The sequence below is a fragment of the Bacillus cereus group sp. BfR-BA-01382 genome, assembly GCF_022663475.1.
GTDB classification, from domain to species: Bacteria; Bacillota; Bacilli; order Bacillales; family Bacillaceae_G; genus Bacillus_A; species Bacillus_A thuringiensis_S.
Window position 1 is genome coordinate 1 of record NZ_JAKUFQ010000033.1, and the last position, 52,990, is coordinate 52,990.

Sequence of the window (52,990 nt, forward strand, 5' to 3'; positions counted from 1 at the left end):
TTCTTTATCTTCAGTTTTCTTCTCTTCTATCTTTGCTGTTTCTTTATCTTCAGTTTTCTTCTCTTCTATCTTTGCTGTTTCTTTATCTTCAGTTTTCTTCTCTTCTATCTTTGTTGCTTTCTTTTCTTGAGCAATTGCTTTCTTTGATGTATTAGAAGCGGTAAATAACTGGTATGTCACTATACCAACTGTCACTAATATTAAAGTAAATGCAATATTAAAAATTGCCTTTTGACGACGATTCTGTTGTTTTTCTTGAAATCTACTTACTTGTCCCATTCTTCAAACCTCCGCGTTTACTTTCTCCTCTACTCTTTATGTATTATCTCTATAATTTTCTTAATATTTCATTAAATAATAGAAATAAACTACACTTTCCTACAGGATCTCATGTCATAATAAAATTTATTTTTTTCAAGCATCTGACATATGTCATTCAAAATAGTTTAATACATTAAAAATTGATAAGCTTCCGCACTTAAGAAACCTTCAATTTTATTCAAAGGTGATTCCGATTATGTCCACATTAGATCTCCTGTAGAAAGCTTTTTAACAATTAAACCTCTTCTTCCCTTATTTATAATTTTTAAATTAAATTTCCCTCTATAGTATAATAAAGATGTTTCGTTTTCTAATGGGGTATGTCGTAAAATCAAAAGGGATTTTATCTCTTTTACCTTCTTTTCAGAGTAAATTTCACCACTAGGAAATTCTATTATTCCTAATGTAATCTTTAATTCGCTCTCATCGAAAGGCCACTCCTTATTAAGTTCCCTTATCTTTTGTATAAAGCTTCTTTTGGTTTGTCCTATATATAGCAATTTTACATTCTTAGCACATACTCTAGAGATTGCAAATATCCCCTTCTTAGAAGCTTCTTCCCTATTATAAAAATCATTTATACTATACATTCCATACCATTTAATATTTACTGTTTCTATGAATCTCACCTCATTTTTAGACAATATTATAATTTCTGAATGTTCAAATTATAATAGACGCATAGTCCTGATTACTTGAATTATAAATTGTGCTTTTCAATAATACATTTTATTATTACTAATTTCAATAATACAAAAAAAATACAATATTATAGTTTAATTACAAAACTTTATAAAAAAACAAAGTGATGTCGTACCAAATATTATATTTTTTCAATATCAGACTATCGTGAACAAAAGTTAGAGAGTTATGGAATAAAATATAATTTGTATGTACATACATTTCTTTAAAAAGAAGTTTTGTAGTTTGCAACTGAATTAAAAAAACATAGATTTTTATGACTCTTTTTGGGGATATAGCAAAGTGGGATCTTTTATATGCACGTTACTATACCGAACTAAATTTCGGTATAGTATTTTTTTGCAGCTCCTTGATTTTTCACCAAATACGCATAAAAATCAATAGTATGAAAATAAACTACTGGCTAAAAGTTTACTTTCGATAAAATAAAAAAGAACCTGCTCCATTCATTCTTAAAAACATAAGGTAAAGTGAACCCGTTAAAATACACGAATGAACCTTAGTTTTATCCTCTTACCTAAAGGAGAAACTATTATGGGCTATGGTGGTAGTTGCGGAGAAGGCTGTGGTTTTGCTGGTGGATTTGCTTTACTTGTTGTACTCTTTATACTATTAATCATTATCGGATGCAGTTGCTTCTGCTAAAAAACTATTAGAAAGGACACTCTGATATGGGTGTCTTTTCTTTATGGAAAATATCTACTATCAACCTAATTAATTTTGCCTTATAACTTCTATCATCAACAAAGGGTGATACAAACTATTACATATGTTTGTACCACCCTTTGTTGATGCGTTTAGACTTCACAAGTGTTGAAGTTTTAGACTTCTCCCTTAGTGCACCCATATTATTAGAACATCCTGTAATCTGTAGACAAAATGTAGCTAATAAAAACAATATTAATAATTTCTTCAATAAATCCTCCTACATACATAAAACACCATATGTTACAAAACAAACATAACATCAACTCTTTATAAAAACAATATAATCCTCGGTCCTTAAGCTATCTCTTAACATAGGAGTACCGTCACATATCCATCAAGCTAAGATTTTAAAATATCCCCTGCTTAAGGAATTTGTAAGTATCAAGTAAGAAAAACGAGAGCTTTGTTTTCTATAATCAAAATAGAAAGTGAAGGAAAAAAGATTATTTCTGCGATTAATATGCATGTAACAAGAGAAGAAATCTACATTTTTTTAGAATAATAATATTAGTATGTCCAAGTTTTGGAGATTGCTTGCAAATATTTTGAAGTTTTCGCACCAGAATTCTAATTACCATACTTGTTTTTTGCCATCACATATTGGAGGTTAAAACATGATTAAAAAAAAGAAAATACAAAGATTAGCACTTACCTTTATCCTACTCTTTTCTTTAGGCATTTCATCTTTCTCGCTTACAACAACTATTCACGCAGATACAAGCGAGGAACAATCTGCTGAAAAGAAACTAGTCTCTTTAACGGAGCGTACATCATTATTTTTTGAATATCTCCAGAAAGGTAAGTATGCAGAGGCACTACAGTTGACGTCTGCTGCTTTTCAATCCAAGTTTACAGCAACCACATTACAAAACTGGTGGACACAAAGTGGCTGGAGCGGGATAAAAAGCATGGGAATCCCCGTGATAAAAGAACGAAACTTGGTCCATCAGACGGTGGAAATTCCAGCAGCTACCGAAGGAACTACCATACCGCTACTCCTTAAATTCACACCTGGCGGGAAAGTAGATGAAATTGGCGAAAGGCCACCCGAGGAATCTTATACCATCCCGCATCCTAGCTATGATCAACCTGACTCCTATCAAGAACGTGAAATCGTCATTGGAAATTCTACCTATCCGTTACCAGCGACATTAACAGTTCCGAAACATAAGCGTGGTGAAAAGCTGCCCGTAGTTGTTCTTGTTCATGGTGCTGGCATCCATGATCGCGATAGCACATATATGGGAACAAAAATCTTACGAGACATTGCGGTGGGCCTTTCATCCAACAGAATTGCAGTGTTGCGCTATGAAAAACGCACCTTAGAACACGCATTAAAGATGAGTACAGAACCTGGTACGTTAGACCGTGATACTACAGATGATGCTATATTTGCAGCAAAATCAGCAGCGCAGCAGGAAGGCATTGATCCAAATAATATTTTCATTCTTGGACATAGTCTAGGAGCTGGTACAATGCCACGTATACTGAGCAAAGCGCCTTCCTCACTTGTCCGAGGAAGTATCTTACTCGCACCACCTGCACGCCCTTTGACTGACATTGCCATTGATCAGTATGAATACCTTGGGGCGTCAAAGGAAGAAATCACTGAACTAAAAAGACAGGTTGCTTTTATTCAGGATCCTACTTTCAATCCTGACCGTCCTCCAGCTGACTACAATTTTGGGTCACCTCATTTTATGTATGATGTTTCTAGGTGGCGTCCAGTTGAAGAGGCAAAATTACGAAAAGAGCCTTTACTCATTCTGCAAGGAGCACGCGATTACCAAGTAACAGTAAAAGATGAATATACAAAATGGCAAGAAGGACTTTCAAACCGCGGAAATGTTCAGTTCAAAAAATACCCGAAATTGAATCATTTCTTCATGGAAGGTGGCGGTGAATTAAGTCTTCCTAGTGAATACGAAATCCCTGCTAATGTTCCCGAGTACGTCATCCAGGACATTATTACATGGATCAACGAGACAAAAAAATAAGAAAACATCAAAATCCTTCATGCAATCATCATTGCGTGAAGGATTTTTGAAACTAGTGATTCAGACATATCTATTATAATTATATTTTTCTACGCACTAAATAAAAAGCTAAGGACCCCATAATGACAGGTGCAGCGAAGTCAAAGAAATGTGAAAAAGTAAAAGTAAAAAGAAAAAGAAATGGTATAAGTGTATAGATAAATGCTAGTCCTATAAATAAAGGAATTCCAAATTGAAACTCTCGACATCGTTTAATTTTCCTATATAAAACTTCCCCAAGTAAACAAGCTATGAGAGCTGGTATACTACCATAAGTGACGATAGTTTTTATGAATCCATGTAAAACGTCCGGGTGAATAAAGCTAGGATTAAAAATATATGAAATTAAGAACCATCCAAAAATAAAAGCAAACAGACTTGCAGCATAACTAACTACAAATTTTATCAAAGTAAGCAACGTAATCATCCCCATAATTTCCTAATATTATCTTCATTGTATCATTTTCTCTTAAAAAGACTCCAAAAGGATATACTTGCCCTTCAGCTTTCTTTTTTAACGCTTGTTCAAGACGTATTTTTTGATGTTATTCTGTATAAAAAACTTCTGGGAGCAACCTGCTCTGTTAGGTTGATAGCGATGGGGTGCCGCCAGCTTTCCGAAAAAATCACGCTAAGCCAAAAACCATAATAAGCTGTCCGTATGAGCAGCTTATTTACATAAAAAAAGACACCCTTAAGGTGCCTTTCTCCGACTGGATAAACACTTTAATTTTACTAATGTGTATTGGACTTTCCATCCTCAATGAATGGAAAGTAGAGATGCTTCAATTATGTACCGATCTGGAGCGTCTCCTATATAGTCAAAAGGATAACAAGTTGTTAATGTTAATGTTGACTCACTTTTTTCTACAATAACTGTTCGATCTTCTGAATCTGTTATCCAATGCTTTTTAATTTCATATGTATATGTTTTATTTTCATATTCCACGATAAGTTGGTCATTTTCCTTTAATTGACCAAGCTCGGTAAAAACAGTATCTCTATGTCCACTTAAAACTGTATGACCATTTCCAGATGGTGTAGTAGTTAAGTCACTAACAAACATACCTACACCCTTTTTTAGTACTTTATCATCAGCTCCCCAATATACAGAGTATTTCTTTTGTATTTTAGGGATAATTAAATATGCTACTTTATCTCCTAACTGATGGTTTACCTTTGAAGCAGGAATTTGTACAGGTTCTTCAGATTGTAATGAAGTGTCAATCTTTGTCTCTGTCTCTATCTCTGTTTGATTGATTTTTTGCGTTTCATTTTCTTTAGAAGGTGTGGAGGTCTCATATTGTTTAGCCTCGTTAGTTGTTAACGACTCTGCTGATTGTCTAGCACTATACCATTCTAGAAAATAATAGGAAAAGATAGTAAGTCCAATAACAGTTAAACATAAGCCTATCCATTGTTTTTTATTCACTTTTATCACTCCATTTGAAAACGACAGGATTTCTCCTGCCGTTTTAAGGAACTATTTTATGCGTTTGTCTTTTTACGACGGAACATTAATACAGAACCAGCTAATGCTAATCCTAAGCTTGCTAACATCATTGTAACACCGTTTGATGCTGTATTAGGTAATTTTTCACCTTGTTTTTTCGTTTCTTTTTTCACAACTGTATTAGTATTTTTCTTTGTTTCTTTTGCAGTTGTTTGAGGCTTAGTTTGTTCTTGTTTATTATTTGTTGTTTGGTTGTTTTGTTTTGAATTCTCTTGCTTAGTGTTTTCTTGTTTAACAGGTTCTTGTTTAGTGTTTTCCTGTTTAGTGTTTTCCTGTTTAGTGTTTTCTTGTTTAGGTTGTTCTTGAGGTTTAGTAGTTTCTTTATTTTCTGTTGTAGTATTTGTGCTCTTTGGATATTTATAATCTTCACATGGAATGCCGTCTTTATCATTATCTAAACGGTGTGGATCATTTCCAACACCATATCCATTTTGATCCCAGAATGCTTGAGCATCTTGTTGACTTTTAAAATGGCCACAGTTTTTTGTATCATTAGGACTCTTAGCTGCAAATGCAGAAGAACTGTACCCCACTGTTAATAGTGTTACCGCTGTTGCTGAAGCTAATAATTTTTTCATAAATTTCTTTATCCCCCTAAATGGTATGTATTTACATTGAAATATTTTACATTTAAAAAATTAAAAATACAATAATAATTTGTAGATAAATGTAAGATTTCTAGATAATAATACCAAACTATTAATTCGTATATTGTCATATTATGTCGAAAGAAAATAAAAAAAGAGCCAAAGCTCTCTTTAATAACTAATACTAACCATAGTCACTATTCTCACAGTAATATGAATTTGATTTATCACAACAAATATATGTTGTTTGTTGGATAAATAATGGAATCAGTAAAGCATTAGCTGTAGTAGCATTTGAGACAGTAATACTTTGAAAACATCCTCAAGTAAGAAAGTTTTTGTATCTCTTGATGTTAATGTTGTTAGTGTAAAAACTCCCTTTAGATGTATACGGAGGTTTTTTAAATTTATATTTTATTAGATTCATAAACTTCTCATAAATTATAATACAAAATATAGAAATACAGTTATAATATACTATGTTCTTATATATTTTTGGGGAGGATTTATAGTGAATAAAGTATATGAATTTAAAAGTGCTGGAAAGTCTACAATTACTATTGATGGGAATTTTATCCGCATAAAAAGAAAAGGCTTTGTAAACCTTATGAATCATGGTTTAGATGGCGAAAAGACAATTGATATCAATACGTTAACTGGGGTACAAATGAAGCAGGCTGGATTTACTAGTGGATATATCCAATTTATTTTTATGGGGAGTAAAGAAAGCAAAGGTGGAGTATTTGCAGCTACAAAAGATGAAAATACAGTTATGTTTGTAAAAAAAGAGCAAAAAATGGCTGAAGAAATCAAAACATACATAGAAGGAATATTGTCAAATAAGGGGCAAACACAAGTGGCTGCAACTACAAGTGGTGCTGACGAAATATTAAAGTATAAAGAGTTGTTAGACCAAGGTATTATTACTGAAGAAGAATTCCAAGCTAAGAAAAAACAATTATTAGGTATATAGAGGGCACTCAGTTGAGTGCTTTTTTATTTTATGGATATCAACACATACACATCAAGCTAAAAATTCTTTGTGTTTTATACTAAGGAAATTTATTTTTATCATTTTGGTGAGGAACGTTTTCCTTAACCTGATAGCGATGGGGTGCCGCCAGCATTCCGAAAAAATCACGCTAAGCAAAAAATATAATAAGCTGTCGATATAGACAGCCCTTTACATAATTATCGTTATTGGAATCAAAATAAACTTACACATCCAAACTATTGATAATAGCTAATATTTGATGATCTGTCCATTTGCCATTAATCCTTATATTTTCTTTCGCTATACCTTCTTTTTTAAACCCCACTTTTTCTAATACACGAATAGGTGCTATATTATCAAGCATCGCTCCTGCTTCAATTCTATGTAGCTTTAATTCCCTAAAAGCAAAATCTACAACAAGTTGAAGAGCCTCTGTTGTATAGCCCTTTGCATTATGCTCCTTATCTAAAGTAAATCCCGTATAACAGCTTTGGAGGTCCCCCCTAACAATTTGAGTTAATGAAATGTCTCCGATAAGCTTATCATTTTCTCTTAAAAAGATTCCAAAAGGGTATACTTGCCCTTCAGCTGTCTTTTTTAGAGCTTGTTCAAGACGTATTTTTTGATGTTCTTCTGTATAAAAAACTTCTGGGAGCAACGGGCAAACTCTTTGAAAAAATTCGCGATTTCTAATATGTAAGTTAGCTAACTCGTTAGCATCAGCAGTTTTATAAAGCCGAATATAAATGTGCTTCCCTACTAGTTTCATAACATCCCTCCAACATTTTTATATGTCTAATGAGGCAAAAGTATACCATATACTTTATACGGTTGGCTATTGTCAGGAGTCATTTTGTACGAAAGAAAAGACACTCTATATGAGTGTCTTTTCCAATAGTTTTTAGCAGAAGCAAGAAGCTCCAACGATGATTAATAAAATGAATAACACAACTAATAAAGCGAAGCCTCCCGAGAAGCCACAACCGCCACAACTACCACCATAACCCATAATAGTTCCTCCTTTAGATAAGAGGGGAAAACTAAGGTTCACTCATGTATTTTAATGGATTCGTTTCATCTTATGTTTTTCCGCATTGATTGAGCAGGTCCTTTCGAAAACTATTCACATATTAACTATATTTTTAAAAATAAATAATTCGACTATATCAATAGATAGATAAATTAATATAATGTATTAATCCTAAAAGAAGGGAGGAATAGCCATGCAATTAGTTTGTTTTAAAATAGTAAGTGGTCAGTATTTCTTGTTTGTAGAAGGTATTCAAATTCCTGTACCAATTCCAGCAGTTGCTGCAGCTTTATTAATTGGTTTAGGAGTAATTCCACTTTGTTCTTAATGTAAGGAATTCGGATCATTCCTATCTTTCAATTGGAAAAGCCTCAAGTATATGAATACTTGAGGCTTTCTTTATATCAAAGAAAAAACACCTTACAGCGCTTGAAGATCTCCTGATTTAACTAATGCGGCCGTTACATCATCACCGAAAGTATTGAGACAGAATACTTGCTCGTCTACCTTATCCATTACTGTAGCTTCACCTATCTCGCCACCTTGAAGTTTAATAAAATAGTTATGTTCTTCTAAAATTTTACTAAAATCTCTATTTGCCCATCTTTCAGTAATTGCTAATAGCTCTTCTTTATTCTTGAAATTGTTTCCGTTTAGAATGTTTCTTACTTTCTCTGCATTCTTTTTAGACATAGGAATTGCTCCCTTTCCTTCACACGCTTTTACTTTTTGATGAGTCATGCTATGCATAGCTGAAATAACTTCTTCTTCAGCAGAAGTTACTGTAATGTGAAGTTGTGCATTTGAACCTTTAACTTCTGCTTCATTCGATAGTATGTCTTCTTTATCAACCTCTGCAAAAACATGGTCCTCACTCCCAAGCGGGACTTCAGCAAACTGTAACATTCCATAAGTTATACCAGTTGCAAGTACTACTACCCCTATAATAGATGCTAGCCAATACGTTAGCTTCTTGTCCATCTTCATTTCCCCTGTCTTCGTTTAAATATCTTAACTAAATAATACCATATTTAATTCCTTTTTATTGAAGAGTCTCTAATTTCTACTATTTAAAAATATTCTCATCGTCTAATGCAATACGATATAATCATTTTATAATACAAAAAAATCATATTCTCATTCCCTATTTTTTTGGAGGTGATTGTCTTGAATAAAAACATCAATCTACTTCTTCAAATAATAATTGGAATTATAATCATGATCGCACCTATTCTCATAACAGGATCTATATACGATGTCACTAAATCATTTGGTGAACTATTAGTGGCAGAACTTATTATAAGAACACTTTCTCTCATTATTGGACTTTTAGTTATTAGTACGGCTTTGCATCGTTATTCTCAATAATTATTCATGTTCAAAAAATACAAATATTTTACATACCAATTCTTATGTATAAAGACACCCAAAACAAGTGTTACGAAAAAAATATAAAAAAGACATCTTTTCTAGGGAAAGATGTCTTTTTTATATAAACCTTAATGTTCGTTCTGTAAAACCCTCGCTGCCTTTACTCCTTCTTTCTCTTCTTTTAAGAATAACGATACGATAAATGCAACAATAATAAAGATTAACCCAAGTGCAAATGCACCTTGGAACCCTGACGTTAAACCGTTTAACTTCTCTACTGGATCCAGTGGATTTGCGGAGCTTTCCATATAGCTAGTTGTTCCTGAAGACATTTTCGATATGAATATAGCTGTACCAATTGCGCCAGCTACTTGTTGCAACGTACTAAATAGTGCTGTTCCGTGCGGATATAAATCTGGTGTTAATTGATTTAAACCGTATGTTTGTGCTGTCATGACAAACATGAGTCCAACCATTAATACGCTATGCATGACAATAATTTGTACCATTGATGTATCAGGAGTAATGCCTTTAAATAAGAACATTGCAATTCCTACTAAGACAATGCCGGGAACGATAATAACTTTCGGACTAAATTTATCAAATAGTTTACCTGCGATTGGTCCCATTATGGCGCTAATAACACTTCCCGGAAGCATGATAATTCCTGATTTAAAAGCTGTAACGAGTAAAACGGTTTGCAGGAACATCGGTAATAAAGTCATCGTTGAAAATAGCGACATCATCACAATGACAATTAATCCAACTGATAATGTAAACATCGGAACTTTAAATGCTCGTAATTCTAAAATTGGATTCTCAATTTTCAATTGTCGAACGGCAAAAATACATAATGAGATAAGCCCAACAATTAAAGTGCCATACACTTTTGCATCGGACCATCCTAAATCACCCGATGCACTAAAGCTATACACAAGCCCGCCAAATCCTAATGTCGATAAAAGGATAGATGGGTAATCTACTTTTGGCCTTGTTAACTCTGAAACATTTTGAATGTACTTCATCCCAATCATAATGGAAATGATCACGATAGGAATAACAATATAGAATAACCAGCGCCAATTTAATGAATCCACAATTACTCCAGATAATGTAGGACCAATTGCCGGAGCTGCCATCATCACAAGTGCGATTAATCCCATTGTCGCACCACGTTTTTCAGGCGGACAAATAATTAAAATCGTATTCATTAATAACGGTGTAATTAATCCCGTCGCTACAGCTTGGACGATACGGCCGACTAATAAAACGGAAAATGTCGGTGCGAATCCCGCAATTAATGTACCAGCTAAAAACGTTACCATAGCGATCAAAAACATTTGTCTCGTTGTGAGCCATTGCTGAAGTAACGCTGTAATTGGGACTAAAACCCCAACTACTAACATGTAAGCTGTAGAAAGCCATTGAATCGTTGAAGCCGTTACGCCAAATTCTTTCATTAATACCGTTAACGCATTACCAAGTAATGTTTCATTTAATAACGCAACCATTGCCCCTAAAAGTAATGCAATTAAAATGGGGGTATGTTTCATATTAGAAGTATCAACTTTGCCACTTACAAGGCTCTTAGTTGTCATATTCATTTACAGATTCTCCTCCTGTTTCTTACTTAAAAAACTTTAAATATACCTGAACATATGTAATATAATATACATATGTAGATTAAAAAGGGAGAATCAATTTTCAGCCACTGTATATTTAATCTACAAAAAAGGAGAAGTGTAGATGAATGATAATGAAAAACAACTTGATTTACGTATTAGACGTACACATAAATTACTGTGGGATTCCTTATTTGAATTAATGACGCAATCAAAACAGAAATATAGTACGATCACGATTAACCAAATATGTGACCGCGCGATGGTACACCGAACAACCTTTTATAAACACTTTGAAGATAAAGATGCTTTATTAGCATTTGGATTTAAACGATACAGCAAGATGATTGCTGAAATACCAGTTTCAGATCGATTAAGTAAACCATTTCAAGTAATGGAACAATTTCTACACCATGAAGAAATCGGTAAAATATTAGAGACACAAATGTCTGATGAACAATTTATTAACCGGACACAGTATTTAAGTCACGAAACGAGAAAACAAGAAATAGAAGCGTTACATCAACTGCGCAAAAATCATACGATGCCAAATGATTTAATCATTGAATTTTATTCAGGGGCAATCACCTCATTAAGCGCATGGTGGTTTAAAAATGAAAGAAAAGTTTCTGCTGCTGAAATGGATAGGTATCTTCACCAACTTATTAACCAGGATATTTTTCAGTTTGAAAAAGAATAAGACTACACCTTTTCAATCATGGAATCAAATTGACCACAAAATAGGAATATGATATATTTTCCGTAGAATACTATATAAGTGTGACAGCGAATAAATTGGCATATAATAAAAAGAAGAGATGCGCTAACATCTCTTCCTTAACTGCTACCGTATAGGGTGGTGGTTATTATACGTTATTATTTTTTTACGAAACCCACCCTTTTGCTTCCTACGGCGCGGAGTGGTTTTTTTGTTGTCCTTACCCAGAAGTTGCTTCCGCAAAAAATACGCTGAAACTTCACGTACAGTCGCTTTCAGAAACTCTTTTACAAGATTAATCAAAAACTCCATATTATCACCCCCTTTCCTTCCAAATGGAAAGAAGGGATAACCACCCACCCTCACAATATGCAGTTACATATATTTTATCAAATGATTGTAAAGATATTATGTAAACAAAACAAATGAAGTTTTACATAGAAAAATATGAGTTTATATTATTTTCATTCTCTTCAATTAGATTTTCTTTTTAGATGCTATCTTCAAATAAGGTAGCATCTAAAAAACGTTAAAAGGAATTTTCTCCCTAGTGTCTTCTTATATTTTATGTAATCTGCGTATTTAACCTTTTCTACGTTCTTTAATTACTTACTGAATATAGTCATACAGATTTTTCGCTAACAATAAACAAGTTACTGTAATGAAAAGAGCACGAACATACCCGCTTCCTTTTTTTATAGCGAATTTGGAGCCAACAATCCCTCCAGCAATTTGAGCAATCCCCATTATGAAGCCATACACATAGTTTACTTGTCCTACATACATAAACATCAACAATGCACCAACGTTACTTCCTAAATTAAGAAACTTCGCCGTACCTGCTGCTTTTAAAAAATCATACCCAATAAATAAAAGAGCGAACATTAAAAACGAACCTGTGCCAGGCCCTAGAAATCCATCATAAAAACCAATAGCAAAAATAAAAAAGGTAAAAATAATGACGTGTCGACCAGACAATTTCTTATGAGTGGAAATACTTCCCCAATCCTTCTTGAATATCGTATAAATAGCGACCACACCAAGCATGATCAGCATTAATGGCTTCAGTACTTCTGGATTCATTAAATGAACGGTCCATGCCCCTATTATGGAACCTATAAAAGTGATTGGAAATAATTTAAAAGCCGATTTCAAATCAAGATTACCAGAACGATAAAACACAATATTACTAGTTGCACTCCCCATTGTCGATGCTAATTTATTCGTGGCTACTGCACTTGCTGGATTCAATCCTGTAAATAATAAAGCTGGTAAAGCAATGAGTCCACCACCACCTACAACTGAATCAATAAATGCAGCTACAAATCCAAAAACAATCAAAATCATTAATACAGATGGGTCTAAATAAAAATCCATACTAGTAGCCTCCTCTTTAGTCACTATTGTAATAGTAACTATGAATTTGCTAAATGTAAAGAGTTATTGTAACGTTGAAATATAAAGTGAAACTTTAATCAGTGGGGGGGTGTTCATCCCCCACTGATTATTAGTTGAACCAATCGGGCTTTTACGGGCAGTTGATTCCCACCTAACTTCTTTGCTTCCGCTGAATTTTGAGGTGGGGGTCTTACTGCCCGTTAAAGCGGGATAAATGCAAACATCGGAGGACGAAAAAAGTGGACTACATAGTGCAACAGCTTAAAAAAATTGGTTTCAATGAATATGAAGCTAAATCTTATGTATCTCTTGTTAAACAAGGGCCTGTCACAGCCTACCAAGTGAGTAAAGATTCGGGTGTCCCAAGAGCGCGAATTTATGAGATTTTAGGTAACCTTGTAGAAAAAGGAATTGTCATGAAGGAAGAAATAAATGACACCACTCGCTATTCACCTCTACCTGTTGAAATCTTTTTACAGAAGGCGCAAACAGAATGGCAGTCTACTTATGAAGGAATAAGTGATTCATTAAAAAAACTAGAAACTTCCGAGGAAAAAACGGATAATCGAGTGATTACTTTAAAAGACAATCAAACAATCATTAGCTATTGTCAGGCATTAATAAAAAAAGCAGAACGACGTATTGTCATTTCAATGTGGGATGAGATGTATGAAGCGTTAAAAGAAGATCTATCTGAAGTAGCTGATAAAGTTACAATACAAGGTATTACCCTGCATGTTGAAAATCCAATTAAAAATCTAGAAGCCCATCGCATAACACCTTATACAGAAACCTTGTCTACAGAACATTGGTTTATTTTATCGATAGATTCTAAAGAGATGATTTATGGACCATCACTTGAAGAGCGTAATATTGCTTTTTATACAGATGACCCCGTTCATATATACTTATTAGAGGATTACGTATGGCATGATGTTTTAGTGAATCGACTTGTCCGACGTAGCCAAGATGACTTGCAGCAATGGATCACTGCGGAGAGAAGATCTTTCTTTATGGGGAAATAAGGAGTATATTGAAGAGCAAATCAAAAAGTTTGCGTATTAAACCTAACAACTTCTCCTTATAAAAATAGCCAACTATTACATAATAGTCGGCTATTTTTATATAAATTTATACAGACACTGCCATTTTCCCTTTGCAAAATATTCCCATTAATGCAGCGATTAATGAGATAAACGCTTCTCCCACTCTTTCACCTTTTCAATTGTTACATCTAATTTCTTAGCCACTTCCTCTATACTCATTCCTTTAAAGAGCATTCCAGCTGCCGAAAGGGCTTTATCAATTTCTTCTTGCTTCTCCTGTTCATATAAACGGCCCACTTTTGTCATCCGTAACCACTCCTTTACTTTTTTCGCGTAGTCTTCATCAATAAATTTATCTGTAGCTACAAGAATTCCGGCAATAACTTGAATTTGTTCTTGCTCATCGGAGATACATTTTGCTACTTCTATCGTCTTCTCAATTAAAATTTGTCTTTTTTCTCTGCTATGCATAAGTGGTACAAGTATCAATTTCATGGTTTCTTCATCCGTCAAAGATTTTCCTTCTTCCATTTTTTTAATAACCTTTTGAAGGATAGCATCACCATTATATTCGCTTAGTAAAACCGCTTTGGAATTTAAACGTATACTAGATACATCTATTTCTTCTATTGGATTCATTACCTCACTTGTATAAATAACCACGATTCGAATATCCGGTAACTCTTTATTCTTATTATAATAACGATACATAATTTGATTTGCATAATCCATATACTTCAAATGGTTTTCAAGGAAACGGGTATTACTTTCATACTCTAACATTAAAATTGAACCATCTTCCATTTCAAATAAAGTATCTGAGCGCCTTTGATCTGCACGAACTCTCGAGAATTCATTTAATAACAGCTCTTTTATTTTTGGAAAGCCTTTTAATCCATATGCTTCAAGCCCTTTATCCCTATAACATTCACTTAAAAACTTCATAAGAATATCTTTATTATGATAAGAAATATCATTCCCTGCCAATAGCTAATCCCCCTTAACTATTAGTTACCATTTTCTTTATTATATAACTTATGAAATTAGCATTACAACTTTGGTTCACATGCAGATACTATTTTCAAAACAACTTGCCCTTTCACTACTTTACCCCCTCCACAAACTGCCCAAACTCCTTCAAAAACCTCAATTTAAAACTCCCCACAGGCCCATTCCGATGCTTTGCCACATGAATCTCCGTCATCTCTTTCTGCACCGTTTCCTTATCATAATAATCCTCGCGATACATAAGCATAATAACATCCGCATCTTGCTCAATTTGTCCTGTCTCTCTTAAATCAGATAAAAGAGGGCGCTTATCTTGCCGTGCTTCTACCGAACGAGATAATTGTGACAATGCTACTACACAAACATTTAATTCCCGCGCTAATAACTTAAGCTTACGAGAAATCTCACTAATCTCTTGAAATCGATTTCCCTTATGCTTCGGATCGCCCGTAATAAGCTGCAAGTAATCTACAATAACTAAAACCTTCTTATCACCATGCTTCCTCTTTAACTTACGAGTTTGCATCCAAATATCTTGCACCGCAACACCTGCGTTATCGTAAATCTCAAATGGTAATTCCCCGATTTCCGCAAACGCCTTACTCACCTTTTCCCAGTCCTCTATCGCAAAACGATGCTTCGGATTTTTCAGCCTACCTCCTGACACTTCAGCTATGCAAGACGCCATCCTTTTTAACAATTGCTTACTACCCATCTCTAACGAAAACAATCCAACCGCCACTCCAGACTTCGCCGCATGCAGTCCAACATTTAGGGCAAACGCAGTCTTCCCCATCGAAGGACGCGCACCAAGAACGACAAAATCACCTTCCTGCAATCCGCACGTCATTTTATTTAGCGATGTATAACCAGTCTCAATACCAGTAATCTCTTTCGCATCTTGATGAAGCTCTTCATATAAATCAACTAGCGCATCCTTCAAATCAAACTCACATACACAGTCCTTTTCCTCTAACTCACAAAGTGCCGTAATCGTCTCACCAATAATTTTCTCATTCTTCTCCGTAATAAGACGCTCTCCCATCTTGTGCCCGAGAACACCCGCCTGATACATTTTCCAGGCACCTCGAACAAGCCCCTCATAATAAGAGAAGTTAGCAATTGTAGGCACACCATCCATTAACCCTATAAAATATTCCATTCCCCCGATCCCCTCTAAAAACTTCGGATCTACCCTAGAAATGAACGTCACAAGATCAATCGGTTGCCCCTCTTCTTCCATTTTCCGCATTAACTGAAATATAGACTTGTGCACTGACAGAGAAAAATACTGCTCCGTCAAACGGCACTCCTTAATAAGCTCTCCATCAATTAATAGAGAACCTAACACCGTCTTTTCCGCCTCCACATTTTGAATACTCATGGCCGCCACCCGCGCTCCGCTAAAAAGCGCTGCAACTCTTCCTCAGACGGCGCATTCTTCTCCCACTCCTCACACCTCGCCAAAAACTCCTCCGTCTCCCCCGTACTAACAGACGACTCCTTCTTCCGAAAGCTCGCCGTATCCGCCTCAACCTCACACACTTTCGTAAATCCTTTCCCGTGCCACCCTCTCAAAATCCCCTTCACATAAGCAACCGTCCGCTTATTATTCTCAAACGCAATTTGAAGAGCCTTCAGCACAAGCTCCTCTGACAAATCTTCCATCCACGCACTCAGTTCCTCCACAGTATGCGGAGACAAACTACCGAAATGCTCCTCATAAAAAGAAAACACGCGACGTCCCGTTTCCTCCTCTATAACCTCTTCTTCCTCTGTCTCCTCGCAAACTGGCTCGACATCATCCACAGCCAAATCACTCGGCATGCCGAAATGCGCTAACAGCATCGGAACATTCAGCTCTTCCTCAACGCACTTCTGAAGAAACATATGTACAAACTCCTTATTCTTCACACCCTTAAGCTCACGAAGCACACACTTCTCCACATTCGTATTCGTCACCGGATTATAACGAAGCCAATTTAAAACGAATAACTCCCGAGTATCCGCATCATAAAGAATCTTCCCATAATCAATGAAGCGCTGCACAAGCTTATCAACAGTCTCTCGATTATAACCCGTCTCCATCTCAGCTAACCGCTTCGGAAAAGGAAAAATCCCACACTGCGTCGTCTTCGAACAAGTTAATAAGTACACATAAAAATACCGCTCCTCCGGCGTCAAATCCAAAACAAAATCATCCTGCCAAAAATTCACCTGCACAGTACGATATACCGCCATCCCAATTCCTCCCGTCCTAATTCAAAAATGAAAAATTCCTCTTTGTACTATATATAGGAAGGAGGGCCGGGTTTTTGGCGTGTTATTTCAAATTTTTTTTCGACTCCTACTACGGTGTTTGTTGGTGTTTTTGTTTTGTTATGCTTTTTCTTAGTGATTTATTACTTGGTAGGGGCTTGTAAGGGGCTTAGGAGGGGCTAATTATCGGTTACTTCAATTAGAAACACTCGATCTGAAAAGCCACCTCGTTCTTCTGCTTTCTTTTTTCGGATGTTGTTGATTTCTTCTAGTGTTGAGCCCTCGTGTTCGGCTAGGGCGTTGATTAGTTCTAGGAGATCGGATAGTTCTTCTAGTTTATGTTCTTTTGTGTCTGCTTCTAGATATTCGGTTAGTTCTTCTTGTGTTTTTTTGCAGAGTTCCTCTATGTATTCATCTTCGTTTAGGATTCTAGTTGTGGGTGTTTTTCCGTTGGATTTTATTATTTGTGGGATTTTGTTTCGGATTAGTTTGTTGTAGGTTAGCATGTGGGTTTCCTCCGTTAGGTTTTTCTTCTATTATAATGGAAAAGCAGTTTAACTGGCTGTTAAACTGCTTTATTGTTTCTTTTATATTGTTTTCTTCTTTGGGTATAAAGAGAGGGGAATTCAATTTCTCCTTTTATAAACACCTTATTTTATACTCTCCATATATCTTTTTAATGTAGGAATTATCTCTTTAGCTATTGTTTCTAAATCTTCATTTGTACGTTTTAAATACTTAATATCATCGAATAAAAAGTCTATTTTTTCTATATCAACATCTTGATGAACCACAGCAATGGTTAATACATCCCGTTTTGAAGCGTATCTATTTGCAAATTTATTTAGCTCTAAATCGCACCAATTAGAATTAATAAAATCATTTGTAATCCAAAAAATAACTCCTGTCGACTGTTTAATTCCTTTTTGAATTGCCTTGACAATAGATTCACCATAATCAATATTTACTTTATCAAACCATACAGGTAATCCAGCACCATTGATGTAAGGAATTAAATCTTCAACCTCACTTTTATTTTTAGAAGAGTGACTTAAAAAAATAGGCATTTGATTTCCAAGTGGTTTATCTATAATATAACCTAGCTTTTCTATTTCACTTTTCTCAGCAAATGGGAATAGAAATTCACTTTTCATCGCCTTTTCTACATCACACTCTCCAACTAAAGTTTGACTATTAAATCTTCTATTACCTATCTCTTGCTGTAATTCATGGAATGTAATATCTGGACGATAACGCAAACCTTCTCCTAGCATCAAATTTTTCATAACCTCAATATGGTCTTCCTGAGGATTATCGTAACTTAATACAATATAAAATTCTAAATTATATGGAATTGAATTGGTCAATAAATTTACCATCTGAAGAGATGTCGCATCTTGTTCACTTAACAACTCTTTCAAAGCTGGGATTAATGGTTTTCTTATACCATAATCGCATTCCCAAACATAATCTTTATCTAATTTCTTCATATTCTTCACCCAATTTTATATAAATTTAATAATTAGTTATTAGCAAATATATTATCAAGCAATTCCGACCTTAATTTATTCTTATACCCCTCTGCTACATCAAAATATCTATCATACCTGTTTATTTTATACGCATAAATTAAATTCGAACGATTATCAGTACCTATAATATAGATTTTTACACCTCTAATTGCTAAAATATCCCCTAAATTTTCAACATTATCATTTGTTGAAGTAATTGCAACTTTTTCATTAGGAAAATATATTCTCGGCTCAGCATTCTTACCATCAATTCTTGGACGAATCTCAACGTCGACTAACTTAGAAACAATTTTCAACCCTTCTTCATTAATCTCCAGTGTAAATTTTGGGTCTAACTTCTTTAATAAGTAAATTAGTGGAGTAATTATAGAGTCAGATTCACTATGATAATTCTTTAAACATTCAATCAAGGTATATTGAACCCCTTTTGTCTCAATTATTTGGTAAAGTTCCTCTTGAACATTTTCAGCAATAATAAATTTCTCTATTGCTATAAAATTCTTTTCGATAGCCTCCCTAATCAAAGACTTATATTCATCCTTATAAACCGCTCCTCTACTATCGTTATAAAGAACCTTATAATTAAAATCTTCACCTACTGCAGCCTGCTTAAGAAACAATTCTTCAATGTCCAACTTACTCAGCCCCTTTTATATAACTCTAATCATTTTACATTTCCAAAATTTATCATCATCCTTATTATAGCAATTTTTCATAGATTTATTGATTAATTCTTTGATATTAATTTGAAACTTAAATGTACTAATAATTCTCTAAGAGAATTACACTTTCAAAGTTTCTTTTATATAGAAAAAAGACACCCTTCGTGACTGCTAGGTGTCTAAAAAACATTTTATACTTTATATATGTCACCATTAATCAACAGCAGTAATTTTAGATCTTCTCTTTATAATAATATCAGCGAAGTAGTACATTATTGCTTATAAAAATCCTTCCGCGACACATATAAGAAAGACTTTAATTATAGCTACATTGATACTAAAAAAAGAAAACATCTTATCACATAGCCATCTTTTGGTGAATTTCAGACCTTTTTATGTATAGGTTTATAAATGTAAGATATTTTTCAGGTACTTCTACATAAATGAGTGCGTTGAAGACGAAAAGTTGGTATGTGGGAATATTTGAATTTGATAAAGTCAGAGGTTTTCCTCTTTGACCTTTGGTAACATGTATGTTACCATCAAAAAGAATTACTATAAAAATTCCATACAGAGGAGACTGAGAATATGGGGAAAAAACGTATTACTCAGTATCCGAATCTCGTTTTTGCAGAAGCGGTATTAGCAATGATCAATGCTCCAAGTGAGGAGGTAAAAGTGAAGGTAAGAGAATCATTATTTTTGTTAAATGCTAATGGAACAAATAATGATCATTTGCAGGGGCGAATTGAAATGACACATAGAGATAAAATTTGGGAAATGAAATTTAAAGATAAATCCAAAACAGAGTGGCGGATTTTGTTTAAAAAGATTTCTCATAAAACTAATCCGCCGCAATATGCGCTGTTACATATGTTTAGAAAAACAACCAAACCTATTACAAAACGAGATTTAGATACTGCAGAACGTGTTGCTAAAAGAGAAGGATTTTAATCCTTCTCTGGCAGTGACACCCTAAAAAACTCTCGTATGGATTAGAATATAATTGCTTGATAAAGGAAGTTACAGAAATGGAGTGGAGCTGAATCGGATGTATTGGAAAGAATGAAAGAAATTTAATTAAAGGAGTGGATTAAAATATATGAAAGAGGATAGCAAAGAGTATGATATCTCCGAATTCATGGATGTTCCTAAAGAGTATTATTCAATATCAGAGCCTAAGCTTGAAATAACAGAAGTAATAAAAGAAGCTTTAAAAGAAAAAAACTTATCAATTAGAAACTTAGGTAAAAATATAGGGTTGAAACACCCTCAAATTATAAGAGTTACGAGTGCTAATAATTACAATATAGATACTTTGCTTAAAATATTAGATGGATTAGATTTAAAAATAGAGATTAAACCTAAATAAAGAGAGAATAGACTAAAAAGCATACCTGATTTAAGGTAATATACAAATGATTTTTTCGGGAAGATATTAAAAGAAAATATTTGATAGGTTTTTGATATAGAAAATAAACATTATGAAACGTTATAGACACAGTTAATATATTTTAATTAATGTTTTTAGCTAAAATTATTAATAAGAAAAGGAGGTGATATTTTCCCATCACCTCCTTTTTATTTTGAAAAATAATATCTGGTTAATCTATTTTCAAAGTAATGTAAATCCAGCTTAGACAATCCTATTTTATCTCAAATCCATAGTAGCTATCTGGCTCAACAATGAATCTATAGAATTGTCTTTGAATTCAAATTAAACTTTATTAAGTGCTATATAACGATGTGAAAAACGTCAATTTTAAAATAGCATATGAAAGCATATACTTTAAGTCGTAATTAACTATGACTATTAATCAATATTTAATTTCTAAATAACATATAGGAGTAACAAAGTACATACTGAAAGTAAAATCGTATTTTTTATTACCATCAACTATAATAATTTTGAATTTCCATTCTTTGCAGGTTGTTTCTCTTACCATCGCTAATGAAAATGCTCTCGAAATGTACGTAGAAAAAAATGTTTCTGAATCAGAAATCTAAATATAGAGAAATCCTTCTATTGAATCTGGAGCCATAAAAATTGTACAGAACGGTTATGCAAAATAAAGAATTACAATGCTTTATTTTAACTTCACGTCTAAATACCTATAAATATACATTCTATGATGTTTTTTCAAATTATTAATTATCATTAATAATTTGTTTATGATTTCCTGTTAAATATATTTAATCTGACATGTGATATTTTAGATAATAAAAAAGCACTCTAATAGAGTGCTTTTTTATTGTTCTTGATTTTCTTCTGGCTTCGTAGGACCAAAATAAAAATAACCCTCCATTTTCTCGAAATACACTCTCTCAATTCTATTTATCCGCTTCGTACATTTATTCTTTACAAAAAAAAGTATAGTGAACTAATTCACTATACTCCTTTCTTCATTTATTAAAATAAACTCAACTGCACAATACTATCCATCTTCTCTTCTTCTTCGTTAATCTCTAAAATCCTTTGACCCATTTGCTTCACCAAATCAACCACTAAAGCATTTCCCATACAAAAGTATCTGTTTCTTTGTGGCATTCCTGTATTCGTCCAGTCCATCGGGAAGCCATTTAACAATTCACATTCAACTGGTGTTAAATATCTTAGTCTTTTTGTATAAGGATCTTCGATTACATGTGAACTCCTATTACATGTTCCTTCACTTGTTAACATTGTACGTCCAGGCTTATTTAAATCATCCGGGAAAGCCATTCCTCCCTCAGAATAGAAATATTTATGCCCCGTCGCCTTTGATACTCTTTCTTCTTTTTTAGGTCCTTTAAGGTACTTAAGTTCCTCAAATTCCGTTCTTCCCTTTTTGTTAACCTTATCCATTTTCAAATAATATGATTCATCTGCAGGACCAAATTTATCATATACTTTTTGAACAACTTCACCTAAAGTCTCTGGACTTTCAGTTACTGGAACTAATTCTTCCGTATATACTTGTCCATCCATCATTACGCCAGAATTATAGTATTCAGCTTTAAATGTATCAGAAACCTCAATAATATCGACCGGCAACTCAAATTGCCCTCTTTTTTTGTTTTCCTCAGGCGCTTCATGCACTTTAAAAATCGGAGCGAAGAATCCATTTTCACACAATATCTCTAAAGGCTTCATTTTACTTTGAACAGATGTGAAATGAGATTCTTTTAAATACGCAAAAATAAATACTCTTCGTCTTCTTTGAGAATTTCCATAATCAGCAGCGTTAATGACTCTCCATTCCACTACATAACCTGCATCTCTAAAGCTAGCCAGCATAATAGAAAAATCACGACCTCTTTGTTTTGCAGGTGACTTCAATAATCTATCTACATTCTCTAACAAAACAAATCTTGGCTTTCGAGAATTAACTATATTCATTATCTCCCAAAAAAGAACACCTTTTTTCCCTTGTATTCCTTTTTCATTCGATAAAGTACGTGCTACAGAATAGTCCTGGCAAGGGAATCCTCCTACTAATAAATCATGCTCAGGTATTTCCGGCCAAGCTTCCGCTATATCTCTATTTACATGTATTCCTTTATTTTCAAAGCGAGTTGCATAACAATTAAATGCATGTTGTGCTTTAGTTGAGGGCTCCCACTGGTTTCCCCAAAGAACTTCAAAGTTTTCGTTTGCTTCTAGTCCTAATCTAAAACCTCCTACTCCCGCGAAAAGTTCTACTACTTTCACCATAAATACACGAACATCCTTTCGGTATTTTATTTATCTATGCTTCATTATAATAAAAAGTGAGGAAAAGATCAACTATAACATTTCAAGAACCGTACTTTTTTGTATTTCCTTGTTTGGCTTGTACCAATTAAGAAAATTGTTCGCACTTTATCAATATTATAAAGGACATAACTCATATTGAATAAATTCAATATAACTGTTATCTAATAATATAAACTGTCTTTTCCCTCTTATAAATTTTACTTATATAAATTTGAAACAGCTTTTTATTATAGCATAACTTTAATATGTATTGTTTAAAATCATACACCGCAGCACTGGATACAGAAAGGAGATTATTATGGACTACACTACAATAGAAGAACTAATGAAAAAAGCACATGAAGCTGAAGGAAAAACATTTGGTGAAATCGACACAACTGACCGACTCGCAAATGCAAAATCAAAAGGTGGGCTAGGGCAAGTAATCGAGGAAAGCTTCTTTGGATATGAAGTAAATTCAAACGCAGAAGCTGACTTTAAACACCTTGGTATTGAACTCAAAGTAACTGCATTTAAACAAAATAAAAACGGTTCATTATCAGCCAAAGAACGGCTAGTCTTAAATATTATCAACTACATGGAAGAAGTTCATACACATTTTGAGACATCAAGCTTTTGGAAAAAAAACGAAAAGCTACTACTAATGTTCTATGAATGGGTACCTGGCGTAGACCGTAAAGATTTTCATATTACAAAAAGCCTTCTGTTCACCTATCCTGAAGCTGATTTAGAAATAATTAAACAAGACTGGGAAACCATCGTAAATAAAATTCGTGCCGGCAAAGCACATGAATTATCTGAAGGTGATACAAACTATTTAGGAGCTTGTACAAAAGGTTCCAATAAAAATTCACTTCGCTCACAACCGCATTCTGAAATTCCAGCAATGCAAAGAGCTTTTTCGTTAAAGCCTTCTTATATGACAGCACTAGTTCGCAGGTATCACCTAAACGAAGAACTAGTAAGTTTTACAACAACAAATGAACTAAAAGGAAAATCTTTAGAAGAAATCCTTTATTCAAAATTTGAAAATTACATAGGCTTAACTGATCAAGAAATCGCTCAAGAATTATCTATCGAGTACAAACCTACAACCAAGAACTTTGTTCCATTACTAGTAAGCTCTTTACTTGGTATTAAAGGAACTCGACTCGATAAAATTGAAGAATTTGCAAAAGCCAATATAGAGTTCAAAACAATTCGTTTAGAACCAAACGGAAAGCCAGAACAAAGCATGTCATTTGAAACGATTGATTTTCATCAATGGACAAACGAATCATGGGAAGAAAGCGAAATTCGAGAACGCTTCTATCAAACCAAATTTTTATTCGTAATTTTTGAATTTAACCAAACAAAAAAAGAAAACCCAAACCGTAAACTCTACTTTAAAGGCATTAAGCTTTGGAACATGCCTGTCCCTACAATAGAAAAAGAAATACGTGAACTATGGGAAGAAGTTAATAAAGTTATAAATGAAGGTATTCAAATTGAATATAAAAAACGTGGTGATAAAGTCGTCGAAACAAATAACCTACCAAAAATAAACTTCAACGGTGTCGCGCATATTAGACCAAAAGCCCGCAACGGTGCCGATAAAGTAACTTTACCTGATGGCCAGCAAATTACAAAGCAGTGTTATTGGTTAAATAATTCATACATAGCTAATATTATTACTGATAAAAAATCATAAAGATTTAATTTATAAAGAAATTACCATTCATGATAAAAAGCAGATATCAATTTTATCCCTAAAGATATCTGCTTTTATCAATTTGTTACGATTTTACAAATAGTATCTCTAATGACCGATTATCTAGTTATTCCAACATTAATTGAAGTTGAAATCCCTAATAATATAATTAATAATTGATGAATATTTAAAAAACAATCCCAATAAAAATAAGTACTTTCCCTAACCTTTTATACTTTTAAATCATTTATGTATCCTTTCACTATCTCACAATGCTGAGGATATGTATCTTTTAGTGCTCCTTTCAAAACTTTTAAATCTTCTGTAATATCTTTTACATTCCAGGCTGTAGAGCCATCATCAAAAAGTCCAATAACTAGTGTTGGAACAGTAACAGATAGTTTTGCAGCTGGTATTTCCCTTATTGTTTTTTCATAATTTGAAACACCACTATCAATTCTCTTACAAAGTTCATAAGAAGGAACAATTAAAATACATATATCTGTTAAATCATAAGAAAAGCTGAGTTGAAACTTGAAGTAGTTACGATAACTGGAAGCAACGTTACCAAACTCAACTTCAATTTGAAGTTTAAGAATAACTTCTCCTGTATCAGGATCAATATAGTATTTTCGAAAATCAGAGCGTAATGCATCATCAGATGTATTCGGTGTAGCTCGAGGCTCTTTTTCCCAGCCAAGCTCTTCGAATCTCAAAAGAAAATAAGTATTCATTATCTGCTGTATAACTTCCAGCTGTGACTGACTGCCCGATTTCCCCTTGTATATTGGAACAGGGCAATCACGACAAACCATTATCAATTCGTTATATGCAGCTTCAAAACGGGGATGTTGCAAAATCTCTTCTGCATACCTATAAGAATATGTTTCTACTTTCATTTTTCTATCTCCCTAAATATCTTAGTTACAATACTTCTCTAGCATTTAATTAATTTGCTACTCCCAAAGTATACCTTAAAATTCAGCATTATTAACATTGAATATACTAATTTTTACAAACAAACCAATAGAAGGGTGTTAATTACTAAATCTAACCATCCCCCCATACCACCCACTACTCTCCTCCAAAAACCCCCTACTCTCCCCACTATCCTTATAATAAGAATTCCAACCCCGCTCCCTCAAAATCCCCTTCCAACTATCACTCTCCACCATCCGTTTAATCACACCATCCCAATAAGCAACCTCTTCCTCTGTCATATCTTTCGGACCCATAATACCTTTCCAGTGCTGGAAGATAACGTTGATTCCTTGTTCTTTCCATGTTGGGATTTCTGGTAGTCGGTCTAGCCGTTTTGGTGCGGATACGGCTAGTATTTTTATTTTGCCGGATTTGTATTGTTTTTCGGCTTCGGATAGGGTCATGGTTGCGGCGCTGATTTGTTTGTTCGTTAGGGCATTTATGATTTTTTCTTTGTTTTCGTAGACGAAGAATTGTAGTTCGGCAGGGTTTATGCCGAACGCTTTGCTTACTTGTACGAAGGATAGGTGATCGTCGTTCCCTAGGCCGGGGGCAACGCCGATTTTGAAGTTTTTCTTATCTTGTTTTAGTTGTTCCATGAGTTGTTTTGCGTTTTCTATGTTTGATTCTTTTGAGACGACAACGACTTCCCAGTCCGATGCGAGTGTTGCGAGCGGTGTGAAGTCTTTATATGTTAGTTTACTGTGGCCTAGTAGGTTGTTCGTTATGAGTAAGCTTGAGTTGATCGCGAGTACGTGACCGCCTTTTTGTTTCGTATATTTCCATCCGACATCACCGCTGCCACCAACTTTGTTTGTGACAGTGATTGGTTTTGTGAAGATTTTTTCTTCCGTCAGTGTTTTTTGCATCGCTCGTGCTGTTAAGTCCCATCCTGCTCCTTGAACGTTCGGCGCAACGATTTCTACTTTGTCGATGTTTACTTTATTTGTTTCGGATTTCTCCGAGGAACAACCAGCTATTACTCCTGTCATGATCCATATACATAGTAATAATCGTTTTTTCATAGTCCTCGTCCTATGCGATATTTTCGTTCTGGTCGTCCGATAATGCCGTATGTGTACTCTACTGTGCATTCGTTTGTCGCTACTAAGTATTCTAAATATCTTCTTGCGGTTGTTCTGGATGCACCCATTTGTTCTCCCATTTCTTCTATTGTAATTCCCTCTTCGAACCCTTTTATAATGCCTTTCACTTTTTGCAGTGTTAACGGATCCACACCTGTCGGTAAGTTTTTTATGTCTTGTATTTGCGAAGTGCCGAAAAAGTTATCGATGAGTGCTTGATTTACTTCATTGTTACTATGTAATAATTGCTTCTTTCTTTTATAGTCTTCAATTGTGCGAACAAATTTTTCTAACGTGACCGGTTTTATAAGGTAGTTACTTACGCCGTTTCGAATTGCTTTTTCTAGCATATGGTTTTCATTTGCCGCTGTAACCATAATGACGTCAACGTTTGGAAAGTCAGCATGAATTTTCGGTAATAAGTCTGTGCCGATTCCGTCTGGTAAATAATTATCTAATAGAAGCAAATCGATTTCTTCCTTTTGTAATAGTTCCATCGTTTCTTTCGCGTTCAATGCTTTTCCAATCACTTTTACGTCCTTTATTTTTAATAAAAACTCTTCCTGAATTTGCGCGACGCGAAAATCATCTTCTGCAATTGCAACCTTCAACATATGCCCATCCCCCTGTTTGTCATGTACTTTCTCTCAATGTTTTCGGAAGGTAAATTGTAAAAATAGCTCCCCCATTTTTCTCGTTTTGAATTTCAATTGTTCCCCCTAGTAGATCTACCTTTTCTTTCACGTTTGCTAGTCCGTAACCACGATCATTTCCTTTCGTTGAAAAACCTTTTTGAAAAATGGTCGTTATTTTTTCTTCTGGTATCCCTATCCCGCTATCTATCACTTCAAACACAATGTCATGCCCAATATCCGTAACAAAGAAAGAAACATTCTTCTCCTCTCGTTCACTCACCGCATCAAATGCATTGTCGATTATGTTTCCAAGGATTGTAATAAGGTGCGAAACTTTTATATGGTCTGGTAACGGATGAAGCGCACTATCTCCTTCAATATGAAAATCAATTTTCTTCTCAGACGCTGTTCCGATTTTTCCTAATAAAATAGCTTGTACTTTCGCATCGTGAATTTGATGGAATAAAATGTGGTTTTGGCTTTGATGAATGTTAGATTCTTGCTGGATAAATTCAATCGCTTCTTTGTAATGTCCTAGCTGAAGTAATCCTGATAAAACGAACAGCTTATTTGTGAATTCATGTGTTTGAGCGCGTAAGTCCTCCGAATACTTTCTTACCTCAGATATTGTATTCACTAAGTTTTGCAGTTCTGTTTTATCTCTAAAACTACATACAACTCCTACCGTACTGTTATTTTCAAGTATCGGTGTCATGTTTAAAATAAACACTTTATCTTGAAACGCGATTTCTTGATCGTTTTCTAGCACTCTTTCCATATTAAATTCTGGTAAAACTTTTGAAATGTGTTGCTGCATATAATCATCATGTACATGCAGCATTCCTTCTGCCGAGGTGTTCATCATCGTGATAAGGCCATTTTGATCAATGGCGATAATTCCTTCTTTTATAGATAGTAGTATTGCACTTCGTTCCCGGTATAGCGCTGCGATTTCATTCGGCTCTAAACCGAGTGTATCTTTACGAATACTACGTGCTAAAAGAATGCCACCAATGATTCCAGCTAGTAATACACCTAAGGAAAAGAGGATAATTTCTTTCGTTCTGCTTAATATGTTATATTCGATACCTTTTATTGAAAACTCTACTGTTACAACGCCTACTACTTGATCGTAGTCTTCGTTATGAACAATAATAGGTGCCTTTGCCATTAAGGCTAGACCACTTTCACCATTTCCTTCAAGCGTATAGTACCCTCCAAAAGTGAGTGCCTCATAGTTATACGGGTTGTTACTCTTTGTTCCAATCAACTCAGAATTAGAATGGGAATACATAACCCCATAGCGATCTTCCACAATTACATAATCCGCACCAGCTTGCTCACGAACTTGTTCCGCAATGGATTGAATGCTACTTTTATGTTCGTTATATTGAAAAGCATCTTTTATAGCTGGCATAAAAGAAAGAGATTTAGCCGTTTGCAGTGCTAGCTGTTCCACTTGACGTTTCGTATCAACGGACTGAATGTAAACAAATATTCCTGCTAATAGGAGAACGACAAATAAAATTAACGTAATAATTAAGCTTACTATTTTCGTTTGCAATGATACTTTGCGTGATTTCTTCATATTTCATATCCTTTGATAAAATATTCAAAACTATCAATCTCCTTTTTCTATTATTATGACAAAACTGAAAATGAAGCAACTATTAAAAATATCCATGTACATAAAGTACAAAAAGAATAAAATTGTCATAATATTGAGATTTAAAATAAAGAACAGTACAATTCAAATACAATGAACACGCTTTCATATATACCTTTTATTACTAAGCAAGAGGAGGAATTAGTATGGCTCAAGCAAAATCTAACCGAGTCGCCGGCAATATCTTTAAAGGTTCTGTCGGCAATTTAATTGAATGGTACGACTGGTACGTTTACTCTGCTTTTGCTGTTTATTTTTCAGCAGAGTTCTTTCCTAAAGGTGATCCAACGAGTCAATTACTGAACACAGCAGCTATTTTCGCAGTTGGATTTTTAATGCGCCCTATCGGCAGTTTGCTAATGGGACGATATGCAGATCGGCACGGACGCCGGGCAGCATTAACTCTTTCCATTACGGTTATGGCCGGTGGTTCTTTAATTATCGCCTGTACACCTAGTTACGAAAGCATTGGGATTATGGCGCCGATCATCTTAGTTCTTGCCCGTTTATTACAAGGATTATCACTTGGCGGAGAGTATGGGACTTCCGCAACATATTTATCTGAAATGGCTAGTAGTGGCCGCCGTGGTTTTTATTCAAGTTTTCAATATGTAACGCTCGTTGCTGGACAAATGGTTGCGTTAGGCGTTCAAATTGTTCTTCAACAATTACTAAGCGAACCAGATATGAAAGCTTGGGGATGGCGTATTCCGTTCATTATTGGAGCAATGGGCGCAGTAGCTGTATTATGGCTTCGCCGCACGATGGATGAGTCGGAGCAATTCTCAAACATAAAATCACAAAAACGCGAAAGCGCAGGAACCATTAGCGCTCTTATGAAACATCCGAAAGCTGTATTAACAGTAGTCGGCCTAACATTAGGCGGCACTGTCGCATTTTATACGTACACAACATATTTACAAAAGTTCATGGTAAACACAGTCGGCCTTCCGAAAGAAGTTGTAAGCTGGATTAACTTTGTCGCACTACTTATATTCGTCGTACTTCAACCGATTGCAGGACTACTATCCGATAAAATCGGACGCCGTCCACTATTAATGGCTTTCGGTATTCTCGGAACGTTACTAACAGCACCGATCTTCTTCTTCATGGAAAAAACGACAGAACCAATCGTAGCATTTTTACTCATGATGGTCGGCCTCATTATCGTTACTGGTTACACATCAATTAACGCAATTGTAAAAGCCGAACTCTTCCCAACTGAAATTCGCGCACTTGGCGTAGGTTTACCATATGCACTAACAGTTGCGATATTCGGTGGAACAGCTGAGTTCATCGCATTATGGCTAAAGAGTATCGGAATGGAATCACTATTCTACTTCTACGTAGCTGGATGTATTGCAATCAGCTTTATTACGTATTGGCGTATGGATGAGTCATCGAAGACTTCGCAGATTGAGGCGGAGCTTGGTGGTGGGGATAGTTTAGTTAATAATAAATCTAGTTAAAATTATGTATTCTATGTTCTTCGTTTACCTGAACTCGATTTGCTTTATCTAAAAAAGCATAATTCATTAAGATATAATTTAAAAACCTCTACTTATATGTAGGGGTTTTTGTATGACGAAAAAACACGTATTATCGATAATTGCAAAAAGCCGGAGATTTTGCCAATGTAGAATCCATTGGTACTCACACCATGCGAAAAACCTTCGGCTATTGGTTCTATAAACAAACAAAAGATGTTGCTATGTTACAAGAAATTCTTAACCATAGCACACCACACATCCCCCTGAAATATATTGGAATTAATAAAGAAGAAAAAGATAATATTCTTGATACATTTCAAATTTAATTCACTTAAAATTACTATTTCAATCATCATAAAAAAGACCTTTTATTTTAAAATAAAAGGTCTTTTTTTATAAACATATATGTATTAAGATTTATATTTTTTTACTGTACAAGGAATAGTTACAATGTACAAATCTATAGCATAGATTGTAACCCAGATACCTTTACCTTCAGCTTCTAACTTTTTATCTAGTTGAGACAAATGCTCTGAAACTTTTCTTTTTCCCCATCTTCTAGGAAACCATTGAAAAACCTTAGGAACATTATATTTTTTATTATACCAAGTATTCAATCTCCAAAAAATGAAAAAAACCAAAACAATAATTATGATACGAAAAATATCAGAATATGAAATTCCTAAAACCATATTATATTTTCTCCATTTCCACTAAAACTCAGATAATTTACTTCTTAATTCTAATTCATCCTCTGTTTCGAAACCCTTAAATAATAAATGAATTATTTGATTATGATTAAAAAACACATTATATTCTTTTGATAAATTACCATGAGGATATGGACAAGAAACATAATCGCATAATTTATTATCAGCTTGTTGTTGCTTTCTTCCATAAATCATAAGAGGTTGATTAATTTCTTCTATAAGAGCTACAGAACCAATTGGTAATAATTAGCCTCCAATTGGAAAATAAGGGACAAACAAGGACAATCTACTCAGCTACCCTAAGATTTTAATGGTTTAATATTTTGATTTTCAAGTTTTCCTTCACAAATTCCTGTTAACACTGATAATAAGAAAAATAGGCCGTAACGAGCGATCAATTTGATCATAAAGGTCATACGCTTCGCCAAGTGGAACATCCGAATCATGTGGCTGTTCACCCTGTAACAATTACTAACAGCAAGTAGAAAACGTTTGGATAAATAAAAAGCAAATAAATTATTAAAAGATTGTAACCCCTACTATAAGAAATACTATTATTACTAAAGGAAGAATGATAATCATAAAGGATATTATTATTGTTAATAATGCTTTCCATGCTGAAAATTGGTGTGCTTCCCCTAAACATTTTAAGGAAATAATGATTGTCCAAATTCCAATAACTATATCAATTATGGCAAAAATAAGAAACAAAATCGTTAAAGTTATGCTACTATCCATTTCCGGTGTCTCACTCGTAAAGTTTTCTATCCCAAACAAGAAAAATGAAGGCACCCAAACTAATATAAGAGAATAAACGTAAGGGATATAAGAATAGGCAACTGAGTAACGTGTTTTTTCAAATGTACCTTGTCCACCAAGTTTTTTTGCCACCCAATTAAATAACGCTGGTAGCAAAAAATAATAAATTAAGAAAGCAACGAAGGTACCGAATATAACCATTGAGATTATTGAAACTGGACTACTTATTGAATCCCCCACATTTTTAGAAGATGCTCGATCTAAAGTCTGTACGAATGAGCCTAGTAAAATGAGTAAAAACACATTCTTAGGTTTGGATATAAAAATTTCTTTCATTGTATCACGTGGTTTTATCCAAATGGAGAACCAAGGATTAAGTGCACGTTTAAATTGATTTTCTGGAGTTTCCATATAAAAAACATTCCCCTTTCTTAAAACATATTAAATGCAAATCCCTAATTATCCCAATTTTGTACATATAAATATTAAAGCATAAATAGTCGATTATTTAAATGTAAATAATCAATTATTTAATTTCATCTGAAACTTAGGGGGAGTGCTTCTTAGCAATTACCTCTATATTTTCTTACATTTTTAACTATGGGCTGATTAGTTACTTTCATTTTTGAGTACCTCACATTCTTTAATACACGGGATAAACAGCTATAATCTTATCATCAATAAGAACAAACCTAATTTCCATTCCTTCAGATGTTTTACCAGAATATAATCTTCCACTTATACATCTTTTATTGCTATAAGCCTCGTGAATGGCTTCCATAAGAAGAATGCAATTATACACTTGAAATGCAACAAATCCTCTTTAAAAGCCTATACGTATTTTCCCTCCATCTTCTATATGCTTACGTAAATAATAATACTTATGGAGTTCTATAATCATATAAAACAAAGCAAACGAAAACACTGTGCATGCAGACATAAATACAATTGCCCCCATCTGTTGTGTTGCAATGCTAAGAATTATATTAGCAATTAACTGCCCCAATCCCGCTGCAATAGCTGCTACTTTTACACCACCAGTTTCTTTCGATGATTTTGATTTTTTTCTTGGTTCCTGAAGTTTTTCAATATGATTTTTATAAAAATGATACAAAGCGAAACTATACAAACCAAATGAAAGAATAAAATAGATGGGAGTTTGTAATTGTAACACTTCATAAGCATATTTTTGAGTTATAACCAATAATCCGACTGAACATATGGTGCCATATACTCCTCGAAATAGAGTGTATTGTAATTGTCGTTTCCGAGGATTGATAGCAATCCATATCGCCCACAAATTTAAAAAAACAACTGGAGGAGTTACTATATATACATAGAGTAATTGAAAAGGATTCGCGAATGCAGGCAAAAGAACAAACACGTCTGCCCCCAAAAGGACAAGAACAATTACGTGGACTCTTATTTCATTTACAGCATAAAGAGTCATATAGTATTCAAAAACTTTTTTATTAAAATTTATACTTTTTTTCATGTTAATTAAACCACCCTGCTACTGTTGACCAAGTTTTTTTCATTTCCCCTTTAATACATAATGAGTAAAATATGAATCGGTTAATTTTACTAAACATATTATGAGATTTTGTCGCGAATTTTCAAACATCAAATCTTTCTATTGAATATTAGCATATAATCAATTCTAATCATGAAACATTCTACCTTTTATAATGATTTTGGATAAGTTATAAATAGTCTCTACCTATTAATATTGTATAATTCAATAAATTTGTTAAGACTATCTTCTAATCTCTTAATTGTGTTTGGATACTTTTTTGAATAATCCTCACACATTTTTTTAAAATAATGATAAAATGTTTGATAATCAATTATTACCTCATCACCACTGTATAATACAAATTCTACCCCTTCAAATGAATCTCCATTGGCAATATCATACTCATCCAAATCTCCTGGAAAAGTACATGCGCCATATTCCTCTCCAAATCCTACTCCTTCACAAACTGAATTGATTACCTTTAAAAATCTTTCATCATCTACCATATTAAACACTGCTTGTATAGGAAAATGGGTTAAATCTAGTAAATCCTCATCTTTTAATCTAAATTCTCTTTGCATACATATCTCTCCTCGTATATCTTTAATTTATTCTGGAAAAAAAGAAGAGATTTCTCCACCTTTATGGTATCCTCTCCAAGTTATTTCTTTACCGTCAACACCCGCCCCTTCTCTCGAAAGAACTCCATCACTGGTTTTTAATTTAGCGTCATTAGCTGCTTCAATTCCACGGTTAATAAATTCCTTATCACTTATAATTTTAGGATCATAAATGTTGTTTGTGAATACTTTATTTCCATACTCTCCTGTAGGGGTGCCATCCATATTTAACTTAGGCATATTGTATTCTACTGTTTTTACACCTAGAATTTTTGAAGGTGATTCACTGACTATTTTTAATATTGTTTTTAAAGAACTCTTCACTGTTGTGTGCTCCATCAATACCTCTCCCTCTCCCTCTCCTTCTTGGAACAGAGGGATCTATATTTTTAATATGATTTTCTAATTTAGGAGTCGCTTTAAACTTTCAAGTGATTTAATGGTGAATGTTTTTGATACTTTTTACCTATTATGGACATTAAAAAAGCTTATGCAGGTTATACATAAGCTTTTTTACTCATGATTAGATATTTTTCAAATGCTACACCTTAATGCAAGTCTTAAAAAGATTAAATATAATAGTCAGGATTTTCATCCATTTTAATTAAAAATTCTTCTAAAGAATCCGCTATTTTCTCATCTTCAGAGTAAGTAGGACATTGACCTAATTCATTTTCCTCTTTAAATTTAATTGTTAAAAAGTTAAGTTCTGTTACTTCAAAAAACACTAATGAATCATCATCTAGGTTTGGATTATATTCATAAATATCTTGCCTTAAACGGAAATCTGCAACTGAAATCGGGTCCATAAATCTGTTGAAAAACGTTCTTGTATCAGACTTAAAAAACCACAACCTATTTCTTGATAAAAGCGTTTCAGTTCTTTTGGAAGTTCCATTTGTAATAAGCTTTCTGCCTCATCTATCTCATCTTGATATATAGGATAGAAAATAGGTTTTTGTTTAGAACGGACACTTCTGTCTGCTACAACATATTCTTTTAAAAAATTAAACATAATTTTTAATACCCCCTATTAAAGAAGGGTTATTTTTAACGCTTCCTCAAGCATTGTATTAAAATCATTATATGTGTTCATTACCGTACCAGATGGTTTATCAAGTTCTAAATAAGTACCGTCTGATAAGCTCTTACAAAACCACGCAATATTTGAATCGCCAAAGAAAAGATACTCTTTTTGAAATTCATTTTCATACCAAATCTCATTGGTTTCTATAAGCCCGCAAATTGATTCGTCCCTTTCTGTATCTAACAAATAAGAGTCAACTCCATAAAGTACTAGCCCGTTAAAATCTAATCCATTTACAGTTTTAAGAAACTCCTCATATTCACTCGGTAGGTCAACATTATAACTCTCTTTCATGCGTTCTCTTAATTTCTGAACTTCACTATCTGTTGCTGGTGTATTCAGTTTATCATTAAAACTTTTCTCTATTTTTTCAATTTCTAAAACCATATTTTTCCACATATAAATTTCACCATTGCTTCAGCTTGAATCAGTTCAAAAATTTCTTTTTCATTTCCCTCATAATTGTTTAACATTCTTAGAATTTTTAAATCCTTTACATCCATGTCACTAACTCCTATCAATTATTTTAGGACTTTCTTTTACATGTTTGCTTCTGAATCCCATACCTCGATAAATTCAAAACCTTTTAAATCACTTTCTAACACTGTATTTCTAAATTCATCTGATACAAAAACGGAAGGAATATGTAATATTTCATTTAAGTAAACTTTAAATATTGTTTGGTTCTTAACCATATTAGGTAAGAATGCGTATTTTTTGAAATCTATTACTAAGCCAGAACGTAGTTTCTTTAGTATAGCTTTCTCATAGTTAATAGCATCTAGTGCATTTAAAACGTTAATTATATAATACACTTCTCCCGTCACATCATGAATTAGGGGAAGAAATTCTACATTATCACCAAGTATAGACTCTAAAAATTTTTTAGCTTTCCCACTAACCATTGGCGTACCAACTTCTCCCCAAAAATGAGGCAAATCACTTTGATTTCCTTCTTCTACACATTTAATACGTATTTCTCCCCATGAATCAGATGCTTTTACTGCCGAGTCAATTTTCCCTTCAAAATACTTTTTAGAATCTTCTTCTAAGTTCAATAGTTGAAAGGATTCATAGTCATCAAATGAACTCTTTAATTCCCAAATTTTCATTTTTACTCTCCTTTGTTATTTTTCTATTATAAGATTACTCTTTCTTCGGTTTATTTAATTTTAATTCACCATTCAATAAACGTTCTCTTATATCATGTAAGGCGTCAACAGCATCTTCTTGAGTACCGCCCCGTTTCTTAACAAGACTTAATACTCTCTCTACTTCAAGTATATACTCTGAACTATGCTTTCCTATGTGTAAGACTTCAGTAGTCACGTATTTATTAACTTTATAAGGTAAAAATACTCCATTAGCCGCCGAATCATGGTCTATCCCAAATTCCTTTAATAATTTTTGTGCCTTTTCTGCCCTACTATCATTCCAAGGTGTTAGATGATGTGCTGCATTAGAATATGGGGGTGGTTCAATCCCTGCATCCTTAAGTTCTTCACGTAATATTTTAGATGCTGTATACGAATCAGGATACTCATTTTTCACTTCAACTCTATCAAGAACTTTATCCGCATAATCTTTTATTACTTCTTGTACACCTTTAACTCTACTTCTTCCACCAGTTTCAGAAAACATAAATGTATCACGGGCTTCTTGTAAAACTTCAAATGTTTTTATCTGATTGCTACCAAAGCCACTAGTACCTGCGAATGCAAATCGTTCTTTCAATGGTAAATGATTCGAAACAGACGAAATACCTTCTGAGAATTTTGTTAGATTTGCAGTAGTTGCTACCTTCGATACTTTACTTAATCCTTTATCACCAATAAGTCCTAATCCAACTTGTGTTAAAGCATAACTTCCCCATTTAGCACGACTTTCAGCATCTCCATTTATTACATCATTAATAAATGAATCTGACAATGCATTATACATCGTACTAAGGGTATCAATAGGGTGCAAAGCAGCGTTCCCCATGTTTTCCCACGTTTCCCAATCTCCTAAAGCTTTTATTCCGTCTATTGTATCGCTAACTGCTTGTCCCGTACCATCTACAATACCGTCCCATATTTTTTCACCAGTAGATTTTTCTGGTAGCTTACCACACATTTCACCTTCTTCAATTGAATTGGCAGCTTGTCGTGCCCTCTCTTCTGTAATCGCTTGAATTGAAGTTGTCCATTCCATATTCAACCCTTGCATACTAAATGTACCACTTGCAGGACTAAACCCTTTCCCACTTTGGACTTCCGCAAGACCTGCAGCAATACTCGCTGCTAATTGAATTGCTGTACTATAATTATTACTAGAGGTCTGATTGAATTGATACAAATGATCCAGCTTTTCTTGCAGTTTTTTCCTCATAACAATAAAAAGATTTACCATGGCATCCATACCCGGCATTGGCATAGCTTGATTGACAGCTTCCATACTTGTTTTCATTCGGTCAATTTCCCGAATTTGTTCTAATATCTCGTGTTCAATTACATCTGCCTGAGCTACCTGTGATTGAAAGTCACTTGGAAAAGCATCATTTTGACGGATTAATTCTTCACACAAATAAATGATTCCTTGTGCCAAAGGTCGAAAGGTTTGTACAAAAAATGCTTTTGCACTACTATATGTTTGCCCTTGTAAAACAGTATCAACTGCAAAAGCGTCAATCGACTGAATGGCTTGTTCCATACCTTGAATAGTAGCGGTACATACAGCATTCATGCTTTGAGTTTGGCTTCGTACCTCTCCCAAATACATATTTAAACTCATGCATTGACCTCCCTTGTTAATTGTTGTTGTTGATAGGAAAGGGCGTTTTCTAAATCATTAAGGTCTCGTCTTTCTTTAAGCAACGTTTCTTTTTTGTTTTCCAATTCAAATGTGACTTTTCGTTCAATATGTTGTGCATCTTGATACGTATTCATAAAAAACTGGGACATTTCTCTATCACCATGCCAAGTTCCTAAAATTCGATCAAACAAACGACGATTTCGACTTCTACATTCATAAAAATCTGCTTCCGCTTGTTCTTGAGCTTGAATCGCAGATTGATTTCGGTCTTGTTCTTCAAATACACTTCGTAACTTTTGATTTACTTGATTAATTTGTTTTTCAATATCTTGACTCATCTTTTTCCTCCTACTATTTTACTTTACGTAGGTTGTCACATTAGCGAAAAGTATTGTGAAGTTCGTTATCCATTCTCTCAAATTCATTAGATACCGAATGAATATTATCAACCGCTTGTTGAAAGGCAGCGGAAAATTGTTTCGTCAAGTCTAACATTTGTTGATTCGCTTCTTGTGCTTTGAAGTTAACAGATAATGTTGTACGCGTCGCCTTTGTTATAGAACGAGTTGTTACACTTTGAATCCTATCAGAGGCTGATTCCATTTTCGTAGCAATTTGCGTTGCTGTTTGTAAATTACTTTGAAATTGTCCCATTCTTTCAAACCCTTTCTATAAGTTTTCCAAACGCATCAAAGAAATCTCATAAAATATATATCCCTATCAATATCACTCGCTCTAGGCATGCAATCAAATGAGCCATACAATATAAGCTGTATGGCTCATTTGAAATGCTTGTTATATAGATTATGACAATTTTTATTTCAAACCGAAATTACGTGATAATTCTTCATCATGAGAAGCAACAGCTTCTGCAGTTTTATTCAGCTGCATATTAATTTCTTGTAATAGCTGTGCAAAGTTTTGTACTTTTGGCTTTAATTCATTGAACTGTTGATCAAAACCTTCGAAAGCACGACCTTCCCATTCTCCTCTTAATTCATTTTGCAAGTTTTGTAGTTGACTTAAAATGTCCTCAATTTGATTTGCACCTTGTCCATATTGAGCCGCTTTTGATTTAAGCTCCTCTGGTGACATACGAATTTGTCCAGCCATTTTCATTTCCCCTTTAATACATAATAAGCAAAATATATTTTGGTTAATTTTACTAAATAGATTATAATGTATTATTTTGAACTTTTAAACACTTTATCTTTCTATTGAATATTAGAATATTAATATTCTACTTTTTCTTGCTTTACAAGATTTTATGCAAAAAAGACCACCAAAAGGCAGTCCCTCAAAACTCAATCCCATCCCTGAACTGACCCCATAAAGTTAGACAGGTCGTTTCATTAGGCAGCCTTTAGGGCATGAGTTCGATATTGTACCGGACTCATGCCTTTTAGTTTTGCCTTAATTCTTTTGTGATTATAATAATCGATATATTTTTCAAATTCTTGTTTAAAGTGTTCTATGCTTTCAAAATCTTTTAGATAAAGAAATTCAGTTTTCATAATACCAAAGAAACTTTCAATAACCGCATTATCGTAACAGTTCCCTTTACGAGACATACTTTGCGTAATCTTGCGTTCCTTTAGGGCGTGACGATACTTCTTCATTTGATAATGCCAGCCTTGATCAGAGTGAATAAGGAGTTCGTCTTCTTCTGTCAATTGTTGAAAAGACTTCTCCAACATCTTCGATACAAGTGAATAGGTTGGTCTTGAATCAATTGTATAAGCGATTATCTCTCCATTAAATAGATCTAACATCGGTGATAAGTAGAGCTTCTCGCCACATAATTTAAATTCTGTTATGTCTGTAACCCATTTTTCGTTCGGCTTTTCAGCTTTAAAATTACGTTCTAAAATATTTGGCGCAATCTTACCTACTTGTCCTTTATACGAGCGATATTTTTTCATACGAACTAGACTCTTTAAACCTAACTCTTTCATAATTCGTTGAACTTTTTTATGGTTGATTTTGTGTCCTTCGTTCATTAACTCATCGCGAATACGGCGATATCCATAACGACCTTGGTGTTCATCGTAAATGTTTTGAATTAAGGATCTTTAGCTCTTTATCTTTATCTGGTCGATTAGAATTCTGTATCCAGTAATAATATGTACTTCGTGGGAGTTCTGCTAATTTTAAAAGTGCCTGCACCGGAAATGCTTTCCTTAGTTCATAGATTACTTGCGCCTTATCTTGTTTGGTGATTTTTCCTTGTTTTGAACTAAGGCATTCAACTTTTTTAAATAAGCATTCTCCATACGCAAACGCTCCAATTCAGCTTGTAATGTTTCTACTGACTCTTCTGTTTGTGTTTGTTTCTTAATTGATTTTTGATTGTCCTTAGTCATAGATTGACGCCCCTTTTTCTTCGATTTAAGGGCGTCTACTCCTTTTTGATGTAGCTGAATACGCCATTTTCTAATAAGTCCAGGTGAAGAAATATTAAAAATGACTGCCGTTTCGTTTGGAGACGTCCCATTTTCGAACATATAATTTAGTACGTCTAGTTTATACTGTGCAGAATACGTTGTATAGCCTTTTTCAAAGGCCAGGATTCCATGATATTCAAATTGTTTTATCCACATGCGAACCACTTCGTGATTCGCTCCCAATGATTTCGCAATATCTTTTATACTCTCACTTCCATCTTGATAATGTATTACTGCATTCATTTTGTCTTCTGAAGTAAATTTAGTCATAAAAAAACTACACCTCCAATTGTTAGACTGTGTCTAACAATTGGGGTGCAGTTTTTTTATTGTTTCTTGCAAGTAAATTATTTATATTCCTGTCTATATAATTTAAACGAATAAATAGCTCCAATAAAAAATACAAAAGCTTCAAATAATATAAAGATTTGACGGAAATTCTCAATATCTTTACCAACTAAAGAAATAAATATAGCATTCATTAGAATTTAAGTAGTAAACATACGAGAAGTAATTTTTAAATAAATAGCATTTGTGCTTTCATCTGGTTTACCAATTTTTTTGTAAATAATAATAAGTGCAATTACTGAACCCAAAAATAGAAGTGCTGTAATTCCTACAACGATATTGAAATTGCCTGTACTTTCTAACATCCATTTATTTAATAGATCAATCATTATTATCTTCCTTTCCTACATAAGAGAATATTTCGTCCTTCTTTTTCACTATAATAAAAAAAGAAAAAGGAAAACATCGAACTTTCTTACAAACATTCGTGTATTCTTACAGTTTTGTCATTTTGTAAATGTATTCATCGCCTTGCCTTTCACTATTTTCTTTAGAAAACATAGTGAATTACGAGAAAGAGCGCTACAAGATCAACTTCCAAGGAGTAGTGCACTAAAACTCTTAATTAATGCAATTAGTTTGTTTTAAAGTAGTAAGTGGACAATACTTCTTAGTTGTAGAAAGTATCGAGATCCCTGTGCCAATTCCAGCGTTTGCTGCAGCTCTATTAATTGGTTTAGGAATAATCCTGCTTTGTTCTTAATTTAAGGAACTCCAAACAGCCCTACCTTTCAATTGATAAACCCTCAAGTGTATGAATGCTTGGAGGTTTCTTATAAAAAAAAGACGCCATAAGGCGCCCCCACAATTGGGTAGATAAGACTTTAGTTTTCCAATCTAAAGAAGTTTTGTATCAGCTCTTTGAGAGTATATCATAATATTCGGTTCATTTATTATGTATTTTTACATACCTATAAAAATCCCTCTATTTTCCACTTAATAAAATGAATTACCAATATTAATAAGATTCAAATAAACTTTTCTACAAATTCAAAACATTTACAAAATAAGAAAAGTGATATATTTAAGGTGCAAGTTATAAAAAATATTAAGGGGGATTTATTATGTTCAAGAAATTAGTAGTTGGAGCATTAGCAACTGGTATTAGCTTAATTGTTAGTGCATTTGGAACACCGTTTAATAATAGGATGCAGGTGTTAGCCATGTTACATAGTAAATTCGTTGAAGATTCGGTTCTGGTGCAAAAATGTTAGTTGAAAACATAGAATAGCAATTTTCTCTTCATTTCTATCTTATGAAGCTAAGCCAAACCATTTAGGAATAAATTCTTTCTGATTTTGGACAGACTTGTCCGGTAAAACAAGTTGCCCGTTTTTTATCATATGCATAGATTCGACACCACTCAATATAGAGATTGCTGTTTTAAATGACTTGAATCTCTACAGGATAGGCAGGGTTCTTATCTACTGTTATCACACGAGGTTTAGAAACATGCGAAAAAGCCAAGGCTTTCTTGAAAAAGCGCTTGACTGCTGGTTTATCTCTTGATTTACTTAGATAAAAATCAATTGTATTACCCTCTGAATCAACTGCACAATATAACTATATCCATTGACCTTTTACTTTTCTTTCAACTTAGGTCTTATATCTTTCTGTAACGTTTGTGAGGGATTTAAGTGTCAATTCTTTGTACGATAAATTTCAATGTTAAAATCCGCTTTTTTCTTTTTTCTTTTCTTCAGACCCTCTTATTGATTCTTCTAAACACTTCAATAATACGTCTTCACTTTTGCATCGAATAGCTTCATAAATTTTAGGTCCAATGTTCTCAGGCAATTGCCTAACTGCAACATAGAATCCACTAAACAACATTTCTAATTCACTTGCTGTAAACTCATACTTCTTTAACTCGCCTTCCGATTTGCGTACAGATTCATTCACCAGAGCATTCTGTGTTATATCTAACAAACATATTAAATAATCGTATAAACTTGCATTTTCTTATATATATTCAATAACTTGCAAACGTTCATTAGGAAATCTTCTCAACGCTTCCATTTTTATCTGTCTATAACTCGGAGTGTGCTCATGAATATCTGTTAAAAACTCTTCAGTGCTCATAACTCTTCCCCCTACATACTCATGTTATATATTTTAACATGTATAACTCGTCAGAAATAGAAACATTTATTTAGAATGCTAACGGATAACCATTTTTAATTTAATCCCATAGATGAGGTCTTTTTAAACCTAAAGCCCTCATATCTCTTAATAATTGCCCTGTATGTACGGCTTCATGATACGCCATTCTCATTAACATATCTCCAAGGTTTCTAGTATATCCTACATCTGAGCGATCTATTTTTATATTTTCAAGATCTTCCTCATTTAATCCCATTATAAAATCTAAGAAATTTTTTCGATAAGGTTTTGCAAAATCAACCTCATCTTGAATGGTTGTAAAATCGCGTGTATTGAAAGGATTTGGTTCATCATCGCTATAGGGCAAACTTTTTCTAGTCTTTAAAATTTCAAGATATAAATATTCAGCTTCTAAAACATGCCGTACTTGTTCTAATATAGTCATTGAAGATGAATCAGCCCTATGAAATAAAACCTCACTGGGAATAGAACTCCATAAATTTAAACTTCTCCGGCGTACTTCATTAGAATTCATAATTATTAGTTCAATTTTGTTCATAAAATAACTCCCTTTACACTTAACTAATTACAATGCTGTATCATTTTGAATCTTATCTAATCTTTTTCTATCAAATAAACCAAGACTTACACCTACGATTGATGATACTATCGCGAAAGCACCTGCAACTAAGAAGATTGACAAAACATTTATTGACTCAGCCAAAAAGCCAGCTATCATAGCACTAAAAGGTAAAGCTAAAAATGCTACCATTCTAGTAGAACTGATAACTCTTCCGAGCAACTTGCTAGGTACAGTCTCTTGTCGCAATGTAAACCAATTAATAGCTAATAAAGTAACTGATCCTTTAATAAAAATTTGACAGAATACTAAAATTACTAAGCTGAATTGAGAGAAGTACAGGAGCATCTGGGCAAGTCCTATAACAATCCCTGAATAAATAATAACATTTCCTCTTGGAATATGTTTAAATTTACTTGCAAAATAAACAGCCAAAATTGGTCCAATTGCCTGTAATGAAAAAATTAATCCAATATTTATAGGACTCAAGCCTAGATAATCTTTCAAGTAATACATAAAAAGAGATTCTACAGCTCCAAATCCTATATTAATACCAAAAATAACTAGAGAACCAACTAAGATAATTTTCGTTCCAAAGACATATCTTAGTCCTTCAACAATAGGTTTTACTAATTCAGGGCGTTTCTTCTCTTCTTCAGCAAAATCTCTAAATTTTAAAAATAAAAATATTGTTCCTGATAAAAAGAAGGCCACACTTGTTATTAATAAAACATTCGAATTCCCAAAAAGCGCTATTGCAATCCCCGCTACGGCAGGTCCCAAGAATGTGATAATCGTTTCGCTTAGTCTAAAGAATGAGTTACCTTGAATAAGATCCTCTTTAGATAAGATTTCAGGAACTGCAGATTCAAAACTAGGATGATGAAAAGCTGCTAAAGCAGATAAGGTAAAAGCGGCAATATATATAACTATTATGCTGTTATAACCACTTAAAAAAAGTATAGGAACTACGAGTACAAAAAGCGCTGAAGCATAGTCTCCTATTATCATTATCTTCTTTTTAGACATTTGGTCTGCTAATGCCCCACCTATTAAACTAAAAATAACTTGGGCTCCAAGCTCTAATGCTAGTACGAAGGCCATTTTACTTGGAGAATGGGTTAAATCATAAACAATTAATGGAATTGCTATAGTGAAGAACCACATTCCTAATTTACTTATTGTCATCCCAGAAAAAAGTATTACATAATTCTTATTTAAAAAAACTTTAGGTAGCATATCAAATCACTTCACTTCACTTTTAACTTCACTTCACTTTTAACTACTTGACCACAGAGAGGACAATCTAACATTTTTTCCCACGAAGAAACAGTATTAGTTTCTAGGGTTAAAAAGTCCACTTCCATAACTTTCCCTAAAGAAATAGGTTGTGCAATCTGCGTTAAAATTTTTAATGCTTCATTAACAATTGTTCCAGCTACAATAGCTACGTTTGGACTTATAGCAGCATTGTTTCTAGTAAACTCCATGTTATTCATAGCTTCTAATTGCTCGTCTTGTTTATCGTTTAATTGTCTTGCATAATTAATGTGACATTGTACACAACCTGTCTTAGAAGGAATCATAGAAAAGAATCTACCACGAGTATTTAATACTCCACCATAAACCATTGGCAGATTACATTTAACCACACCTTCGTTTACCCAGTTTGCAATATGTAATGTTGGCTTATCTGCAACACATATCACAAGCTCAGTTCCTTCAATATGTTCAATCACATCTTGAGGTGACTCTATTTTCTTATTTATAATTTGAAGATCCACATTAGGGTTGAATTGGGATATTCGCTTTTTAGCCATTTCAACCTTACTATTCCCTATATCTGATTCCGAATAAAGCAACTGTCTATTAAAATTACTTAATTCAATATTATCAAAGTCCAGAGCTTTTATATTATGAAATCCTAATGCTGCCAAATGATACAGTACTTGTGTTCCAAGTCCTCCTACACCAAGAAGTGCAATAGGCGTTTCTAAAATCTTTTCTTGAATTTTATATTTATCTTCTCCGAATTTGGTGAATAGTGAAAAATAATTTATATTCGCTTTATATCTTTCTAAGGTGTAATCATTGAGTTCTGGTACAATTGAATTATCTTCTAAATAACCTTCATTTCCTAAAACTTTTATAGCCTCAATAATTTCATTTGAACTAATATCAGGAAATTCTTTTTGTACTTCTTGAACGATGTTTGGAATGTTTCTCTGGCCATCTAATTTATTTATTAGAAATGAGATGCTACCAGTAGGGTCTGGAATTATACCTGCTAAACCTTCTTCTTCACCAATTTGAATTTCTTTATTTAGGAAAAAATAAGGGATAGTTTCTTTAAATTTTGGTTTCATTTTATAACATCTCCTTAATTAATTGATTAATTAAAAAATTAAGAAGAACCGGAAATCCGGTTCTTCTTAATGACTTAACCTGGTACATTAGTAAGTGCATTAGCAGCAACTACTTTTTTAGAAGCTTTTTTTACTTTAACGATCATATGTAATCACCTCCTACATTTGATAAATCTAGCATAACACACAAAAAAGAGAAATTACATAATAGTCTGATAGTTTCAGGTTGAGAAACTTTTTTTTGAAAATTATAGAAATAACTATTTTTAGTAGTTTATTCACCTGTAAAAAATCAATCCATAAGCAAGTTTAAGTCTTGATAGGTTAAGTTTCCATTTGAATGTAATAATTTCCCCTGTTTAAAGGTGCTGCTTATCTTATCAAGGTTTGTTAGAATATTCCTAAAAGCTGAAGATCCAAGACTCACTCTCTCAATTTTTAGTGTCTTTATGTTTTGCATGGAATTTAAGTTTTCACTTTGAAGCAAATTTATAGGTAACTCTATATTTTCTCTAAGTACTTTTATTGTCTCAATATCCTTAACTCCAGGAATAAAAATACAATCTGCTCCGGATTTTTTATATTCTTCTGCACGAACGATTACATCCTTAATACGATCTTTTAAATCGCCAATATCTAGCCAAAAACTATCAATTCTTGCATTTATGAAAAGATGAGGCGAATAAGCTTTAATAAAGTCTAAAATGACCTTTTGCTCATTAATTTCTCTTAAATACGTACCTCTCCCATCCTCTATATTTATACCTACCACTTCAAATTTTTCTAACTCATTTAATATTTTTCGTAAATCAAAAATATTAGCGGCATATCCTCCTTCAATATCAGCTGAAACAGGAAGTTTGGTATTTTTCGAGATATTACTAATGGAATTTAACATTAACTCTAAAGGAATCTTCTCGCCATCTGGATAACCTAAGGTTGCTGCGATACCAGCACTAGTAGTCCCAATCGCTTGAAAATCGTTTCTCTCAAAAATCTTAGCACTTGATGCATCCCATGCATTTGGAAGCATTAATGGATTGTTTTGATCATGTAACGTTCGAAATAACTTAATTTTCTCTTTAAATTCCAATTTAAACACCCTTTAGTAAATTATTTTTTTAGTTTTACACTTGACTTTTTTTGCACCTACTAGTTATGTTGTTTTACATAACGGATTAAATTAGATCTTGCAGAAAGGATAGGTGTGAGTATATGAAAATTGCGATAGTAGGTTTAGGACCAAGAGGTATATCAGTATTTGAAAGAATAGTCTCTAATATTTTATCTGAATTAAAATCAGAATCTTATGAAATTTCCTTGGTTGATCCACATCCTCCAGGTGGAGCTGTATGGAGAACAGACCAGTCACCTCAACTTTTAATGAATACAGTGGCTTCGCAAATAACTTTATTTACTGATGATAGCGTCCAGTGTCGGGGTCCTATCGTTAATGGGCCTAGTCTATTAGAATGGGCAAATGAATTAAGGGATAAAATTGACACTTTGGATATGCCCACCGTTATTACAGAAGAAATTTATTCCTTAGAACCTAACTCTTACCCTACAAGAGCTCTATACGGCTATTATCTTAAAGATTCATTTAATACTATTCTTGAAGAATTACCCTCAAATATTAAGATTAACTTAATTCAAGACACATTAATTAATCTCTATCCGAACAATGAAGATTATACTTTATTTCTTAATAAGTCTTTAACACCAATTAAAGCTGAAAAGGTTATCTTTACAACTGGGCACTCAGATCAGAAATTAACTTCAGCTGAAGAACATTTCTTTGAGTTTGCTAATAGTAACAACCTAAATTACTTCCCACCATCCAATCCAGCAGATGTTAATTTAGATTCAATAGAACCTAAAACTCCCGTAATAATAAGGGGATTAGGCCTTAATTTTTTTGATTACATGTCACTTTTAACAAGTGGGAGAGATGGAAAGTTTGAAGAAATTAATGACAAATTAAATTACATTCCCTCTGGTAAAGAACCTTTATTAATTGCAGGTTCTAGGCGAGGCTTACCTTATCACTCTAGGGGACAAAATCAAAAAGGTTCTTCAGAAAGACATATCCCACTATTTCTAAAAAATGAAGTTATCGAGCAGTTAAAACATAAAAATAACCTAAGCTTTAAAAAAGAGATATGGCCTTTCGTAAAATTGGAAGTTGAAAGTATCTATTATACAACTTTAATTCGCAATCTCTATGGAATAGAAAAATCTTGTCAGTTCCTTTACGAGTTTGTTAATTGTGCCATAGAATACCATAAGGATCTTTTAATCAACTTTGGAGTAAAATCAGAACTATTTTTTGATTGGCACAAAATTAGTTGTCCTTATGGTGATAAAAAATTTAATTCAATAACAGACTTTCATAATTGGTTAGATACTTACTTACATAATGATATTAACGAAGCAAACCTGGGTAATAAAAACAGTCCACTAAAAGCCGCATTAGATGTTTTAAGGGATATCCGAAACGAAATAAGAATACTTGTTGATCATGGAGGAATAAATGCTGAATCTTATAAAGAAGAGTTACGCAATTGGTATACACCTTTAAACGCATTTCTTTCAATTGGCCCTCCTGTTCAAAGAATCAAAGAATTGAGGGCATTAATAAGAGCCGGAATTTTAGTTTTAGTTGGACCTGAAGCAACTGTAGCTACTTCACCTATAAATAAAGATTTTAAAATTAGCTCTAACCGTGTTAAGGATTCGATATTTCATGCAAAGAACCTAATTGATGCTAGACTACCCTCAGTTAATATAAATCAAAGTAAAAATATTTTAATCTCAAATATGTTAAAAGCAGGTCTAGCCTCAGAATTTAAGATTGCAACGAACAATAATTATATTTTTGAAAGTGGAGGTTTAGCAGTGACTCCCCCCCCAAATAGATTAATAGATAAAAACGGTAAAGTTAATCCTAATTTATACTCCTTTGGAATTCCAACAGAAGGCGTTCATTGGGTAACTGCTGCGGGAGCGCGACCAGGGGTTAATTCTGTAACACTCCTTGAATCCGATTCAATTGCAAGAGATGTTCTAGGCTGCAATATTACAATTAATAATGTGTATAAGCAGACCATTAGCTGAGGAATTATTCCTCAGCTAATGGTCTTAAATTGGTTTTATGTATAACTCAACCACTTGTTATAAACATCATCAACAAACTTTTCACTCAACCCTGTGTATGATTCTGGATTAGTAAGGGAATTTATCTCTTCATCGCTAAAATACTTCTTAATTTCATTGTCTTCTAATAAAATATCTTTTAAATCTTTGTCTTCTTCAAAAGCTCTCATTGTTAATTCGTACAATAAATCATGGGCAGTAGTTCTACCAATTATCTTCCCCAATTCTAACATTACGTTCTCAGATACTATTAAACCTTTGGTAAGAAAAAGATTCTTTTTCATTTGTTCTTCATTTACTATTAAGTTTGTTAAGACATTTTTAAGTTGTTCTAATGCGCCGCTTAAAGTTATGCAAATTTCCGAAATATAAGACCATTCAGATTGCCAAAATGTAACATCTCTTTCGTGTTTCTGAATCATACTGTCAATAGCTAAAGTTGATTTTCTATTGACTATTTTAGTTAATCCCACAATATAAGAGCAAGTCATAGGATTTCTTTTATGCGGCATAGTGCTACTTCCTACTTTACCAGAATGGTACCCCTCTTCTACTTCTCTAATCTCTGTTCCTTGAAGGCTTATTATTTCTTCTGCAACTTTAGCTGTAGTTGCTCCAATCATATTTAAAATCATGCTAAATTCTGCAAATCGGTCTCTAGACGTGTGCCAAGATACTAAGGGTTCAATTAGGTTTAAATTTTTTACATACTCTTTTCTAACAGCTAACCCTTGCGCTCCTAATGAAGCTAAAGTACCAACTGCACCTCCCAGTTGCCCCACTAAATATCGGTCTGCACCTTGTTGTAACCTTTCTAAGTGACGACCAAGTTCATCTGACCATATAGATATCTTATATCCAAAAGTAATCGGTAAGGCATGCTGACCTAACGTTCTGCCTGGCATTACTGTTGACTTATATTGCTGGCTTAATCTCAAACATATCTTTAATATTTCTTGAGTTTGATTATAAATAAGTTCATGAGCACCTTTAATTTGCAGGGTAAGTCCCGTGTCAATTATATCTTGTGTTGTTGCTCCCCAATGAATGTACTTACGTGATTCTTCATCACATAAACTCTCGAACTCATGTAGGAATGCTACAAAGGGGTGTCCAGTTTTTTTCATTCCTTCTCTAATCTTATTAAAATCAAGTTTATTTTGGTCAGCTGCATTTGCAATATTAGTCGCTGCATTTTGAGGTATAATACCTAATTTAGCTTCAGCTTTTGCTAAGGCAACTTCTGAATTAAGCCACAATTGTATTAAATTCTCGTCTGAAAAATTTGTTCTCATTTGTTTTGTACCAAACTGGTCCTTAAAGATTTCAGAATCAATTGGTGTCGAATTCATTAGTATCACCTTTCTTTTTCATTAATTTAAGATAAAATATCTACTATTGATATTAGCATATTAATGTAAGTAATTTGTCTTAAAATTGATTTTATATATTTTTGAAACCTAAAATGAAAAGGAATACGGGAACAAAAGAACAAAAAAACACAACAGATAAAAGATTCTTTTCGTAACAAACGAAGGGATCTTTTATCTGTTGTAAGAACCATGGGTTCCCAAGAATACTTCACCTATCATTTATTCATTTCCTGTTCCCAATTATCAACTTAAATATCCGCTACTCCCTGTTCCAATGGCTACACATCTCCTTTTGTTACTGTAGCTTGTTCATATAACGTGTTTAACGATGTTATTCCCCATAAAGAAAAAGATAATCCACTTAAAATTGTAATCTCGATGACAGTTTTCCCCTTACCTTATATAACGTAGAAAGCTGAAAAAGTACTTGTTATATTGTTATTATTCCTTCATACTCGTCTCTACATAGTCTAAATTCAATTCATTAAATTCTTCTAATGTATCTAACGCTCTAACGTATTCTATGGGGGTATTTCCTTCTTTGTTGGATAATAGCTTGTTGTATTTTCCCATCTGTTTGCAATTTTTCGACAGCAATGTCTCATACGATATGAAAAACTCTACTAGGGTGTCTTTTACCCAATATTCAAAAGGTTACATGTGTTTGCTGACTAAAAATTATTTCCTTATAAAGGATAGAATCACAATAATTATGCATATAATTCCGCCTAAAAGCTTGTCCTATTTCAGTGATTTTGTCTAAAAAATTTTGCGTATTTTTTTAACTGTGTTCCTTTAAAATTTCTCATGAGTCTGTTCAGTTTTTTAAAGTGTAACTTTGTTTAAAAAGCTTTGCAACAGAATTACTACCAGTAACACTCGTCATATAATTAATAATTTGTTGTATATATTCAATATTAATAATAGGCCATTGAATACCTAATAATTTTAGTGTTTTTTGAGTTTCAGTCGAATCAAGATTTATTGGTTTATAACAATTATCTTTTGGTTCTTCAAATGTCATGAGGTTTTGAATATCTTCCTGTTTCTTTTTATCTTTAGAAAGTTCTAAAATAAATTGTTGATACTCTGTTTCAGAAATTACTTTAATTGGATATCCCATTGAATTTAGTAATTTTACAAGTACATTTAAATTTAACGTAAGATGATTGTATATATGATTTACGCAATTTTTGCTATTTTCATGTATTTCATTTGAAGTTACAAACCCTGTGATAATTTTGCTGCAATAATCTACAGGTGTAAACTCAACTTCACTTGATAATAATACATCTGTCACGATACCATATTGTAATATAAATTTTAATTTGCTCATAAATGCATTTTCGGTGAAGTTATATTGATGTTGTCCATCAATATATCTATTTGTAAGATTTCCTACTCTATAAATAGTAGCATCTGTTCCCGTTAATATTGCCTTGAATATTTCATATTCCGCCAAAAATTTACTTTTCACATACACATTATCTTTGTAATTTTGTTTTACATAAAAATCGCTTTCTTTAAATATTGTTTCCGTTTCATTTAATACAAATTGTCCGGCTACACCAGTTGTAGATATATGATGTAAATCCTTAGTATCACCAACAAATGCAAGAAGTTCTTTTACCGCCTGGACATTTGCTCTTTCAAATTCACTATACTCGCCAAAATGTTTTGTTAAAGCTGCAGCATGAATAACAGTTGATATTTGTTGATGAAGCTCCTTATATAATTCGTTTTCTAATCCCATATTTTGTTTAGCTAAATCACCTTGTACAATAAAGATACGTTGATTTACTAAAGATTGATAGCTTACAAATTTATTTTTAAAATAAAATTTTAACATGTGTAATAAACGATTATTTGCCTCTTGTTTATTTTCCCCACGAACTAAACAATATATCTTACATTCTGTAGTATCCAATAGTTGTTCTAGTAGGTGAATACCTAAGAATCCTGTAGCACCTGTTAAAAGTATTTTGCTATTATTACTAAATTCGTGTCTTTTTGTTTTCTTTAGCTTCTTTGGAGGAGTTGTCAATTTAATATCTAATGTATCTGAATGTGAATTTACTTTATATCCATATTGAATTTTTTTAGCTATATTATTAATTGTTTTTAATTCAAAGTAATCTTTAATAGTTACATTCCAACCTTCAGAAAATGTTTTTACTAAAGTACTCATAATTTTTAAAGAGTGCCCACCTAGATCAAAAAAATTATCATTTATCCCAATGACAGAGGAGTCAATCCCTAATACCTCTGACCAAATTTCTACCATTTTTTGCTCTACTCTATTCCGAGGTGCTATATATCCCTCGTTCGTTTGTATAATAGAGGCC

Annotated in this window: 55 protein-coding genes and 9 pseudogenes; 15 read left to right on the forward strand and 49 right to left on the reverse strand. The window is 33.4% G+C overall.

Annotated elements, in window-relative coordinates:
* Positions 1–279, reverse strand: a pseudogene (locus MR160_RS15235) (YrrS family protein); the annotation flags it as partial.
* 236 nt (positions 280–515) lie between these two features.
* Complete coding sequence (locus MR160_RS15240; protein WP_242297681.1) at positions 516–950, reverse strand: sodium:proton symporter; 435 nt, start codon at positions 948–950, stop codon at positions 516–518.
* Positions 951–1,557: 607 nt separating this feature from the next.
* Here MR160_RS15240 and MR160_RS15245 point away from each other — a divergent pair.
* The gene (locus tag MR160_RS15245) at positions 1,558–1,668 is read left to right on the forward strand and encodes a YjcZ family sporulation protein (RefSeq protein ID WP_000540371.1); all 111 of its coding nucleotides are present in this window, start codon (positions 1,558–1,560) and stop codon (positions 1,666–1,668) included.
* Positions 1,669–2,345: 677 nt separating this feature from the next.
* The gene (locus MR160_RS15250) at positions 2,346–3,728 is read left to right on the forward strand and encodes an alpha/beta hydrolase family protein (protein ID WP_242297669.1); all 1,383 of its coding nucleotides are present in this window, start codon (positions 2,346–2,348) and stop codon (positions 3,726–3,728) included.
* A gap of 79 nt (positions 3,729–3,807) precedes the next feature.
* Here MR160_RS15250 and MR160_RS15255 read toward each other — a convergent pair whose 3' ends face one another.
* The 4 genes and pseudogenes from MR160_RS15255 to MR160_RS15270 form a co-directional block, all read right to left on the reverse strand.
* Positions 3,808–4,194: a hypothetical protein gene (locus MR160_RS15255; RefSeq protein ID WP_025988997.1), complete on the reverse strand. Its 387-nt coding sequence runs from the start codon at positions 4,192–4,194 to the stop codon at positions 3,808–3,810.
* Between the two features lie 25 nt (positions 4,195–4,219).
* Positions 4,220–4,342: pseudogene (locus MR160_RS15260) on the reverse strand (GNAT family N-acetyltransferase); the annotation flags it as partial.
* Between the two features lie 185 nt (positions 4,343–4,527).
* Positions 4,528–5,199, reverse strand: coding sequence for a class D sortase (locus MR160_RS15265; RefSeq protein WP_001036099.1), 672 nt, complete (start codon positions 5,197–5,199; stop codon positions 4,528–4,530).
* 56 nt (positions 5,200–5,255) lie between these two features.
* Positions 5,256–5,858, reverse strand: coding sequence for an excalibur calcium-binding domain-containing protein (locus MR160_RS15270; protein ID WP_097820804.1), 603 nt, complete (start codon positions 5,856–5,858; stop codon positions 5,256–5,258).
* Between the two features lie 520 nt (positions 5,859–6,378).
* Between MR160_RS15270 and MR160_RS15275 the strand changes: the two genes are divergently transcribed.
* Positions 6,379–6,840: a DUF4429 domain-containing protein gene (locus MR160_RS15275; RefSeq protein WP_001045577.1), complete on the forward strand. Its 462-nt coding sequence runs from the start codon at positions 6,379–6,381 to the stop codon at positions 6,838–6,840.
* A 244-nt stretch (positions 6,841–7,084) separates the two neighbouring features.
* On the opposite strand, the gene MR160_RS15280 is transcribed toward MR160_RS15275, so the two are convergent.
* Together MR160_RS15280 and MR160_RS15285 are read right to left on the reverse strand one after the other, a co-directional pair.
* A complete protein-coding gene (locus MR160_RS15280; RefSeq protein ID WP_000779762.1) occupies positions 7,085–7,630 on the reverse strand; it encodes a GNAT family N-acetyltransferase in 546 nt (181 codons plus the stop codon).
* A gap of 132 nt (positions 7,631–7,762) precedes the next feature.
* The gene (locus MR160_RS15285) at positions 7,763–7,870 is read right to left on the reverse strand and encodes a YjcZ family sporulation protein (RefSeq protein WP_000540375.1); all 108 of its coding nucleotides are present in this window, start codon (positions 7,868–7,870) and stop codon (positions 7,763–7,765) included.
* A 214-nt stretch (positions 7,871–8,084) separates the two neighbouring features.
* Between MR160_RS15285 and MR160_RS34860 the strand changes: the two genes are divergently transcribed.
* Positions 8,085–8,219, forward strand: a complete 135-nt coding sequence (locus tag MR160_RS34860; protein WP_001177693.1) for a hypothetical protein — start codon at positions 8,085–8,087, stop codon at positions 8,217–8,219.
* Between the two features lie 92 nt (positions 8,220–8,311).
* On the opposite strand, the gene MR160_RS15290 is transcribed toward MR160_RS34860, so the two are convergent.
* Entirely contained in the window at positions 8,312–8,872 is a 561-nt protein-coding gene (locus MR160_RS15290; protein WP_000358711.1) for a PRK06770 family protein, read from the reverse strand.
* Between the two features lie 186 nt (positions 8,873–9,058).
* Between MR160_RS15290 and MR160_RS15295 the strand changes: the two genes are divergently transcribed.
* Positions 9,059–9,259: a hypothetical protein gene (locus MR160_RS15295; RefSeq protein ID WP_001038824.1), complete on the forward strand. Its 201-nt coding sequence runs from the start codon at positions 9,059–9,061 to the stop codon at positions 9,257–9,259.
* Positions 9,260–9,390: 131 nt separating this feature from the next.
* On the opposite strand, the gene MR160_RS15300 is transcribed toward MR160_RS15295, so the two are convergent.
* Positions 9,391–10,866, reverse strand: coding sequence for an MDR family MFS transporter (locus MR160_RS15300; RefSeq protein WP_001057509.1), 1,476 nt, complete (start codon positions 10,864–10,866; stop codon positions 9,391–9,393).
* A 142-nt stretch (positions 10,867–11,008) separates the two neighbouring features.
* Between MR160_RS15300 and MR160_RS15305 the strand changes: the two genes are divergently transcribed.
* A complete protein-coding gene (locus tag MR160_RS15305) occupies positions 11,009–11,584 on the forward strand; it encodes a TetR/AcrR family transcriptional regulator (RefSeq protein WP_000999304.1) in 576 nt (191 codons plus the stop codon).
* A gap of 144 nt (positions 11,585–11,728) precedes the next feature.
* On the opposite strand, the gene MR160_RS15310 is transcribed toward MR160_RS15305, so the two are convergent.
* On the reverse strand, positions 11,729–11,914 hold the full coding sequence (locus MR160_RS15310) for a hypothetical protein (RefSeq protein WP_000394866.1): 186 nt from the start codon (positions 11,912–11,914) through the stop codon (positions 11,729–11,731).
* A gap of 297 nt (positions 11,915–12,211) precedes the next feature.
* Positions 12,212–12,979 (reverse strand): TSUP family transporter, encoded by a 768-nt coding sequence (locus tag MR160_RS15315; RefSeq protein ID WP_000348433.1) that lies wholly within the window; start codon positions 12,977–12,979, stop codon positions 12,212–12,214.
* 260 nt (positions 12,980–13,239) lie between these two features.
* Between MR160_RS15315 and MR160_RS15320 the strand changes: the two genes are divergently transcribed.
* Positions 13,240–14,025, forward strand: a complete 786-nt coding sequence (locus tag MR160_RS15320; RefSeq protein ID WP_000384618.1) for a TrmB family transcriptional regulator — start codon at positions 13,240–13,242, stop codon at positions 14,023–14,025.
* A 159-nt stretch (positions 14,026–14,184) separates the two neighbouring features.
* Here MR160_RS15320 and MR160_RS15325 read toward each other — a convergent pair whose 3' ends face one another.
* From MR160_RS15325 to MR160_RS15350, 6 genes are all read right to left on the reverse strand, one after another.
* On the reverse strand, positions 14,185–15,033 hold the full coding sequence (locus tag MR160_RS15325; RefSeq protein WP_000908107.1) for an RpnC/YadD family protein: 849 nt from the start codon (positions 15,031–15,033) through the stop codon (positions 14,185–14,187).
* 115 nt (positions 15,034–15,148) lie between these two features.
* Positions 15,149–16,438, reverse strand: a complete 1,290-nt coding sequence (dnaB, locus tag MR160_RS15330) for a replicative DNA helicase (protein ID WP_242297671.1) — start codon at positions 16,436–16,438, stop codon at positions 15,149–15,151.
* Positions 16,435–17,295 (reverse strand): DnaD domain-containing protein, encoded by an 861-nt coding sequence (locus tag MR160_RS15335; protein WP_000312179.1) that lies wholly within the window; start codon positions 17,293–17,295, stop codon positions 16,435–16,437. Before MR160_RS15335 ends, dnaB begins: the two co-directional genes overlap by 4 nt.
* 197 nt (positions 17,296–17,492) lie before the next feature.
* Positions 17,493–17,819: a nucleoside triphosphate pyrophosphohydrolase gene (locus MR160_RS15340; RefSeq protein ID WP_098900000.1), complete on the reverse strand. Its 327-nt coding sequence runs from the start codon at positions 17,817–17,819 to the stop codon at positions 17,493–17,495.
* Positions 17,820–17,963: 144 nt separating this feature from the next.
* Positions 17,964–18,803 carry a toll/interleukin-1 receptor domain-containing protein gene (locus MR160_RS15345; RefSeq protein ID WP_061660157.1) on the reverse strand — a complete coding sequence of 280 codons (840 nt, stop codon included), beginning with the start codon at positions 18,801–18,803 and terminating at the stop codon, positions 17,964–17,966.
* Positions 18,804–18,835: 32 nt separating this feature from the next.
* Positions 18,836–19,480 (reverse strand): hypothetical protein, encoded by a 645-nt coding sequence (locus tag MR160_RS15350; protein ID WP_061660156.1) that lies wholly within the window; start codon positions 19,478–19,480, stop codon positions 18,836–18,838.
* 615 nt (positions 19,481–20,095) lie between these two features.
* Here MR160_RS15350 and MR160_RS15355 point away from each other — a divergent pair.
* Entirely contained in the window at positions 20,096–20,461 is a 366-nt protein-coding gene (locus tag MR160_RS15355; protein WP_061660155.1) for a type II toxin-antitoxin system RelE/ParE family toxin, read from the forward strand.
* A gap of 148 nt (positions 20,462–20,609) precedes the next feature.
* Positions 20,610–20,879 carry a helix-turn-helix domain-containing protein gene (locus MR160_RS15360; protein WP_098899998.1) on the forward strand — a complete coding sequence of 90 codons (270 nt, stop codon included), beginning with the start codon at positions 20,610–20,612 and terminating at the stop codon, positions 20,877–20,879.
* A gap of 1,038 nt (positions 20,880–21,917) precedes the next feature.
* Here MR160_RS15360 and dcm read toward each other — a convergent pair.
* Positions 21,918–23,201, reverse strand: coding sequence for a DNA (cytosine-5-)-methyltransferase (dcm, locus tag MR160_RS15365; RefSeq protein ID WP_000241631.1), 1,284 nt, complete (start codon positions 23,199–23,201; stop codon positions 21,918–21,920).
* Between the two features lie 340 nt (positions 23,202–23,541).
* On the opposite strand from dcm, the gene MR160_RS15370 reads away from it, so the two are divergent.
* Positions 23,542–24,933: a Sau3AI family type II restriction endonuclease gene (locus MR160_RS15370; RefSeq protein ID WP_061661000.1), complete on the forward strand. Its 1,392-nt coding sequence runs from the start codon at positions 23,542–23,544 to the stop codon at positions 24,931–24,933.
* 230 nt (positions 24,934–25,163) lie between these two features.
* Here MR160_RS15370 and MR160_RS15375 read toward each other — a convergent pair whose 3' ends face one another.
* The 4 genes from MR160_RS15375 to MR160_RS15390 form a co-directional block, all read right to left on the reverse strand.
* Positions 25,164–25,832, reverse strand: a complete 669-nt coding sequence (locus tag MR160_RS15375) for a BglII/BstYI family type II restriction endonuclease (protein WP_061660999.1) — start codon at positions 25,830–25,832, stop codon at positions 25,164–25,166.
* Positions 25,833–25,970: 138 nt separating this feature from the next.
* Positions 25,971–26,939 (reverse strand): tripartite tricarboxylate transporter substrate binding protein, encoded by a 969-nt coding sequence (locus tag MR160_RS15380; RefSeq protein WP_242297673.1) that lies wholly within the window; start codon positions 26,937–26,939, stop codon positions 25,971–25,973.
* Entirely contained in the window at positions 26,936–27,613 is a 678-nt protein-coding gene (locus MR160_RS15385; RefSeq protein ID WP_000921512.1) for a response regulator, read from the reverse strand. Before MR160_RS15385 ends, MR160_RS15380 begins: the two co-directional genes overlap by 4 nt.
* 19 nt (positions 27,614–27,632) lie before the next feature.
* Positions 27,633–29,222 carry an ATP-binding protein gene (locus MR160_RS15390; protein WP_242297675.1) on the reverse strand — a complete coding sequence of 530 codons (1,590 nt, stop codon included), beginning with the start codon at positions 29,220–29,222 and terminating at the stop codon, positions 27,633–27,635.
* Positions 29,223–29,446: 224 nt separating this feature from the next.
* Here MR160_RS15390 and MR160_RS15395 point away from each other — a divergent pair, with 224 nt between their 5' ends.
* Together MR160_RS15395 and MR160_RS15400 are read left to right on the forward strand one after the other, a co-directional pair.
* Positions 29,447–30,769 carry an MFS transporter gene (locus tag MR160_RS15395; protein ID WP_000035834.1) on the forward strand — a complete coding sequence of 441 codons (1,323 nt, stop codon included), beginning with the start codon at positions 29,447–29,449 and terminating at the stop codon, positions 30,767–30,769.
* Between the two features lie 140 nt (positions 30,770–30,909).
* A pseudogene (locus MR160_RS15400) lies at positions 30,910–31,116 on the forward strand (tyrosine-type recombinase/integrase); the annotation flags it as partial.
* An 84-nt stretch (positions 31,117–31,200) separates the two neighbouring features.
* On the opposite strand, the gene MR160_RS15405 reads toward MR160_RS15400, so the two are convergent.
* From MR160_RS15405 to MR160_RS15480, 18 genes and pseudogenes are all read right to left on the reverse strand, one after another.
* Positions 31,201–31,482 (reverse strand): hypothetical protein, encoded by a 282-nt coding sequence (locus MR160_RS15405; protein ID WP_000242739.1) that lies wholly within the window; start codon positions 31,480–31,482, stop codon positions 31,201–31,203.
* Between the two features lie 21 nt (positions 31,483–31,503).
* On the reverse strand, positions 31,504–31,695 hold the full coding sequence (locus tag MR160_RS15410; protein WP_000639126.1) for a DUF4176 domain-containing protein: 192 nt from the start codon (positions 31,693–31,695) through the stop codon (positions 31,504–31,506).
* A 104-nt stretch (positions 31,696–31,799) separates the two neighbouring features.
* Positions 31,800–31,946, reverse strand: a complete 147-nt coding sequence (locus MR160_RS15415) for a hypothetical protein (RefSeq protein ID WP_000620647.1) — start codon at positions 31,944–31,946, stop codon at positions 31,800–31,802.
* Positions 31,947–32,019: 73 nt separating this feature from the next.
* The gene (locus MR160_RS15420) at positions 32,020–32,670 is read right to left on the reverse strand and encodes a Yip1 family protein (protein ID WP_000449709.1); all 651 of its coding nucleotides are present in this window, start codon (positions 32,668–32,670) and stop codon (positions 32,020–32,022) included.
* A gap of 412 nt (positions 32,671–33,082) precedes the next feature.
* The gene (locus MR160_RS15425; RefSeq protein ID WP_242297677.1) at positions 33,083–33,754 is read right to left on the reverse strand and encodes a hypothetical protein; all 672 of its coding nucleotides are present in this window, start codon (positions 33,752–33,754) and stop codon (positions 33,083–33,085) included.
* A gap of 221 nt (positions 33,755–33,975) precedes the next feature.
* Positions 33,976–34,356, reverse strand: coding sequence for a ribonuclease toxin immunity protein CdiI (gene cdiI / locus MR160_RS15430; RefSeq protein WP_098578397.1), 381 nt, complete (start codon positions 34,354–34,356; stop codon positions 33,976–33,978).
* Between the two features lie 27 nt (positions 34,357–34,383).
* On the reverse strand, positions 34,384–34,734 hold the full coding sequence (locus tag MR160_RS15435; RefSeq protein WP_001999206.1) for a CdiA family toxin C-terminal domain-containing protein: 351 nt from the start codon (positions 34,732–34,734) through the stop codon (positions 34,384–34,386).
* 230 nt (positions 34,735–34,964) lie between these two features.
* Positions 34,965–35,410: pseudogene (locus tag MR160_RS15440) on the reverse strand (SMI1/KNR4 family protein).
* Between the two features lie 18 nt (positions 35,411–35,428).
* Complete coding sequence (locus MR160_RS15445) at positions 35,429–35,881, reverse strand: YrhA family protein (protein WP_000265805.1); 453 nt, start codon at positions 35,879–35,881, stop codon at positions 35,429–35,431.
* Positions 35,860–35,985: a hypothetical protein gene (locus MR160_RS34865; protein WP_000382634.1), complete on the reverse strand. Its 126-nt coding sequence runs from the start codon at positions 35,983–35,985 to the stop codon at positions 35,860–35,862. The genes MR160_RS15445 and MR160_RS34865 overlap by 22 nt, the downstream gene beginning before the upstream one ends.
* A gap of 36 nt (positions 35,986–36,021) precedes the next feature.
* Positions 36,022–36,594: an imm11 family protein gene (locus tag MR160_RS15450; RefSeq protein WP_000707085.1), complete on the reverse strand. Its 573-nt coding sequence runs from the start codon at positions 36,592–36,594 to the stop codon at positions 36,022–36,024.
* Positions 36,595–36,628: 34 nt separating this feature from the next.
* The gene (locus tag MR160_RS15455) at positions 36,629–38,254 is read right to left on the reverse strand and encodes an AHH domain-containing protein (protein WP_086413384.1); all 1,626 of its coding nucleotides are present in this window, start codon (positions 38,252–38,254) and stop codon (positions 36,629–36,631) included.
* Positions 38,251–38,613, reverse strand: coding sequence for a DUF3958 family protein (locus MR160_RS15460; protein WP_000076127.1), 363 nt, complete (start codon positions 38,611–38,613; stop codon positions 38,251–38,253). The genes MR160_RS15455 and MR160_RS15460 overlap by 4 nt, the downstream gene beginning before the upstream one ends.
* Positions 38,614–38,653: 40 nt before the next feature.
* Entirely contained in the window at positions 38,654–38,929 is a 276-nt protein-coding gene (locus MR160_RS15465) for a TIGR04197 family type VII secretion effector (RefSeq protein WP_000529661.1), read from the reverse strand.
* 162 nt (positions 38,930–39,091) lie between these two features.
* A complete protein-coding gene (locus MR160_RS15470; RefSeq protein WP_086413382.1) occupies positions 39,092–39,388 on the reverse strand; it encodes a WXG100 family type VII secretion target in 297 nt (98 codons plus the stop codon).
* A 111-nt stretch (positions 39,389–39,499) separates the two neighbouring features.
* Positions 39,500–39,601, reverse strand: a pseudogene (locus tag MR160_RS35135) (ornithine cyclodeaminase); the annotation flags it as partial.
* 26 nt (positions 39,602–39,627) lie between these two features.
* Positions 39,628–40,989, reverse strand: a pseudogene (locus MR160_RS15475) (IS3 family transposase).
* A gap of 77 nt (positions 40,990–41,066) precedes the next feature.
* Positions 41,067–41,396: pseudogene (locus tag MR160_RS15480) on the reverse strand (6-aminohexanoate hydrolase).
* Between the two features lie 139 nt (positions 41,397–41,535).
* Between MR160_RS15480 and MR160_RS35330 the strand changes: the two are divergent.
* Positions 41,536–41,652, forward strand: a pseudogene (locus MR160_RS35330) (transposase); the annotation flags it as partial.
* Between the two features lie 479 nt (positions 41,653–42,131).
* A complete protein-coding gene (locus MR160_RS15485) occupies positions 42,132–42,281 on the forward strand; it encodes a hypothetical protein (protein WP_000473828.1) in 150 nt (49 codons plus the stop codon).
* A 39-nt stretch (positions 42,282–42,320) separates the two neighbouring features.
* On the opposite strand, the pseudogene MR160_RS15490 reads toward MR160_RS15485, so the two are convergent.
* The 6 genes and pseudogenes from MR160_RS15490 to MR160_RS15515 all read right to left on the reverse strand — a co-directional run.
* Positions 42,321–42,654 (reverse strand): annotated as a pseudogene (locus tag MR160_RS15490) (DDE-type integrase/transposase/recombinase); the annotation flags it as partial.
* An 81-nt stretch (positions 42,655–42,735) separates the two neighbouring features.
* On the reverse strand, positions 42,736–42,969 hold the full coding sequence (locus MR160_RS15495) for a hypothetical protein (protein ID WP_001005923.1): 234 nt from the start codon (positions 42,967–42,969) through the stop codon (positions 42,736–42,738).
* A gap of 280 nt (positions 42,970–43,249) precedes the next feature.
* Entirely contained in the window at positions 43,250–43,729 is a 480-nt protein-coding gene (locus MR160_RS15500; protein ID WP_001033111.1) for a DinB family protein, read from the reverse strand.
* A 27-nt stretch (positions 43,730–43,756) separates the two neighbouring features.
* The gene (locus tag MR160_RS15505; protein ID WP_000937089.1) at positions 43,757–44,989 is read right to left on the reverse strand and encodes an MFS transporter; all 1,233 of its coding nucleotides are present in this window, start codon (positions 44,987–44,989) and stop codon (positions 43,757–43,759) included.
* Positions 44,990–45,000: 11 nt separating this feature from the next.
* Positions 45,001–46,116 (reverse strand): HesA/MoeB/ThiF family protein, encoded by a 1,116-nt coding sequence (locus MR160_RS15510; RefSeq protein WP_000802789.1) that lies wholly within the window; start codon positions 46,114–46,116, stop codon positions 45,001–45,003.
* 292 nt (positions 46,117–46,408) lie between these two features.
* A complete protein-coding gene (locus MR160_RS15515) occupies positions 46,409–47,209 on the reverse strand; it encodes an isocitrate lyase/PEP mutase family protein (RefSeq protein ID WP_000394562.1) in 801 nt (266 codons plus the stop codon).
* Between the two features lie 122 nt (positions 47,210–47,331).
* Between MR160_RS15515 and MR160_RS15520 the strand changes: the two genes are divergently transcribed.
* Entirely contained in the window at positions 47,332–49,233 is a 1,902-nt protein-coding gene (locus MR160_RS15520; RefSeq protein ID WP_000684560.1) for an FAD/NAD(P)-binding protein, read from the forward strand.
* A 35-nt stretch (positions 49,234–49,268) separates the two neighbouring features.
* Here MR160_RS15520 and purB read toward each other — a convergent pair whose 3' ends face one another.
* On the reverse strand, positions 49,269–50,624 hold the full coding sequence (gene purB, locus MR160_RS15525; RefSeq protein WP_001089379.1) for an adenylosuccinate lyase: 1,356 nt from the start codon (positions 50,622–50,624) through the stop codon (positions 49,269–49,271).
* Positions 50,625–51,462: 838 nt separating this feature from the next.
* Positions 51,463–52,990: SDR family oxidoreductase (locus MR160_RS15530; RefSeq protein WP_242297679.1), on the reverse strand; the 1,528-nt coding region annotated here is incomplete at its 5' end.

Coding starts and splice junctions, on each gene's coding strand:
- MR160_RS15245 (WP_000540371.1), top strand. CDS start 1,558: ATGGGCTATGGTGGTAGTTGCGGAGAAGGCTGTGGTTTTGCTGGTGGA.
- MR160_RS15250 (WP_242297669.1), top strand. CDS start 2,346: ATGATTAAAAAAAAGAAAATACAAAGATTAGCACTTACCTTTATCCTA.
- MR160_RS15255 (WP_025988997.1), bottom strand. CDS start 4,194: ATGATTACGTTGCTTACTTTGATAAAATTTGTAGTTAGTTATGCTGCA.
- MR160_RS15270 (WP_097820804.1), bottom strand. CDS start 5,858: ATGAAAAAATTATTAGCTTCAGCAACAGCGGTAACACTATTAACAGTG.
- MR160_RS15280 (WP_000779762.1), bottom strand. CDS start 7,630: ATGAAACTAGTAGGGAAGCACATTTATATTCGGCTTTATAAAACTGCT.
- MR160_RS15285 (WP_000540375.1), bottom strand. CDS start 7,870: ATGGGTTATGGTGGTAGTTGTGGCGGTTGTGGCTTCTCGGGAGGCTTC.
- MR160_RS34860 (WP_001177693.1), top strand. CDS start 8,085: ATGCAATTAGTTTGTTTTAAAATAGTAAGTGGTCAGTATTTCTTGTTT.
- MR160_RS15290 (WP_000358711.1), bottom strand. CDS start 8,872: ATGGACAAGAAGCTAACGTATTGGCTAGCATCTATTATAGGGGTAGTA.
- MR160_RS15300 (WP_001057509.1), bottom strand. CDS start 10,866: ATGAATATGACAACTAAGAGCCTTGTAAGTGGCAAAGTTGATACTTCT.
- MR160_RS15305 (WP_000999304.1), top strand. CDS start 11,009: ATGAATGATAATGAAAAACAACTTGATTTACGTATTAGACGTACACAT.
- MR160_RS15310 (WP_000394866.1), bottom strand. CDS start 11,914: ATGGAGTTTTTGATTAATCTTGTAAAAGAGTTTCTGAAAGCGACTGTA.
- MR160_RS15315 (WP_000348433.1), bottom strand. CDS start 12,979: ATGGATTTTTATTTAGACCCATCTGTATTAATGATTTTGATTGTTTTT.
- dnaB (WP_242297671.1), bottom strand. CDS start 16,438: ATGAGTATTCAAAATGTGGAGGCGGAAAAGACGGTGTTAGGTTCTCTA.
- MR160_RS15335 (WP_000312179.1), bottom strand. CDS start 17,295: ATGGCGGTATATCGTACTGTGCAGGTGAATTTTTGGCAGGATGATTTT.
- MR160_RS15340 (WP_098900000.1), bottom strand. CDS start 17,819: ATGCTAACCTACAACAAACTAATCCGAAACAAAATCCCACAAATAATA.
- MR160_RS15345 (WP_061660157.1), bottom strand. CDS start 18,803: ATGAAGAAATTAGATAAAGATTATGTTTGGGAATGCGATTATGGTATA.
- MR160_RS15355 (WP_061660155.1), top strand. CDS start 20,096: ATGGGGAAAAAACGTATTACTCAGTATCCGAATCTCGTTTTTGCAGAA.
- MR160_RS15360 (WP_098899998.1), top strand. CDS start 20,610: ATGAAAGAGGATAGCAAAGAGTATGATATCTCCGAATTCATGGATGTT.
- dcm (WP_000241631.1), bottom strand. CDS start 23,201: ATGGTGAAAGTAGTAGAACTTTTCGCGGGAGTAGGAGGTTTTAGATTA.
- MR160_RS15370 (WP_061661000.1), top strand. CDS start 23,542: ATGGACTACACTACAATAGAAGAACTAATGAAAAAAGCACATGAAGCT.
- MR160_RS15375 (WP_061660999.1), bottom strand. CDS start 25,832: ATGAAAGTAGAAACATATTCTTATAGGTATGCAGAAGAGATTTTGCAA.
- MR160_RS15380 (WP_242297673.1), bottom strand. CDS start 26,939: ATGAAAAAACGATTATTACTATGTATATGGATCATGACAGGAGTAATA.
- MR160_RS15385 (WP_000921512.1), bottom strand. CDS start 27,613: ATGTTGAAGGTTGCAATTGCAGAAGATGATTTTCGCGTCGCGCAAATT.
- MR160_RS15390 (WP_242297675.1), bottom strand. CDS start 29,222: ATGAAGAAATCACGCAAAGTATCATTGCAAACGAAAATAGTAAGCTTA.
- MR160_RS15395 (WP_000035834.1), top strand. CDS start 29,447: ATGGCTCAAGCAAAATCTAACCGAGTCGCCGGCAATATCTTTAAAGGT.
- MR160_RS15405 (WP_000242739.1), bottom strand. CDS start 31,482: ATGGTTTTAGGAATTTCATATTCTGATATTTTTCGTATCATAATTATT.
- MR160_RS15410 (WP_000639126.1), bottom strand. CDS start 31,695: ATGATTTATGGAAGAAAGCAACAACAAGCTGATAATAAATTATGCGAT.
- MR160_RS15415 (WP_000620647.1), bottom strand. CDS start 31,946: ATGATTCGGATGTTCCACTTGGCGAAGCGTATGACCTTTATGATCAAA.
- MR160_RS15420 (WP_000449709.1), bottom strand. CDS start 32,670: ATGGAAACTCCAGAAAATCAATTTAAACGTGCACTTAATCCTTGGTTC.
- MR160_RS15425 (WP_242297677.1), bottom strand. CDS start 33,754: ATGAAAAAAAGTATAAATTTTAATAAAAAAGTTTTTGAATACTATATG.
- cdiI (WP_098578397.1), bottom strand. CDS start 34,356: ATGCAAAGAGAATTTAGATTAAAAGATGAGGATTTACTAGATTTAACC.
- MR160_RS15435 (WP_001999206.1), bottom strand. CDS start 34,734: ATGGAGCACACAACAGTGAAGAGTTCTTTAAAAACAATATTAAAAATA.
- MR160_RS15445 (WP_000265805.1), bottom strand. CDS start 35,881: ATGTGGAAAAATATGGTTTTAGAAATTGAAAAAATAGAGAAAAGTTTT.
- MR160_RS34865 (WP_000382634.1), bottom strand. CDS start 35,985: ATGGATGTAAAGGATTTAAAAATTCTAAGAATGTTAAACAATTATGAG.
- MR160_RS15450 (WP_000707085.1), bottom strand. CDS start 36,594: ATGAAAATTTGGGAATTAAAGAGTTCATTTGATGACTATGAATCCTTT.
- MR160_RS15455 (WP_086413384.1), bottom strand. CDS start 38,254: ATGAGTTTAAATATGTATTTGGGAGAGGTACGAAGCCAAACTCAAAGC.
- MR160_RS15460 (WP_000076127.1), bottom strand. CDS start 38,613: ATGAGTCAAGATATTGAAAAACAAATTAATCAAGTAAATCAAAAGTTA.
- MR160_RS15465 (WP_000529661.1), bottom strand. CDS start 38,929: ATGGGACAATTTCAAAGTAATTTACAAACAGCAACGCAAATTGCTACG.
- MR160_RS15470 (WP_086413382.1), bottom strand. CDS start 39,388: ATGGCTGGACAAATTCGTATGTCACCAGAGGAGCTTAAATCAAAAGCG.
- MR160_RS15485 (WP_000473828.1), top strand. CDS start 42,132: ATGTTCAAGAAATTAGTAGTTGGAGCATTAGCAACTGGTATTAGCTTA.
- MR160_RS15500 (WP_001033111.1), bottom strand. CDS start 43,729: ATGAACAAAATTGAACTAATAATTATGAATTCTAATGAAGTACGCCGG.
- MR160_RS15505 (WP_000937089.1), bottom strand. CDS start 44,989: ATGCTACCTAAAGTTTTTTTAAATAAGAATTATGTAATACTTTTTTCT.
- MR160_RS15510 (WP_000802789.1), bottom strand. CDS start 46,116: ATGAAACCAAAATTTAAAGAAACTATCCCTTATTTTTTCCTAAATAAA.
- MR160_RS15520 (WP_000684560.1), top strand. CDS start 47,332: ATGAAAATTGCGATAGTAGGTTTAGGACCAAGAGGTATATCAGTATTT.
- purB (WP_001089379.1), bottom strand. CDS start 50,624: ATGAATTCGACACCAATTGATTCTGAAATCTTTAAGGACCAGTTTGGT.